The sequence below is a fragment of the Burkholderia sp. AU31624 genome (assembly GCF_020420065.1).
Classification (GTDB): Bacteria; Pseudomonadota; Gammaproteobacteria; order Burkholderiales; family Burkholderiaceae; genus Burkholderia.
The window spans coordinates 225,572-283,242 of the sequence record NZ_JAIZRT010000005.1; the positions used below are offsets into that span (position 1 = coordinate 225,572).

48 protein-coding genes, 3 tRNA genes and 1 pseudogene (2 of these 52 running past the window's edge) are annotated in these 57,671 nt (G+C 65.5%); 24 read left to right on the forward strand and 28 right to left on the reverse strand.

Annotated features, from left to right (window positions below; genetic code table 11):
- The 3 genes from LGM89_RS20095 to LGM89_RS20105 form a co-directional block, all read right to left on the reverse strand.
- Positions 1 to 411: the 5' portion of an alpha/beta hydrolase gene (locus LGM89_RS20095; RefSeq protein ID WP_226273732.1), read on the reverse strand. Its footprint begins 549 nt before the window's first position; only the first 411 of its 960 coding nucleotides appear in the window; it begins with the start codon at positions 409 to 411; its stop codon lies off the left edge, out of view.
- Between the two features lie 173 nt (positions 412 to 584).
- Positions 585 to 1,064 (reverse strand): PaaI family thioesterase, encoded by a 480-nt coding sequence (locus LGM89_RS20100; RefSeq protein ID WP_046545900.1) that lies wholly within the window; start codon positions 1,062 to 1,064, stop codon positions 585 to 587.
- The gene (locus tag LGM89_RS20105; RefSeq protein ID WP_027787175.1) at positions 1,061 to 1,375 is read right to left on the reverse strand and encodes a Dabb family protein; all 315 of its coding nucleotides are present in this window, start codon (positions 1,373 to 1,375) and stop codon (positions 1,061 to 1,063) included. Before LGM89_RS20105 ends, LGM89_RS20100 begins: the two co-directional genes overlap by 4 nt.
- A 428-nt stretch (positions 1,376 to 1,803) precedes the next feature.
- Here LGM89_RS20105 and LGM89_RS20110 point away from each other — a divergent pair, with 428 nt between their 5' ends.
- The gene (locus LGM89_RS20110) at positions 1,804 to 2,418 is read left to right on the forward strand and encodes a hypothetical protein (RefSeq protein ID WP_226273733.1); all 615 of its coding nucleotides are present in this window, start codon (positions 1,804 to 1,806) and stop codon (positions 2,416 to 2,418) included.
- Positions 2,419 to 3,446: 1,028 nt separating this feature from the next.
- On the opposite strand, the pseudogene LGM89_RS20115 reads toward LGM89_RS20110, so the two are convergent.
- Positions 3,447 to 3,748: pseudogene (locus LGM89_RS20115) on the reverse strand (DUF2514 family protein); the annotation flags it as partial.
- Between the two features lie 142 nt (positions 3,749 to 3,890).
- On the opposite strand from LGM89_RS20115, the gene LGM89_RS20120 reads away from it, so the two are divergent.
- The 3 genes from LGM89_RS20120 to LGM89_RS37380 are packed head-to-tail and all read left to right on the forward strand — an operon-like array spanning position 3,891 to position 5,616.
- Positions 3,891 to 5,003 carry a pyridoxal phosphate biosynthetic protein PdxJ gene (locus LGM89_RS20120; protein WP_226273734.1) on the forward strand — a complete coding sequence of 371 codons (1,113 nt, stop codon included), beginning with the start codon at positions 3,891 to 3,893 and terminating at the stop codon, positions 5,001 to 5,003.
- Between the two features lie 44 nt (positions 5,004 to 5,047).
- Entirely contained in the window at positions 5,048 to 5,389 is a 342-nt protein-coding gene (locus tag LGM89_RS20125) for a hypothetical protein (RefSeq protein WP_319001507.1), read from the forward strand.
- 38 nt (positions 5,390 to 5,427) lie between these two features.
- Positions 5,428 to 5,616 carry an AlpA family phage regulatory protein gene (locus tag LGM89_RS37380; protein WP_226208142.1) on the forward strand — a complete coding sequence of 63 codons (189 nt, stop codon included), beginning with the start codon at positions 5,428 to 5,430 and terminating at the stop codon, positions 5,614 to 5,616.
- A gap of 55 nt (positions 5,617 to 5,671) precedes the next feature.
- Here LGM89_RS37380 and LGM89_RS20135 read toward each other — a convergent pair whose 3' ends face one another.
- The 4 genes from LGM89_RS20135 to LGM89_RS20150 all read right to left on the reverse strand — a co-directional run bounded on the left by LGM89_RS20135 (position 5,672) and on the right by LGM89_RS20150 (position 9,598).
- On the reverse strand, positions 5,672 to 7,744 hold the full coding sequence (locus tag LGM89_RS20135; RefSeq protein ID WP_226273736.1) for a Na/Pi cotransporter family protein: 2,073 nt from the start codon (positions 7,742 to 7,744) through the stop codon (positions 5,672 to 5,674).
- Between the two features lie 330 nt (positions 7,745 to 8,074).
- Positions 8,075 to 8,296: a hypothetical protein gene (locus tag LGM89_RS20140; protein WP_226273737.1), complete on the reverse strand. Its 222-nt coding sequence runs from the start codon at positions 8,294 to 8,296 to the stop codon at positions 8,075 to 8,077.
- Between the two features lie 119 nt (positions 8,297 to 8,415).
- Positions 8,416 to 8,943: a 2'-5' RNA ligase family protein gene (locus tag LGM89_RS20145; protein WP_226208132.1), complete on the reverse strand. Its 528-nt coding sequence runs from the start codon at positions 8,941 to 8,943 to the stop codon at positions 8,416 to 8,418.
- A 79-nt stretch (positions 8,944 to 9,022) separates the two neighbouring features.
- Complete coding sequence (locus tag LGM89_RS20150) at positions 9,023 to 9,598, reverse strand: nucleotidyltransferase family protein (protein ID WP_226208133.1); 576 nt, start codon at positions 9,596 to 9,598, stop codon at positions 9,023 to 9,025.
- Positions 9,599 to 9,724: 126 nt separating this feature from the next.
- Between LGM89_RS20150 and LGM89_RS20155 the strand changes: the two genes are divergently transcribed.
- The 3 genes from LGM89_RS20155 (at position 9,725) to LGM89_RS20165 (ending at position 12,320) form a co-directional block, all read left to right on the forward strand.
- Positions 9,725 to 10,126 carry an NUDIX hydrolase gene (locus LGM89_RS20155; protein ID WP_226273738.1) on the forward strand — a complete coding sequence of 134 codons (402 nt, stop codon included), beginning with the start codon at positions 9,725 to 9,727 and terminating at the stop codon, positions 10,124 to 10,126.
- 87 nt (positions 10,127 to 10,213) lie between these two features.
- Positions 10,214 to 10,513, forward strand: coding sequence for a hydrogenase maturation factor (locus tag LGM89_RS20160; RefSeq protein WP_226208134.1), 300 nt, complete (start codon positions 10,214 to 10,216; stop codon positions 10,511 to 10,513).
- Positions 10,514 to 11,396: 883 nt separating this feature from the next.
- Complete coding sequence (locus LGM89_RS20165) at positions 11,397 to 12,320, forward strand: recombination-associated protein RdgC (RefSeq protein ID WP_089456365.1); 924 nt, start codon at positions 11,397 to 11,399, stop codon at positions 12,318 to 12,320.
- Between the two features lie 280 nt (positions 12,321 to 12,600).
- Here the strand turns inward: LGM89_RS20165 and LGM89_RS20170 are convergent, their stop codons facing one another.
- Entirely contained in the window at positions 12,601 to 13,131 is a 531-nt protein-coding gene (locus LGM89_RS20170) for an isochorismatase family protein (RefSeq protein WP_226273739.1), read from the reverse strand.
- An 820-nt stretch (positions 13,132 to 13,951) separates the two neighbouring features.
- Between LGM89_RS20170 and LGM89_RS20175 the strand changes: the two genes are divergently transcribed.
- Positions 13,952 to 16,096, forward strand: coding sequence for a hypothetical protein (locus tag LGM89_RS20175; RefSeq protein ID WP_226273740.1), 2,145 nt, complete (start codon positions 13,952 to 13,954; stop codon positions 16,094 to 16,096).
- A 162-nt stretch (positions 16,097 to 16,258) separates the two neighbouring features.
- Here LGM89_RS20175 and LGM89_RS20180 read toward each other — a convergent pair whose 3' ends face one another.
- The 5 genes from LGM89_RS20180 to LGM89_RS20200 form a co-directional block, all read right to left on the reverse strand.
- Entirely contained in the window at positions 16,259 to 17,659 is a 1,401-nt protein-coding gene (locus LGM89_RS20180) for a GGDEF domain-containing protein (RefSeq protein ID WP_089495035.1), read from the reverse strand.
- Between the two features lie 261 nt (positions 17,660 to 17,920).
- Entirely contained in the window at positions 17,921 to 19,099 is a 1,179-nt protein-coding gene (locus LGM89_RS20185; protein WP_226273741.1) for an acetyl-CoA C-acyltransferase, read from the reverse strand.
- 48 nt (positions 19,100 to 19,147) lie between these two features.
- A complete protein-coding gene (gene pncA / locus LGM89_RS20190; RefSeq protein ID WP_046545910.1) occupies positions 19,148 to 19,780 on the reverse strand; it encodes a bifunctional nicotinamidase/pyrazinamidase in 633 nt (210 codons plus the stop codon).
- A 40-nt stretch (positions 19,781 to 19,820) separates the two neighbouring features.
- Positions 19,821 to 21,905: a 3-hydroxyacyl-CoA dehydrogenase NAD-binding domain-containing protein gene (locus LGM89_RS20195; RefSeq protein ID WP_226208139.1), complete on the reverse strand. Its 2,085-nt coding sequence runs from the start codon at positions 21,903 to 21,905 to the stop codon at positions 19,821 to 19,823.
- 201 nt (positions 21,906 to 22,106) lie between these two features.
- Positions 22,107 to 23,750, reverse strand: a complete 1,644-nt coding sequence (locus LGM89_RS20200; protein WP_089495038.1) for a 3-(methylthio)propionyl-CoA ligase — start codon at positions 23,748 to 23,750, stop codon at positions 22,107 to 22,109.
- A 146-nt stretch (positions 23,751 to 23,896) separates the two neighbouring features.
- Between LGM89_RS20200 and LGM89_RS20205 the strand changes: the two genes are divergently transcribed.
- From LGM89_RS20205 to LGM89_RS20225, 5 genes are all read left to right on the forward strand, one after another.
- Positions 23,897 to 25,465 carry a protein adenylyltransferase SelO gene (locus LGM89_RS20205; protein ID WP_226208141.1) on the forward strand — a complete coding sequence of 523 codons (1,569 nt, stop codon included), beginning with the start codon at positions 23,897 to 23,899 and terminating at the stop codon, positions 25,463 to 25,465.
- Positions 25,466 to 25,509: 44 nt separating this feature from the next.
- A complete protein-coding gene (gene msrB / locus LGM89_RS20210) occupies positions 25,510 to 25,941 on the forward strand; it encodes a peptide-methionine (R)-S-oxide reductase MsrB (protein ID WP_089440292.1) in 432 nt (143 codons plus the stop codon).
- Positions 25,942 to 26,066: 125 nt separating this feature from the next.
- On the forward strand, positions 26,067 to 26,597 hold the full coding sequence (locus tag LGM89_RS20215; RefSeq protein WP_011352350.1) for a septation protein A: 531 nt from the start codon (positions 26,067 to 26,069) through the stop codon (positions 26,595 to 26,597).
- A 1-nt stretch (position 26,598) separates the two neighbouring features.
- The gene (locus LGM89_RS20220; protein ID WP_226273742.1) at positions 26,599 to 26,907 is read left to right on the forward strand and encodes a BolA family protein; all 309 of its coding nucleotides are present in this window, start codon (positions 26,599 to 26,601) and stop codon (positions 26,905 to 26,907) included.
- An 18-nt stretch (positions 26,908 to 26,925) separates the two neighbouring features.
- Positions 26,926 to 27,708, forward strand: coding sequence for a peptidylprolyl isomerase (locus LGM89_RS20225; protein WP_089495040.1), 783 nt, complete (start codon positions 26,926 to 26,928; stop codon positions 27,706 to 27,708).
- Positions 27,709 to 27,887: 179 nt separating this feature from the next.
- On the opposite strand, the gene LGM89_RS20230 is transcribed toward LGM89_RS20225, so the two are convergent.
- Positions 27,888 to 28,433, reverse strand: a complete 546-nt coding sequence (locus tag LGM89_RS20230) for a GNAT family N-acetyltransferase (RefSeq protein ID WP_226273856.1) — start codon at positions 28,431 to 28,433, stop codon at positions 27,888 to 27,890.
- 5 nt (positions 28,434 to 28,438) lie between these two features.
- Positions 28,439 to 32,503 carry a phosphoribosylformylglycinamidine synthase gene (purL, locus tag LGM89_RS20235; RefSeq protein ID WP_226206863.1) on the reverse strand — a complete coding sequence of 1,355 codons (4,065 nt, stop codon included), beginning with the start codon at positions 32,501 to 32,503 and terminating at the stop codon, positions 28,439 to 28,441.
- Between the two features lie 332 nt (positions 32,504 to 32,835).
- Here purL and LGM89_RS20240 point away from each other — a divergent pair, with 332 nt between their 5' ends.
- The 3 genes from LGM89_RS20240 to pgi all read left to right on the forward strand — a co-directional run bounded on the left by LGM89_RS20240 (position 32,836) and on the right by pgi (position 37,471).
- Positions 32,836 to 34,137, forward strand: coding sequence for an FAD-dependent oxidoreductase (locus tag LGM89_RS20240; protein WP_226273743.1), 1,302 nt, complete (start codon positions 32,836 to 32,838; stop codon positions 34,135 to 34,137).
- Positions 34,138 to 34,189: 52 nt separating this feature from the next.
- Complete coding sequence (locus LGM89_RS20245; protein ID WP_226273744.1) at positions 34,190 to 35,737, forward strand: NAD(P)H-hydrate dehydratase; 1,548 nt, start codon at positions 34,190 to 34,192, stop codon at positions 35,735 to 35,737.
- Positions 35,738 to 35,848: 111 nt separating this feature from the next.
- Positions 35,849 to 37,471 (forward strand): glucose-6-phosphate isomerase, encoded by a 1,623-nt coding sequence (gene pgi, locus LGM89_RS20250; protein ID WP_226206866.1) that lies wholly within the window; start codon positions 35,849 to 35,851, stop codon positions 37,469 to 37,471.
- Between the two features lie 68 nt (positions 37,472 to 37,539).
- Here pgi and LGM89_RS20255 read toward each other — a convergent pair whose 3' ends face one another.
- The gene (locus LGM89_RS20255; RefSeq protein ID WP_089495045.1) at positions 37,540 to 38,253 is read right to left on the reverse strand and encodes an ABC transporter ATP-binding protein; all 714 of its coding nucleotides are present in this window, start codon (positions 38,251 to 38,253) and stop codon (positions 37,540 to 37,542) included.
- On the opposite strand from LGM89_RS20255, the gene LGM89_RS20260 reads away from it, so the two are divergent.
- Positions 38,252 to 38,926 carry an arylesterase gene (locus tag LGM89_RS20260; protein WP_089425623.1) on the forward strand — a complete coding sequence of 225 codons (675 nt, stop codon included), beginning with the start codon at positions 38,252 to 38,254 and terminating at the stop codon, positions 38,924 to 38,926. The two genes, LGM89_RS20255 and LGM89_RS20260, sit on opposite strands and share 2 nt — an antisense overlap.
- 70 nt (positions 38,927 to 38,996) lie before the next feature.
- Here LGM89_RS20260 and LGM89_RS20265 read toward each other — a convergent pair whose 3' ends face one another.
- The 7 genes from LGM89_RS20265 to tig all read right to left on the reverse strand — a co-directional run bounded on the left by LGM89_RS20265 (position 38,997) and on the right by tig (position 47,655).
- On the reverse strand, positions 38,997 to 40,931 hold the full coding sequence (locus LGM89_RS20265; RefSeq protein ID WP_226273745.1) for a SurA N-terminal domain-containing protein: 1,935 nt from the start codon (positions 40,929 to 40,931) through the stop codon (positions 38,997 to 38,999).
- Between the two features lie 147 nt (positions 40,932 to 41,078).
- A tRNA-Asp gene (locus LGM89_RS20270) sits at positions 41,079 to 41,155 on the reverse strand.
- A 23-nt stretch (positions 41,156 to 41,178) separates the two neighbouring features.
- A tRNA-Val gene (locus LGM89_RS20275) sits at positions 41,179 to 41,254 on the reverse strand.
- 204 nt (positions 41,255 to 41,458) lie between these two features.
- The gene (gene lon, locus LGM89_RS20280) at positions 41,459 to 43,882 is read right to left on the reverse strand and encodes an endopeptidase La (RefSeq protein WP_011352361.1); all 2,424 of its coding nucleotides are present in this window, start codon (positions 43,880 to 43,882) and stop codon (positions 41,459 to 41,461) included.
- Between the two features lie 197 nt (positions 43,883 to 44,079).
- Positions 44,080 to 45,351: an ATP-dependent Clp protease ATP-binding subunit ClpX gene (gene clpX / locus LGM89_RS20285; RefSeq protein WP_006489345.1), complete on the reverse strand. Its 1,272-nt coding sequence runs from the start codon at positions 45,349 to 45,351 to the stop codon at positions 44,080 to 44,082.
- A 163-nt stretch (positions 45,352 to 45,514) separates the two neighbouring features.
- A complete protein-coding gene (gene clpP / locus LGM89_RS20290) occupies positions 45,515 to 46,168 on the reverse strand; it encodes an ATP-dependent Clp endopeptidase proteolytic subunit ClpP (protein ID WP_010092137.1) in 654 nt (217 codons plus the stop codon).
- Between the two features lie 140 nt (positions 46,169 to 46,308).
- Complete coding sequence (tig, locus tag LGM89_RS20295) at positions 46,309 to 47,655, reverse strand: trigger factor (RefSeq protein ID WP_046545923.1); 1,347 nt, start codon at positions 47,653 to 47,655, stop codon at positions 46,309 to 46,311.
- 388 nt (positions 47,656 to 48,043) lie between these two features.
- Between tig and LGM89_RS20300 the strand changes: the two genes are divergently transcribed.
- Positions 48,044 to 49,189 carry a glycerate kinase gene (locus LGM89_RS20300; RefSeq protein ID WP_089495047.1) on the forward strand — a complete coding sequence of 382 codons (1,146 nt, stop codon included), beginning with the start codon at positions 48,044 to 48,046 and terminating at the stop codon, positions 49,187 to 49,189.
- 62 nt (positions 49,190 to 49,251) lie between these two features.
- Entirely contained in the window at positions 49,252 to 49,701 is a 450-nt protein-coding gene (locus LGM89_RS20305) for a MarR family winged helix-turn-helix transcriptional regulator (protein ID WP_039367176.1), read from the forward strand.
- Positions 49,702 to 49,874: 173 nt separating this feature from the next.
- Here the strand turns inward: LGM89_RS20305 and LGM89_RS20310 are convergent, their stop codons facing one another.
- Positions 49,875 to 50,873, reverse strand: a complete 999-nt coding sequence (locus LGM89_RS20310) for a 2-dehydropantoate 2-reductase (RefSeq protein ID WP_089495048.1) — start codon at positions 50,871 to 50,873, stop codon at positions 49,875 to 49,877.
- A gap of 109 nt (positions 50,874 to 50,982) precedes the next feature.
- Positions 50,983 to 52,128 (reverse strand): helix-turn-helix transcriptional regulator, encoded by a 1,146-nt coding sequence (locus tag LGM89_RS20315; protein ID WP_226273746.1) that lies wholly within the window; start codon positions 52,126 to 52,128, stop codon positions 50,983 to 50,985.
- A gap of 302 nt (positions 52,129 to 52,430) precedes the next feature.
- Here LGM89_RS20315 and LGM89_RS20320 point away from each other — a divergent pair, with 302 nt between their 5' ends.
- From LGM89_RS20320 to LGM89_RS20335, 4 genes are all read left to right on the forward strand, one after another.
- The gene (locus LGM89_RS20320) at positions 52,431 to 53,477 is read left to right on the forward strand and encodes a porin (protein WP_226273747.1); all 1,047 of its coding nucleotides are present in this window, start codon (positions 52,431 to 52,433) and stop codon (positions 53,475 to 53,477) included.
- 22 nt (positions 53,478 to 53,499) lie between these two features.
- A complete protein-coding gene (locus tag LGM89_RS20325; RefSeq protein WP_226273748.1) occupies positions 53,500 to 54,708 on the forward strand; it encodes an MFS transporter in 1,209 nt (402 codons plus the stop codon).
- A gap of 16 nt (positions 54,709 to 54,724) precedes the next feature.
- On the forward strand, positions 54,725 to 55,834 hold the full coding sequence (locus LGM89_RS20330) for a class II histone deacetylase (RefSeq protein WP_226273749.1): 1,110 nt from the start codon (positions 54,725 to 54,727) through the stop codon (positions 55,832 to 55,834).
- A gap of 113 nt (positions 55,835 to 55,947) precedes the next feature.
- The gene (locus tag LGM89_RS20335; RefSeq protein WP_089440309.1) at positions 55,948 to 56,178 is read left to right on the forward strand and encodes a hypothetical protein; all 231 of its coding nucleotides are present in this window, start codon (positions 55,948 to 55,950) and stop codon (positions 56,176 to 56,178) included.
- A 105-nt stretch (positions 56,179 to 56,283) separates the two neighbouring features.
- Here LGM89_RS20335 and LGM89_RS20340 read toward each other — a convergent pair whose 3' ends face one another.
- Both LGM89_RS20340 and LGM89_RS20345 read right to left on the reverse strand, forming a co-directional pair.
- On the reverse strand, positions 56,284 to 56,580 hold the full coding sequence (locus LGM89_RS20340; protein ID WP_089495054.1) for a hypothetical protein: 297 nt from the start codon (positions 56,578 to 56,580) through the stop codon (positions 56,284 to 56,286).
- 192 nt (positions 56,581 to 56,772) lie between these two features.
- Positions 56,773 to 56,859: transfer RNA gene (locus tag LGM89_RS20345), tRNA-Leu, on the reverse strand.
- Positions 56,860 to 57,100: 241 nt separating this feature from the next.
- Between LGM89_RS20345 and hpnD the strand changes: the two genes are divergently transcribed.
- Positions 57,101 to 57,671, forward strand: partial view of a presqualene diphosphate synthase HpnD gene (hpnD, locus tag LGM89_RS20350; RefSeq protein ID WP_226273750.1) — the 5' portion only. 263 nt of this gene lie beyond the right edge of the window; 571 of the gene's 834 nt are visible here — the first part of the coding sequence; its start codon is at positions 57,101 to 57,103; the stop codon falls past the right edge of the window.

The following is a 57,671-nucleotide window of genomic DNA, read 5'->3' on the forward strand; positions in this document are numbered from 1 at the left end:
CGCGTCGTCGGCGTCGTTCACCGCGGTCGGAAATCTGTGTTCGGGTGCGAGCCGGTAGCCGACCGACAGCACCGCACATTGCGCATCATGCGCGAACATCCGGCACAGCGCGTCATGCGTATCGACGCTGCCGACCGTGAAGCCACCGCCGTGGTAGTAGACGAGCGCTGGCAGCGGCTCCGCGAGGCTCGGCGCGACCGGCAGGTACAGCCGCGCACCGATCGTCCGACCATCGCGCGTCGGCACGATGCACGCCTCGACCGAATGCATCGGCGCCGGTGCGACGTCGAGGATCGGCGCGCTCTTCTCATACGCGGCGCGCGCCTGCTGCGGCGTCTGGTGGTGATAGGACGGACGTTTCGCGCGCTCGATCATGTCGAGCACCTGGGCGATCTTCGGATTCAGCGGCATCGGTGAGGACGGCGCCTGCGGGGCACCGTGAACGGACAAGCGTGCATGATGCCATGCGCGCGTCAGGCGGGCGTGATGCGCCGTACGTTGCGACATGCCGCGGTGGGCGATGCACACAGCAAAACAAAACGGCCCTGCCGGTTAAGAGGCAGGGCCGCCGTGCGTCCGGGCGCTTACGCGTCGCTCGGGCCGGGCTGGGCGTCCGGCGCGGTGCGCGAACGTTGCCGCTTGATGTCGCGGCCCACCGCGAGCCGCCGCATGTACTTGAACGTGCCGAGCGCCTTCGCGACGAAATTGCCGTCGCTGTCGCGCACTTCGCCTTCGCAGTAGGCCATCGTCGTCGAGCGATGCATCACACGCCCGTAAGCGCGCAGCTCGCCGCGCCCCGGCTGCATGAAGTTCACCTTCATCTCGACCGTGACGACGCCGATACCGTCGTCGGTCAGGCTGCGTGCGGCCATCGCGAGCGCGATGTCCGCGAGCGTCATCGTCACGCCGCCGTGCGCGATGCTCCACGTGTTCATGTGCCGCTCCTCGAGCGGTAGCACAATCTCGCTTGCACCGTCCTTCGCGGACACGAGCTGCACGCCGAGCATGTCGACGAACGGGCTTTCGATCGACGGGCCGTCCGTCGGGGTTGCCGCGTCGCTCATCGTGCGCTGTCGACGATGTAGTCGACGCACTCGCGCGATTCGGCCACCGCGACGACGAATTTCTTCACTTCCTGGTGAACCGGATGCACCTGGTAGGCATCGAGTGCGGCCTTGTCCGCGAAATCGGACACGAGCACGATGTCGGCGGTCGCGTCGAGGCCGGGCGTCGCCACGCCGACGTCGATCTGCAGCGTGCCCGGCACCAGGTCGCGGCAGCCCTCGAGCTTTTCCTTCAGCTTCAGCGCGTTCTGTGCGCGCGTCGCGCCTTCGGCCGATTCTTTCAACTTCCACATGACAATATGACGGATCACTTCGGTTGCTCCTGTTCGTTCCGGTTCGGCGACTTGCCTGTCACCCTTGCCAATCGGGCATCTTACGCCCTTCGGCCGTTCGCTTGCGTTCGCCGGACAATGCGTCTAGCCGAGAAAGCAGGGGTATTACCGGGGGTATCATTTCAAGCATCCGGGGACGATACCCCCTTCTTCACCGCGCCGCTTAGCGGCATCAGGATCCGACAAGCAAAGGCAGACAACAAGCCTACCAAACTTACTGATGGCTATGGACTGTATCTTGGTGAATCCGCCCAGCTCCAAACTCTAGCGATACAAGTACAGAATTGCCGGGAAGGCGAATCTCTTCGCGATCGACGTATGCCGATGTCCATCGGCTGATTCTCGAAGTGCCACACCTACGAATTGCGCTGCGTGAGATAAGCACCCTGACCGGCAATGCCACGAGAATGATCGCGTACCTCGATCGTGCCGACGAGCTGCAATACGCGGCCCCGCTGCGCCGCCTGTCAAACAAGCTCGACAAGGAGATCATGCGGGCCGGACGCATGGGTAATTCGCGCGCATCCGTTGCTCCGTTCTCTGACGAGTGGCGTGCACGCGAAACCATGAAATGCAGGCGCCACGACGTCCCCAGCGAACCCGATCGCGGCTCCGACAAGGCAACTAAGCTGCCTGAGTTCCAACGCCTGACATGGGAGGAGTTGCGCGACGCATGGAGCGCGACCGCCTACAAGAAAAATCGGGCACTCACGATCGAACAGCGCTTTGTGTTGGAAGTCGTGCACGTGCGCCGGACGCTGCGGCTCATGGAGAAAATGGTCTGCGCTGCCGAGCTGGAATTGAAGAAGAACGGCTATCCCGACTCGTTCGCGCTCGACCAGCTCCGGCATGATCGAGGGCACTCGCTTCGATTGGCGCTGCCGCCTGCCCGTGAACGCGATGCCGACACGATTAATCGCACCGGCATCATCACCCAGAACAGCCCCACGGGCCGCGCCGCATCAGTTGAAGTAGATAATGACCTGCGGTCGACCGGAACCTGCGTAGGCCGGAGTGCGTAGGCAATCAGTTCCGTCACATGTTGCCTTATAGGGCAGGCCCGGACCATTTATAGCTCCGCTGTCAATTTGTGAAGTCCACTGCCCCGGAAACCCCCAAACATTATAGTCGTGATGCCACTCAACCGGATTACTTGGCCCACCCACGGCAACAATGCTCCACTTCACATATTTCTGCGTCTGAGAACACGACGGCCACGAATCATTATCACTCAAATTTATTTGATATGCCGAACCAGCCGGAATATCAAGAGATTGGTTTCCGGGTCCATACATACACTGGTAGTCGCCTCGCGTGATCTTTAATTCGTAAGAGCCATTACAATTATTGAATGTCACATCATGATACGCTTGCTTCGAACGATGGGCATCGTTGCAATTTATCCAACCATCAAGATTTTGCTCTTTCGGGTTCGGATTTTTCGCCTGAACATCTTCACCTTGCCTCGACGCACTTGGCCCGCCTGCCTCCTCCGCATGCGCAACATTGATTACAAAAAATAAAGCGAAGATTAGCATCACAGACCAGCATGCACTGACTAGCAGAGGTGACCTCTTAACACTTTTCAATGACATTGATTTCGAACGGACATGCACTCCCTCGTTAGCCAACTCGAACACCAAGGCACTGACGTCGCCATATGAATTCATACATCCCCCGAAATGAAGCGTTAAATTTTCACAACCGCAAGACATTCAATCCGCTCAACCACCACTCAACATAAAAAGCCAATCCAAAGCCCCCCGATACACCGCCTTAAATTTAATAAATTCATTTATTAAAATAAAAAAACAATCACCTTCACCTTATCCACTGATTCCTCAACAATCAATTACAGGCCATTACACACCTTCAATCGCAGCAAAAATTGCCAGCAAATCTTTCAGAGAATCCGGTCCACCTACCCGTAGGTAGCATGGCCTCGGCCGATTCACTGACACAGACAGCCGAAAGGCAACCGGGAAGCGTATCGCTGCACACTTTCCGGCCGCCTTGTTTCTCTCGAGACCGCTCGGCCTCGATTGCCGCGCTACTGCGGCAGATTAGTTTGCGTGTCGCTGCTCAACGCGTCGTAACTCCGCTCGCACTGCTGGCCGGCGACGCCGCGCTCGTCAGCGATCCTCGCCAACTCTCCCGCGCGCTCGTCAGCCCGGCCGAACACATCGGCAAGCAGATTGAGGGGGCACCGGCTGTCGTGCTTCCACCGGCAGCGCCGGCACGCCGGACGTCGGCGATAAGCGCGGCGACCTGCTTACGCAGCCCATCAGCCGCTCCACCAGCAGCGGCGGCATCAGCCACCGCCTGATCACATTCTTTCGCAGCATCGGTTGCGACCGCGAACACGAAAGCTGCAGCAGCCGCTGCCGGTGCAACGTCGGCGGACCTGTGGACGACGCCTTACGAATCACTCCGCTATGACCCACGCGACAACGTTCGCCCGGTCGATCCGGAGTGGGTCAAGGAGCTGACCGCGTTGATGATGCAGAACGGATACGACAAGGCCGCCCCGCTGCACTGCTATGTGCGCAAGGCGGACGGGGAAGACTACTTCTACGTCTTCAAGGGGCAGCACCGCTACCTCTCAGCAGGCGCGGCGATTAAGGCCGGGAAGGATCTGGGAAAGATTCCGATTGTCGTGCTGGATTCTCGCGAAGTGAAGCGACCGAAGATGGTCGTCGACGGTTACTTGAGCAATCGCTCAAAGCCATCGTCGCCGCTCGATCTCGCGACCTCGATCGCTGAACTGCGGGACGTTCACAAAATGAACGCGGACGACATCTGCGCCCAGTTGAACATTTCCGAGCAGTCGATCCGTGATGCAGCACTGCTTGAAAAGGCACCCACCGAACTGCACGACCTCGTCCGCAACGGCTCGATCGCAGGCACCGTCGCGATCGAAGAGATCCACACGCACGGCGGCGACAAGGCGCTTGAACGCATCGTGTCCGGGCCGTCGAAAGCGAAGGAAGCCGGTAGGAACAAGGTCACGAAAAAGCACCTGACCGGCGGCACGTCGAGCACCGAGCCGGCAGCGGCCAAAGCAGCAAAGATCAACGACGCGTGTGCAAAGCAACTTTTGCAAGCGTTGCAGGCGGTCCTGCACGACCCCGTTTTCGGCAAGCTATCCCCCGGAACGATCCGGGGTGTCCACACAGCGCTCTCGCCGCTCGCCGATCTCCTCGACACTCCGCAAAAACCACGAATCTACCCCGTGACCGCACCGGATCAAGACGGCCGCTGTGTCGCGACCGATACGCTTCGATCACCCAACTGCAAGCGGACGAAGAAACCGATCGGCGAGATCTACGTGGCCCAACCGAAAGTGGATCAGTGGATTTGCGCGGCTATGTACAACTTCGACGACAGCTTCGCATCGACGCCACTGAAATATGGCCCCGGCACCACGAGCTATCCGACGCGGATGCAGGCGGTTCAAGAAGGGGCTCGGTGGCTTAGAAAGGTTCTCGCCAGTGAAAACATCAAGCGACAAAGAGATCTGCCGGTCGTTCTTCAGTGGCTCGACGACATCCTCCAGTTGCCCGACCCCGACTGGACGCCCGAGACGGCGCAGGAGGCCGCCCGATGACCTCGCGCCCGGCTAACGCACTGGCGAGCGTCAGCAGCACTTCGATGCAGTCGAACAACGTCGGGCTGACGCCCGCAAAAGCGATCCAGAAAGACGAAGCGCCGCTCGCGCGGCGCAAACCTATCCAGACGAACGAAGCCTTGGCGGATAGCCGCCAAGGCAGACTCGCGCAACTCGACGCCCTTCGCATCAAGATCCGCTCACTGATCAGCGAGATCTCGCACGCGGCCGACGTCGAGCTGCTGAACCTGATGGCCGACGAGATCGGATCATTCGCTCGCCACAAGGCGGCGCAGGATGCGCGCACCTGGGCCACGACCGCTACGATCACGCTTGAAACGGGGCTAATGCAACTCGCCCGTGCAACTCAGCCCGTCACCGAATAACGAGGTACAGAGAATTGAGCACCACCACCGAACGACTGTTGCGACTTCCGACCGTTCTGGACATGGTCGGCTTGGGCAAGACGACGATCTACGACATGATGAAGGAAAGTAGTTTCCCGAGACCACGAAAAGTTCGCAATCTCTCACTATGGGCAGAGACAGAAGTACAAGCATGGATTCGTTCCATCACATCGCACGAAACGTCCATCGCCCAATCATCTGCCTAAGTCGAGACCTGATCCGTCAGCCAGCATCGGATCAGGTCTAAAGCTACTTGGGTAGTCACCTCCCTTTGATCAGAAGCAGGACAACCAGGATCGCGACCAGCGCAGCGAGCCACTTCAAGCCAGCGAACACCTTGTCGAGCCGTTCCGTCAGCGCCACGACGGGATTCCTGCCGTCCGTGCGCAGCGGCATCTGCGCTGAGCGGCCATCTCCCGGCAGGCTGACCTTCGGGAAATCAATGGCGAGATACACGACATATCCGCTGGCAGTTGCCGGTGTTTCAAATGTGCTGCCATCCTCGCCGGGCCTGAGGAACGCGCGGAATCCACTCGTCAGCGCAGCACCGGACGGGATCGACGTGTAGACGTCCCGCAGGCACAGCCCGGCCCTGACGGCAGTGACCTGTCCCGCCTCGACGCCGTCGGCAAGTGCCTGCATGCTGCTCGCCGGCACGTCACACATTGCCCACCACTGAGCCGGTTCCAGCATCTCGTCATCGGACTCGTTGTAGCCGAGCCTTGCCGTGCCAAGCGGATCGTCCGAATGGGCGATGCCTAGTGCGTCCTGCAAGTTGCGAAGGCCTTGCCGTTCAGTCTCTCCGATCTCGCGAGCCGCGAAGGTGATGTGTACCGTGCGCGTGTCGTTCTGCCCATCCCCAATGATCGACAGACAGCAGTCGTCCAGACTCGCAGTCCCCTGGACATAGGTTGACAGCATCGAGTGTGTTGTCCCACCAGCCGGCTCCAGTCGCCTGATGACCTGAATGTCCTGCAGAGTGAGCCACAGCGACTTCGCCGGGTAGTACGTCTGCACGCTGCCATCGGTACTCACCTGCTGAAGCGTGTGGTCGTTGCACTCCCTGATTTCGATACCATTCTGCGCGTCCTCGCGCAATCGGCCACCGCTTTCATGCCGGCGCTGTTCATCGTATCCGGGAAGTTGACCAATATCGGGAAATGTCGCGCACGTCCTGGGCGCAACCTTGACGTTATCCAGAATGTCATCACGAGTGCGGATCTTCGTAACCAGCATTCCGTCGCGTCCGCCCGATGCAGAACAAGATCGTGAGAGCTTCCCGAATTGCGTAACGGTGACGGGAAGCACGTCGCGGGCACCCGGGCCGGGTGTTGCCTCGGTCACCTGCCGCGTGAACGGATCAACATGCTGGGGCCGAGGAGTGTCTGAAACCTTCACAAGCGCCGGAAGCAGCCGGCTCAGCAGGTCTGCGCATGGAGCAAGCAGTGGCAAGAACAGGCAGGCCAGCGACAGATTGAACAGGGTATAAAAATCGGCCACCACCCGCCCGTTGTCCGGCTCGATTCTGACCATGACGCAGCCGATCGGCGTGAGGGCTGCAAGAACAAGCACGACACCGACCGACATGATGAGCAGATTGCCAACCGGCACGCGCCTGGACACAGGATCGTGCGTGACGGTTCCGTCCAGCACCGGGTGGATGGCAGCGCCCAGATTCGCGCCCAACACCAATGCGAAAGCTGTATCGGGTGGAACCACGTTCTGCCCGCAGAGTGACACGATCAGGAGAACGGCTGCCACGTTCGAATCGGCGGCCCAAGTCAGGCCAGCCGCCAGCAGGAAATCGACCAGCGGTTCCGTCGAGGCGGCACCCAGCAACATCCGAAGGCTCGGCGCATCCTCGTAGTCTGTCATCAATTCCTGCAGGTGATGCAATGCGAGCAGCAACAGGCCCAGACCGATGAACATGCGCCCCAAGTCGTGCGCGCGCGTGTTGGATGCCTTGCGGAACATCAGCACGCCAACGAGGACCAGTGCAGGCGACACGGTCTCGACTGCGAACGAAAGCGCCTGCACGATCAATGTCGCACCCACGTTCGCGCCAAGCATGACGGCCAGCGAGGAAACCAGGTCGACGCGCCCTTCCGTTGCAAACTCCCGCGTCATGACTGCCGTTGTCGCACTGCCTTGCAGCACCGTCGTGACGCCCAGGCCGCCGAAGAAGGCAGGAAATCGCCCGTGAAGCGTCCGCCCCAGAAGTGCCCGAAGTTCAGCGCCGAATGCGCGCTGCACGCCGGTCTGGGCCATTTGCGTGCCCAGTAGCACCAGCGCAATTGAGCCCGCGAGATCAATCAGCGTAAACGTGAATGTCATAGTTCTTGCCCCCGACGCCGACCGGTTGTTTTTGCAACGTTCTCCGTACTGCGGTTCGCTCACGCCCGTAGCCGGTTCGCAAGGAAAGGCGAACTCGAATGCGTCTCGTCACGATGGAGAAACGGACGACCGAACCGTAGATCAGGCGACGCGACCTTCCCCCGAAGACTCCGTGCGCCAGGTTTCGGTCACCCGCGGCGGTTTTCATAAAATCACGCGCCTAAACCCCATTCTCCATTGCAAGTGGCGTGCCATCCATGCCGGATGGGCGTGCATGGCGACTTGAAGCCGGAAATACGGAAATGGGCACGCTGGCCGAATGAATGTGTTTCAGCACTGATACAGGTTGGCATCTATCGTGCGACGGCCTATGTCGATTGCCGCTGCTGCGAGCGCCCAGTGACCGTGCGGCGGCATCGCCGTCACGAACCGTCCGAGCGCATCGCTTTTCAGACGCATCGGATCGTTTCGAAATTGAAACGCGCGGTGCGACACGTCGACGAGTACGGCCAGGTAGGGGCAGAGAGCGCACCTGGGTGCGCCGGCCTTCATTGGTGGCTCTCCAACGTCAATTCCGCTAGCAGGAACGACAGGAAGGCAGGTCGACGACGCGTGCGGATGGCGCCTGGCGGCCGGTGGCCGCCGGTCGTGACCGCCGGGAACTGGCCGGACTACACATCAACCGTTGGAAGCGCAATCTCGTGCATCTTCCTCCAGCGGCCCGACGCGTTCTCCAGCAAGGCGACGGAGTGACAGCACGTTCGAATCACCTCACGCGCAGACAGACGATGTTCGAGCTCGACGGCCACCAGATGGGCTGTCGCGGCATCCCCGTGCGCGACAGTCAGATGCGGAACCATGCCATCGTGTGCACCACCATAGGCGCGAAACATGGGAAAGCGCTCGACCCGCGCAGTCGTCAAGGCGACGAACGGTTCCGGCGGATCGGGAGCAAGATAAGTGGTGACTGCAAACCGCTCGACCTTCCTCAACGAAAATTCGAACGGCTGCACAACGCTCAGCGCGCTTTGCGCCTGACGAAGGACGTCGGGCGTAATTTCGTCAGGCGGCATGAAGGGAAACAGAACCGTGACGTGCGCCGGCACGCCCGGGTCGGAGGTAGCATCAAACCGACTCCGAAGATCCGCTACAGTTGACTCGGCTGCAGGAACCTCAACGACGAACGCTGTTGTGAGCATTCAGGAATCCTCTCGCGTCGATTGGCCAATGATGATGGACTTCCGTCGGCAACACTCCTCATGACTGCCTGTGGCATTTCTAAACGATGATGGTCACACGGGGCCAGCGGTCCTTGTATCTTTTCTGCTGGATTCGCCGAAGATAGGTATCCATGCTGACGCGCGCTGGATTGCGTCGCACCACCATGGAAAAGAGGTCATCGAGTCCGTATGGCGCACAGACATCGATTGTCCCGTCGTTCAGCAATGTAAGTCCGACCGCCGTCGCGTATTCTGGCCACGACGCAATCGCTTGTGCCAGTGATCTGAACGGAAGCACTGGATGCCCAAAGGTTTTCTCGAACCAGAGATGTACAGCGGCCTGATTGGTCACCTCCCAAGGAAGCTCGGGGTGCGTGGCCGCCAGCAGGAACTCAAACGTCGCGTCGCGCTCGGCAGAAAGATCTGTTCCGTCGAAGTACGCAACATCGATGTCAGACAATGCCGACGGCGCGTCCAGCCCATGCAACGAGTCCCACACAAGGTTTCGGACCGCACCCGCACCGATGCACCACGAAGGTAGATTGAGAGCTCGAACCGCAACCAGTGCAGGCCAAAACCATGACGACTCCCGCGCAAGGGCAATGAGACTTGCTTCGAAATCGGTCGATGACATGAGTAACGAGCCCGCTGCGTCGACGATGACCTGCTGCCTATGGAACTCGCTGCCCGACGGCAGACATCGGACAGGCAATCAGAACCACCGCGCTAGAATACTAAAAATACTCAAGCCGCAGCCGTCATGAGCGTCCAAGATTGCGTCGATGTACCCATAAAAGAACGCGCAACTGTAGTGTGCCTCCAAGGGAACCGTGTGTTGCTGGTCGCGCGCGCGGCATCCCGATGGGCCCTGCCAGGCGGGACAATTAAGGCCGGCGAGACGCCTCTGGAAGCGGCGCATCGAGAGTTGCAGGAAGAGACCGGCTTGGTCGGCTTGGACCTTACGTATGCCATGCACTTCGGCGGTCTCTCAAAGCTGCACCACGTGTTTATTGGTGAACTCAGCGCCGACCTGAAGCCGCAACCAAACAACGAAATCGCCCGCTGCAAACTGTTCCGTCACGATGACGTCGCAAAATTGCGGGCGAGCATTCCTACGAAGAAAATCATCGAGTTGGCCTACGGCAACGACTGGCGCCCATAGGCAAGATTCATGTCGCTTTTCGAGGGCACGTAGCTATACTTCCGCGTGCAAACCTTCGGACGTCGCTCTACCCGCAGCGAGGCGAACATGACCAGCTCATACACCTACCGTGGATATACGATCGACGTTCATTGCGAACATAAGACCGAAGTGTCTCGAGAATCTTCGGCCACTTGCGAGACACCGCCCGGCTACCTCGCAATAGTCCAGGTGCGCGCAGCAAACACACGATCTTTTTTCCTAGCGCCGATTCGCTTGGCTGACGATCAAGGCAAGCCGTTTGCCGACAGCCTCGATGCGTTGCGCGCCGGCCGTTCTGCAGGCGAGATCATCGTGGACGACCTACTCGTCGACACATCCAGTGCCTGCATTAGCCTTCAGCGATGATGCTGCCGCAGCGTCTCGCGGACAGCGTAAACGCATAGAAAGACTCCAAGCATCGTAACGCCGGATGAGACGAAATCGTTCAGCGAGCCGGTGCTATCCAGGAGCTTGGGAAAGAGTCCCATGCTTAGCCCAACTGCGGTCAAAAGAAGACCCCCGACAACACCCCAGATGGGGCCTGCGTTCTCATTGTGCGTGTATTTCATTTTGCCCCCCGTCCTGTGTCCCATCCCCGAGACACTTTCAATATAGCTGATCAATATTTGGGACCAAAGCGACTTTGACGGACACGCCCTACATGCAAAAAATCCCGCCCTCGGGGGGAAAATGAGGGCGGTAATTGAAACGGACACCTCTGGCACGAGACGGTCCAAGAGGGTTATCGGCGGTATTCCAAGAAACTGAAGAAGACCACTGGAGATACGGAAATTCATCCCTCCCGGCTTCTGCTCCAGCGAGGAAAAAGGGGGAATCGACGGGGGGTATCAATCGATCAATGGAAGTTGAATTTCCTCAAATATCAATAGATTAATCGTTGATATTTCAATGCAACTTCCACATGACGATATGTCGGAGCACTTCGGTTGCTCCTGTTCGTTCCGGTTCGGCGACTTGCCTGTCACCCTTGCCAATCGGGCACCATCCGTCCGGCTCCAGGCGGTGGCCGTACAAGTACAGAATTGCCGGGAAGGAGAATCTCCTTGCCATCGGCGAAGGAAAAGCAACTTTTCGAGCAGGGCGTGACTTCCGTTCCGTGGCGAATTTGGTGAGCGATGCCCACCTACCCGGCACTACATCATCAACGATCGGACCGTCAAATCGCACGAGCGAATCCGCACCCGAAGCATCACCGTCATATAGAATGGTGCGCTTTGCCCGTACTCCTATGTGGTTCAAGAACCTTCAGCTTCATCGTCTTCCGGCACCTTGGGCCGTTACCCCCGATCAGATGGAAAAATGGCTGGCGCCCCATGCGTTTCAGCCGGGCACCAGCGTCGAGATGCAGAGCCATGGATGGGCGTCGCCGCGTGACGACGGCGCACTCGTGTATTCGATCAACCGGCAGATGTTGCTGACGTTTCGTGCCGAGAAGAAGCTGCTCCCGGCGTCGGTCGTCACTCAGGTGACCAAGGCACGTGCGCTTGAAATCGAGGAGCAGCAGGGCTTCAAGGTCGGGCGAAAGCAGATGCGCGAACTCAAGGAGCAGGTGACCGACGAACTGCTCCCGCGCGCGTTCACCATTCAGCGCGATACCCGCGTGTGGATCGATACGGTGAACGGCTGGCTCGTCATCGATGCGGCTTCACAGGCTGTTGCCGACGACGTTCGCGGCCTGCTCGTCAAATCGATCGATCAGTTGCCGCTCGCCGGTGTTCAGGTGGTGCGTTCGCCGGTCGCCGCGATGACGGATTGGCTGTTGTCCGGCGAGGCGCCGGGCGGATTCACCGTGGACCAGGACGCCGAATTGCGCTCGAGCGGCGAAGGCGGCGCCACGGTGCGATATGTCGGCCACGCGCTGGAAGCGAACGACATGCGCCGGCACATCGAGGCCGGCAAACAATGCATGCGCCTGGCGATGACCTGGGACAACCGGATCTCCTTCGTGCTGACGCCGTCGCTGACGATCAAGCGCGTGACGCCGCTCGACGTGATCAAGGAAGCGGCGGATCCGACCGCGCAGAACGACGATGAACGCTTCGACTCGGATGTCACGCTGATGACCGGTGAATTGGCGCGGATGTTGGCCAGCCTCATCGATATCCTGGGTGGCGAGCAGCGCGACTCGGCGCATCAGGCGGCAGCGGCCTGAACGCCGTCGGCGACCGAGAAACCTCGCCGCCCCGCAACGGCGAGGTTTCGAGCCGGCGCGACAGTTCAACAAGGACTGTCGTCGCGCTGTCAGAAGTTCACGACCGGGCACTCGCGCACGATGCCCGATTTTTCTCCGTCTCGCCCACCAACGCGACGGTCCCGCCCACGACCGCCGACAGCCAGCCTGCCAAACCTGACGGCGCCAATGCGCCGACATCCCGAGATTCACGCATCCGACTCCAGGAACGCTGTTCCCGTCAGCGCACGAGCGCCGCGGCTCACTTGATCAGGCGCAGCACATCGCGAAAACGCGGATGCCGGCTGGAACCCAGCCATTCGAATCCGATCATCTCGACCGTCGCGATTTGCACTCCCGCCGCCGCGAGCCGGGCGATCCCCGCGTCCCGGTCGATCGTCCTGCGCGACCCCACGGCATCGCTGACCACCGTCACTTTGCGACCGCTGCGCAACAACCCGAACGCCGTTTGCAACACGCACACGTGCGCCTCGCAACCGGCGACGATGACGCTGTTGCGCCCGGCCGGCAATGCCTCGACCAGGCCCTCCGCGCATGCGTCGAAATGATCCTTGACGACGGTGCTGGAGCACAGGTCCTTGATCTCCGGTACGTTCCGGCCCAACTGGACGGGGCTCTGCTCGGTACCCGTCACCGGCACCCCGAGTATCTGCGCAATACGGGCAAGTCGGACAGCCTGCGTGACGACCGATGCCCCTTCGTGAATCACCGGCATCAGCCGCGTCTGAAAATCAACCAATACGACCACTGAATCGTCGGACACGTGCAGCACGGTGCATTCTCCGGAGTGAAGGCGACGCCAACCAACATCGGCCATCGATGAAAAGTCGCTCTGTCGCAAGATCGTCATCCCCGCAAACGACGAATATCGAATCGCATCAATGACCGACTGCGGCAATTCGGTAAGCGGAAGCGGTTCCCAAGCCTACCAAACTTGCCGACACCGCTGGCGCGATCGCATGGAGCCCGATTCACGGAGTCACGCGCCAGCCCGGTCGCAGGAACGCCGGTTGCTCACCCCTCCGTATTGCCGAATCCACCACATTCCACGGCTTCGTTTGCACCGCCCGAGACACGGCGACAGGCAAACCGCCACGATTCAATCCCGGTTCGCAATCAATCACCAATACCGACATCGATTGCCAATCGATTTTCACCAAACTCGATAATCAGCACGTCTCCACTCCCCCGTAAAAGCGCACATTTTACCGACCTGACAAGCAATAATTGCACCCCACTCCATAACATTATTCTAAAACCATCAAATCATTATTGACTTCGACTTTATCCGAACTTTAGAATCCCCTACGGCAGCTTACGTTTCGTTTTTCACTCCGTGCACGCCCCATGTCGGCACCGCACCGGAACGCCAACAGAGAAGTGTTTCATGCCTGGCCGGGGCAGCGCCTCCTTTTGCTTTCAATTCCGGCATTAACCATCAACCGGTTAATTACCATTCAATTCGCCCCAGAATCACGCCCGGATTAATTCAGAATTTCCCTGGAATTTCGCAATACCGGACGAGGCAGATCGAGTACCCACTCATTCGATAATTCTCATAAAAATCGCCAGTCATCAGGAGGGACATCAACATGCATCGCCTTGCGAAGTCGCTGTGTCTCGGATTCATCTGCGCCGGCCTGCTCGCGGCCTGCAATGACGACGACGTCAAATCGAGCAACCCGCCGTCGAACAACGCCGCACTGTCGTTCCGCATGGACACCGGCGGCCAGATCAACGCGTTCTATCGGCAGGACAACGTCGCCGCACACCTGCTCGCGCGCTCGTCGACGAAGCCGCGTCTGCTCGTGGTCTTCCCCGCCGGCAACAGCGGCACCGGGCTGTGGTTCGACGACACCGCGCAGCCGGTGAACTGGAGCCTCGACACGCCGCCGTCCGCGCTATCGGCACCCGACACGCACGGCCGTCCGCTGTACGGCATCGGCGCCGACGTGTCGGTGGACACCAACACGCTGACGATCCGGCAGGGCGTGCTCAGCAACGTGCGCTTCCTGCGCGACTTCAACGGCGGCGCCACGATTCCGCAGGAGATCCTCGCCGCGCCGACGGTTCAGGGCGGCGCCGCGCAATGGCAACGCGACCGGATCGACGGCGCGCCCGGCTATTCACTGCGCATCACGCTGCGCGACGGCGGCAGCATCGCGCCGGCAGCGGACGGCAAGCTCGTCCTGAGCGCACCGGCGGGCTCGCACACGCTGCGGCTGCATGTCGATGCGCTGTCGGGCGAGACGCCGTTGTCGCCGATCACGCGCGCCGAACTGCTCGGGCCCTCGGTGAACCCCGACCCGGTGAGCCAGAACGTGCTCGAGTTCCTGAGTTTCCACGACAAGCTGCTGGCCGGCTCGTGGCAGTACGACACCTACTTCGGCCGCGACACGCTGATCTCGGTGCGCATGCTGATGCCCGTGCTCGAACCCGCGGCGATCGAGGCCGGCCTGTCGTCGGTGCTGAGCCGGCTGTCGACCGACGGCAAGGTCGCGCACGAGGAAGGGATCGGCGAATTCGCGCTCGTCGACAACCGGAAGAACGGCCGGCCGAACGATCCGACGCCGACCTACGACTACAAGATGATCGACAGCGACTACCTGCTCGCGCCGATCGCGGCCGCGTGGCTGATCGACGATACGCGCGGCCAGGCCCGCGCGGCCACCTATCTCGCCCAGCGCGGCAGCGACGGGCAGACCAATGGCAGCCGCCTGGTCGTCAACCTGCTGCACGTCGCGACGACCGCTCAGCCGTTCGCGCAACAGCCGACGGTCGCGAACCTGATCCACTTGCGGCCCGGCGAAATCGTCGGCAACTGGCGCGACAGCACCGACGGGCTCGGCGGCGGCGTCTATCCGTACGACGTCAACGCGGTGCTCGTGCCGGCCGCGTTGCGCGCGGCGAACGCATTCCTCGCGCGCGGCCTGCTCGATCCGTATCTGGATGCCGGGCAGCGCGCGACGCTCGCCAACACGGCTAACCAGGCGGCCACGTGGGAAACCCAGGCACCGCCGCTGTTCCAGGTCAGCGTGCCGGCCACACAGGCAGCCACCGACGTGTCGGCCTATGCGCCGTCCGCCGGCGTGCCGGCCGGCGCCGCGCCGGGCACACCGCTGGCGTTCTACGCGCTGTCGCTCGATCAGCAGGGCAATCCGGTTCCGGTGATGAATTCGGACGGCGGCTTCGCGCTGCTGTTCGGCACGCCGCCGGACGACGAGCTTCAGCGGATCGTCACCGACGTCACGCGGCCGTTCCCGACCGGGCTCGTGACCGATGCCGGGATGCTGATCGCGAATCCGGCGTATGCAAGCCAGGCGCTGTGGCCGAAGTTCACCAGTTCCGCGTATCACGGCACGGTGATCTGGTCGTGGCAGCAGGCGATGTGGGTGGCCGGGCTCGATCGCCAGCTCGCGCGCCAGGACCTGTCGGCCGCGACACGCACGCTGCTCACGCAGGCACGGCAGACGATCTGGCAGGTGATCTCGAACGGGCGCGACATGCGCACGTCGGAGATGTGGACGTGGTCGTACGTGAACGGCAAGTACCAGACCGATGCATTCGGCACGCGCAGCGCCGACGCCACCGAAGCGAACGCGGCACAGCTCTGGAGTACGACGTATCTCGCGATCCGCGACCCGCAGCAGCGCGCGGGCAAGTACTGGTGGCAGGCGTCGCAGCGGATGCAGGATGCGCAGCCGAAGCTGAGCGCGGCGGCGCTGGCAGCGCGGTAGCGCGTCGCCAGTCGCGTGCCGACCGGGCATGCAAAAGCCCCGGGGCGTGACCGCCTCCGGGGCTTCGTCAGAAATCGAGGCGCTGGACACAGCTTCTGTACGCCCGGGCGGCCGAATGTTCTGCGTCCGTTCACCCGCGCCCGTGTGCCGCGCCAACCCGTATCACCGCGCCACGACCCGGTTCCGCCCTTCCCGCTTCGCCTGGTACAACCGTTCGTCGACCACGCGCAGCAACGCATCGACCGTGCTGCCGTCGGCCCCGTATTGCGCGACACCGACACTGACCGTCACCTGCACGCGCTTGAAATCGAGCCCGAACGGCGAACTCGCGATCGACGAGCGTACGCGTTCCGCCGTCATCCGCGCGCCTTCGAGCGGCATGTCCGGCAGCAGCGCCATGAACTCCTCGCCGCCGACCCGCGCCAGGCCGCCCGCGGGCCGGATCGCATCGAGGCACTGGCGCACGACGCCGCGCAGCACCTCGTCGCCGATCTGATGCCCGTACGCATCGTTGATGTTCTTGAAATTGTCGAGATCGAGCGCGAGCAGGCAGAACGGTGTGCCGTCGCGCTCGGCCCGCACCATCTCGCGCTCGACCTGCGCGATGAACTGCCGCCGGTTCGACGCGCCCGTCATCGGATCGGTCGCGGCCATGTATTCGAGCTTCTGGTTCGTGCGCCGCAGTTCCTGCAACGCGCTCTCGGTGCGCGCCATCGATTCCGACAGCCGGCTCATCAGGTCCTCCTGGCTGTAGATCGCCGAGAACGAGCGCGTCGTCTGCAGCGCCTGCACGACACCGTAGCTGAGCAGGAAGAAGCCGCCGGCAAAAATCGCATGCGCGAGCCACCACATGTGATTCCACGGCTTGCCGAGAATGAACGCGAGCGACGACAGCGCGAACGCCATGATCGACACGCCGTAGATCACCATCAGCGGCGAGCGGATCCGTCGCGCGAGCAGCACGGCGACGTTCAGCAGCGAGAACACGAGCGCGCCGCCTTCCATCGACAGCCGCGTGCCCGGCGCGCCCGCGACCGGCGAATACGCGATGTACGCCACGGCCACGTTGACGATCACGAAGAACACGATCCACGGCAGCCACGTGCGCACGCTCGTGCGCTTCTCGAGGCGATCGGGCGGACGCGAATACGACAGCAGGCCCGTGAGCAGCAGGATCGACATCACGAGCCGCGACGCGGGTCCGTACAGCAGGAACAGCCAGATGTTGTGATGCGCCATTCCGGTGAACGCACCGTGCAGCGCATAGATCATCGCGAAGCCGAGAAAGCCCAGCGTCAGCCAGCGCAGCAGCGGCTCGCCGGACGACCGGTAGCAGACCCACGTCACGTAGGTGACGAACGCGCCTTCGAGGGTCGCGGCGGCGATCGCGATTTCATGGAACGCGTGGTTCTCGAACACGACGTGCGGGTCGCTGAAGAACCACAGATAGGCGATCAGATAGGCGGGCAGCAACGCGAATCCGACCAGCAGGCATTTCGCGTAGAGCCTTGCGGCCGCGCTGACGACGCGCGGCGGTTCCCCGGCTGCATAGGTCGTACTCATTCGGTCCCCGGTCGGTCTGCTGCGTTGGTTCGAACCTTCGCGGCACGGATCGCACGACGCACGATCCGGCCCATCGTGCCGAAAGGCAAATGTCAGAGCAAGTATAGGTGGGGCAATTCGTTTGACAAGTAAGGGGAAACGGCATTGCCGGGCGCATGCCTTTTGCTTCCCGATTGTTTCGAATGGCGGATCAGTCGCGCCGATTCGCGTCGCGGCCGCCTGTCTCGCCGAAGCGAAACCGCGGCCGCTCCGTGCCAAAGATCAGAGGATTTCGAACAGGCCGGCCGCGCCCTGCCCGCCGCCGATGCACATCGTGACGACCGCGTACTTCACGCCGCGCCGCTTGCCTTCGATCAGCGCATGGCCGGTCAGGCGTGCGCCCGATACGCCGTACGGATGGCCGACCGCGATCGCGCCGCCGTTCACGTTCAGACGATCCTCAGGAATCCCGAGCGTGTCGCGGCAGTACAGCACCTGCACCGCGAACGCTTCGTTCAGCTCCCACAGGCCGATATCGTCGACCTTCAGCCCTGCCTGCTTCAGCAGCTTGGGCACCGCGAACACGGGGCCGATGCCCATCTCGTCCGGCTCGCAACCGGCCACCGCGAACCCGCGGAACACGCCGAGCGGCTGCAGCCCTTCGCGCTGCGCGGCGTCGGGGCTCATCACGACGCAGGCCGACGCGCCGTCCGAGAACTGGCTCGCGTTGCCCGCGGTGATCACGCCACCCGGCACGGCCGACCGGATCTTCGATACGCCTTCGAGTGTCGTGTCGGGGCGAATCCCTTCGTCGGCCGAGACCGTCACTTCCTTCGTGAACAGACGGCCCGTCGCCTTGTCGGCCACGCCCGCGAGCACGGTGATCGGCACGATCTCGTCACGGAAACGCCCGGCTTCCTGCGCGGCCGCCGCGCGCAGTTGCGACTGCACGCCGTACTCGTCTTGCCGCTCCTTCGAGATGCCGTAGCGCTTCGCGACGTTCTCGGCCGTCTGCAGCATGTTCCAGTAGATCTCGGGCTTGTGCTGGACGAGCCAGCCTTCCTGGATCATGTGGTGGTTCATCTCGTTCTGCACGCACGAGATCGATTCGACGCCGCCCGCGACATACACTTCGCCTTCGCCCGCGATGATCCGCTGCGCGGCCAGCGCGATGGTCTGCAGCCCGGACGAGCAGAAACGGTTCACCGTCATCCCCGGCACCGTCACGGGCAGCCCCGCGCGCAGTGCGATCTGCCGCGCGATGTTCGCGCCGGTCGCCCCTTCGGGGTTTGCGCACCCCATGATCACGTCCTCGACGCGTGCGGGGTCGAGCTTCGCGCGTTCGACAGCGGCCGCGACCGCGTGGCCGCCGAGCGTCGCGCCGTGCGTCATGTTGAACGCACCGCGCCAGGATTTCGCCAGCGGCGTGCGGGCGGTCGATACGATTACGGCTTCGGTCATGCGAGTCTCCTTCGGTCCTGCTTCACCTGAATCGGATGGGGAATTGCGCTACGCCGCCGGGCGCGCGCCCGCGGACGTCACATGCGCGACGCCCGCTGCCTGCATCTGCTGCCATGCGTGGGCGAGCGACCCGTTCAGGTCGATCGCGCGGCACGCATCGTTGATCACCGCGGCTTCGAAACCGGCCGCGCGCGCATCGAGCGCCGACCACGCGACGCAATAGTCGGTCGCGAGCCCGCAGCACCACACGCGCTTCGCGCCGAGCTCGCGCAGATAGCCCGCGAGCCCGGTGCGCGTCGTGCGGTCGGCTTCGACGAACGCGGAGTAGCTGTCGACCTGCGCGTCGCCGCCCTTGCGGATCACGAGCCGCGCATGCGGGATATCGAGATCGCGATGCAACGCCGCGCCGTCGGTGTCCTGCACGCAGTGCACGGGCCACAGCACCTGCTCGCCGTACGGCAGCGCGAGCGTGGAGAACGGTTCGCGGCCCGGGTGATTCGCCGCGAACGACACGTGCTCGCGCGGGTGCCAGTCCTGCGTCAGCACGACCTGGTCGAAGCGTTGCGCGAGCGCATTGATCACCGGCACGACCGCGTCGCCGTCGGGCACCGCGAGCGCGCCGCCCGGCATGAAGTCGTATTGCACGTCGATCACGAGCAGGACGTCGTCGGTGCGTTTCATTGCGTTTCTCCGGGTGTGCGTGGCGCCGCGATCCGGCGCGTCAGCCGTTGAACCCGCGGCCGGCCTTCGCGAGTTCCGCGATCGACGGCGCGAGTTGCCATGCGTCGCCGTTCGGTGCCGCCGCATAGCGGCGAATCGCGCGCTCGACGTTGTAGAGGCCGACCACGTCCGCGTACAGCATCGGGCCGCCGCGCCACAGCGGGAAGCCATAGCCGGTCAGGTAGACCATGTCGATGTCGGACGCCTTCGACGCGATCTTCTCCTCGAGGATCTTCGCGCCTTCGTTGACGAGCGCGAATACGAGCCGTTCGACGATCTCGTCGTCGCCGATCTTGCGACGCTCGACACCGCGCTCCTTCGAGTATGCGACGACCATCTCGTCGACGAGCGACGACGGCTTCGCCTTGCGATCGCCCGGCACATAGTCGTACCAGCCCGCGCCCGTCTTCTGGCCGAAGCGGCCCTGCTCGCACAGGCGGTCGGCGATCTTCGAGTAGTGGAGCTCGGGCTGCTCGACGTAGCGGCGCTTGCGGATTGCCCAGCCGATGTCGTTGCCGGCGAGGTCGCTCATCCGGAACGGTCCCATCGCGAAACCGAATTTCTCGATCGCACGGTCGACCTGCGCGGGCAGCGCGCCTTCCTCGAGCATGAAGAGCGCCTGGCGGATGTACTGCTCGATCATCCGGTTGCCGATGAAGCCGTCGCACACGCCGGACACGACCGCCGTCTTGCGGATCTTCTTCGCGACGGCCATCACGGTGGCGAGCACGTCCTTCGCGGTCTGCGCGCCGCGCACGACCTCGAGCAGCTTCATCACGTTCGCCGGGCTGAAGAAGTGCATGCCGACGACGTCCTGCGGACGCTTCGTGAACGCCGCGATCTTGTCGACGTCGAGCGTCGACGTGTTCGACGCGAGGATCGCGCCCGCTTTCGCGACTTCGTCGAGCTTCTTGAACACCTGCTCCTTCACGCCGAGTTCCTCGAACACGGCCTCGACGATCAGGTCGGCGTCCTTCAGATCGTCATAGGACAGCGTCGGCGTGATCAGCGCCATGCGTGCGTCGAGCTTCTCCTGCGAGAGCTTGCCCTTCTTCACCTGCGCATCGTAGTTCTTGCGGATCGTCGCAACGCCGCGCTCGAGCGCTTCCGGTTTCGTCTCGAGCAGCGTGACGGGCAGCCCCGCGTTGACGAAGTTCATCGCGATCCCGCCGCCCATCGTGCCCGCGCCGATCACGCCGACGCGGCGGATCTCGCGCAGCGGCGTATCGGCCGGCACGTCGGGAATCTTGCTCGCCGCGCGCTCGCCGAAGAACGCATGCCGCAGCGCGCGGCTTTCCGGCGTCATCATCAGCGCGACGAAACCCTCGCGCTCGGCCACGCTGCCCTTGTCGAAGCCGTGCAGCACGCCGGCCTCGATCGCGTCGATGCACTTGTGCGGCGCGGGGAAATTCGGGGCGGCAGCCTTCGCGGAATTGCGCGCGAACTGGATGAAGCCGGCGGCGTTCTCATGGACGATCTTGCGATCGCGCACACGCGGATGCGGCCCCTTCTGCGCGCCGACCTTGCGGGCGAATGCGACGGCCGCGCCGAGCAGGTCGCCATCGGCCATTTCATCGAACAGCCCGCTCTTCGCCAGCTGCTCCGACGGCACGGGTGCGCCCGACACGATCATGTTCAGCGCGGTTTCGAGCCCCACCGCACGCGGCAGGCGCTGCGTGCCACCCGCGCCCGGCAGCAGGCCGAGCTTCACTTCGGGCAGCGCGACCTGCGCGCCCGGTGCCGCGACGCGATAGTGCGCGCCGAGCGCGAGCTCGAGGCCGCCGCCCATCACGACGCTGTGCAGCGCCGCGACGACGGGCTTCGCGCTCGTCTCCACCGCGCGGATCACGGTGTGCAGCGTCGGCTCCTGCAGCGCCTTCGGCGTATTGAATTCGGTGATGTCGGCGCCGCCCGAGAATGCGCGTCCCGCGCCGGTCAGCACGATGGCTGTCACCGACGGGTCCTGCGCGGCGCGATCGAGCGCGTCCATGACGCCCTGACGGGTCGACAGGCCGAGCCCGTTGACGGGCGGATTGTTGAGCGTAAGGACGGCCACGCCGTCGCGAGTCGAGTAATCCACTGCCATCTGCCTGCCTCCATGCATCGCGCGCCGGGGTGGCTGCGCTTCATTGTGCGCGGTCGAACAGCCGCATGTCCTGATGAACGGAGGCAGCATACAACGAAAAAGCACGGTCGTTCAATTTGAATTTTGTTCCCGATGCCGGTTGCCCGATCCGGGGACGGATCTGGCAACCGTCTCACGAGCTGCTTCCGGCCCGGACTCGAGTTACGGCTCGCAGACCGCCGTCGGCAACACGTAGTCGCGGAACGTCTCGCGCAGCTTCAGCTTCTGCAGCTTGCCGGTCGCGGTGTGCGGCAGCGATTCGACGAACACGACGTCGTCGGGAATCCACCATTTCGCGACCTTGCCTTCGTAGAACGCGAGCAGCGCGTCGCGGCTCAGGTTCGCCCCTTCGCGCGGCACCACGACGAGCAGCGGGCGCTCGGTCCATTTCGGGTGCGCACAGGCGATGCAGGCGGCCTCGGCCACGCCCGGGTGCGCGATCGCGACGTTCTCGATGTCGATCGAGCTGATCCACTCGCCGCCCGACTTGATCACGTCCTTGCTACGATCGGTGATCTGCAGGAAGCCGTCGGGGTCGATCGTCGCGACGTCGCCGGTCGGGAACCAGCCGTCCGACAGCGGCGACGATTCGCCGCGAAAGTAGTGATCGATCACCCACGGGCCGCGCACCTGCAGTTCGCCGAACGCGACGCCGTCCCACGGCAGTTCGCGGCCGTCCTCGCCGACGATCCGCATGTCGACGCCGCAGATCACGCGCCCCTGCTTCTCGAGCAGCTTGCGCTGCGCGTCGAGCGGCCGCTGCGACTGCGCCCAGTTGAGCTTCGCGAGCGTGCCGAGCGGCGACAGTTCGGTCATGCCCCATGCGTGAATCACGCGCACGCCGTATTCGTCCTCGAAGGTGCGCAGCATCGCGGGCGGGCACGCGGAGCCGCCGATCACCGTGCGGTTCAGCGTCGAGAAGCGCACGCCGGCCTCGCGCATGTAGTTGAGCAGGCCGAGCCACACGGTCGGCACGCCTGCGGAAAACGTCACGCGCTCGGTCTCCATCAGCTGGTACAGCGATTTTCCATCGAGATCCTTGCCGGGCAGCACCAGCTTGCCGCCCGTGAGCGGCACCGCGTACGGCAGCCCCCATGCGTTGACGTGGAACATCGGCACGACGGGCAGCACGGCGTCCATCGCGGACAGGTTCATCGCGTCGGGCAGCGCGGCGCCGTACGCGTGCAGCACGGTCGAACGGTGCGAATACAGCACGCCCTTCGGGTTGCCGGTCGTGCCCGACGTGTAGCAGAGCCCCGACGCCTGCTGCTCGTCGAGGCGCGGCCAGTCGTAGCGGCCATCCTCCGCTTCGACGAGCGTTTCGTAGCAGAGGAACGGTGTCGTGCCGGACGGCAGGTGCGCGGCGTCCGTCATCGCGACCCAGCCCTTCACGTGCGGGCATTGCGGCGCAATGGCCTCGACGAGCGGCGCGAAATTGATGTCGAAGAAGACGTAGCGGTCTTCCGCATGATTGACGATGTACGCGATCTGCTCGGGAAACAGGCGCGGGTTGATCGTGTGGCACACGGCACCCATCCCGCCGATCCCGTAATAGGCTTCCAGATGCCGGTAGCCGTTCCACGCCAGCGTGCCGACGCGATCGCCGGCTTCGACGCCGAGCCGCGTGAGCGCCTGCGCCAGTTGCTTCGCGCGGCGTTCGCAATCGCGGTACGTGTAGCGATGCAGGTCGCCTTCCACGCGCTTCGACACGATCTCCGTATCGCCGGCGTGCCGCGCGGCATGCGAAATCAGCGAGGACACCAGCAACGGCATGTCCATCATCTGGCCCAGCAACGGCTTACCCATCGTCTTGTTCTCCGTGAGGATGCGAATCGGTGCCTCTGCGGCGCGCCCGTCAGCGGCCCCGGACGGGCGTGGCGCACGGTGCGCGGGCCACCATGCGGGCGGCGCGGCGCCGCCTTACAATATCGGCTTACCCAGAGGCGCTCAACATGTCGTTTTCCCGAAGCGCAGCCGATCCGGCTGACACCCTCCCCGACCTCGCCGCCACGCTCGGCGAGCCCGCCACTGGCGCGTTCGTCACGCTCGGCGACGCGTTTCATACGCGGCTGCCGGCCGCGCCGCTTGCCGCGCCGTATGTCGTCGGCTTTTCCGACGAAGTCGCGCAACTGCTCGACCTGCCGCCATCGATCGCCGCGCAGCCCGGCTTCGCCGAGCTGTTCGCCGGCAATCCGACGCGCGACTGGCCCGCGCACGCGATGCCGTATGCGGCGGTGTATTCCGGCCACCAGTTCGGCGTGTGGGCCGGCCAGCTCGGCGACGGCCGCGCGCTGACGATCGGCGAGCGCACCGGCACGGACGGCCGCCGCTACGAGCTGCAGCTGAAAGGCAGCGGCCGCACGCCTTACTCGCGGATGGGTGACGGCCGCGCGGTGCTGCGCTCGTCGATCCGCGAATTCCTGTGCTCGGAAGCGATGCATCACCTCGGCATCCCGACCACGCGCGCACTGACGGTGATCGGCTCCGACCAGCCGGTGGTGCGCGAGGAGATCGAGACGTCGGCCGTCGTCACGCGCGTGTCGGAGAGCTTCGTGCGCTTCGGCCACTTCGAGCACTTCTTCTCGAACGATCGCCCCGACCTGCTGCGCCAGCTCGCCGATCACGTGATCGATCGCTTCTATCCGGATTGCCGCCACGCCGACGATCCGTACCTCGCGCTGCTCGAGGCCGCGACGCTGCGCACGGCCGACCTCGTCGCACAGTGGCAGGCCGTCGGTTTCTGCCACGGCGTGATGAACACCGACAACATGTCGATCCTCGGCGTGACGATCGACTACGGCCCGTTCGGCTTCGTCGATGCGTTCGACGCGAACCACATCTGCAACCACTCGGATACGAGCGGCCGCTACGCATACCGGATGCAGCCGCGCATCGCGCACTGGAACTGCTATTGCCTCGCGCAGGCGCTGCTGCCGCTGATCGGCCTGCAGCACGGCATCGCCGACGACGATGCGCGCGCCGAGCGTGCGGTGGAGGACGCGCAGGCCGTGCTCGCAAAATTTCCGGAACGTTTCGGCCCCGCGCTCGAACGTGCGATGCGCGCGAAGCTCGGCCTGGCGCTCGAACGCGAGAACGATGCCGAGCTCGCCAACAAGCTGCTCGAGACGATGCATGCGAGCCACGCGGATTTCACGCTGACGTTCCGCCGGCTCGCGCAGATCTCGAAGCACGACGCGAGCCGCGACGCGCCCGTGCGCGACCTGTTCATCGACCGCGACGCGTTCGATGCGTGGGCGAACCTCTACCGCGCGCGGCTGTCCGAGGAAACACGCGACGACGCGGCACGTGCCGCCGCGATGAATCGCGCGAACCCGAAATACGTGTTGCGCAACCATCTGGCCGAAGTCGCGATCCGGCGCGCGAAGGAGAAGGATTTTTCGGAGGTCGAGCGGCTCGCGCAGATCCTGCGCCGCCCGTTCGACGAACAACCGGAGCATGAAGCGTACGCGGCGTTGCCGCCCGACTGGGCCGGGTCGCTCGAAGTGAGCTGCTCGTCCTGAGCCCCGACCCGCGCGACTCGACCGACCGATCAGGAGAACCCCACATGTCCCACGATTCCGACGACAAGACCTTCCCGTACCAGAAGGACGACGCCGAGCTGCGCCGCCGGCTCACGCCGATGCAGTACGAAGTCACGCAGCATGCGGCAACCGAGCGCGCCTTCACCGGCGAATACACCGACACCGAAGACGACGGCATCTACAAATGCGTCGTCTGCAGCACGCCGCTGTTCGAATCCGGCGCCAAGTTCCACTCGGGCTGCGGCTGGCCCAGCTACTTCAAGCCGCTCAACGGCGAGGTGATCGACGAAAAGGTCGACTACTCGCACGGGATGGTGCGCGTCGAGGTGCGCTGCAACCACTGCGGCGCGCATCTCGGCCACGTCTTCGAGGACGGCCCGCGCGACAAGACCGGTTTGCGGTACTGCATCAATTCGGCTGCGTTAAACTTCGAGTCCCGACCCGAAAACGAATGAGCGGCGCCGGGCGGATCCGCGGGGCGCCCCTCGCGCCGCCGCCACGATCCGCTCCGGCGGTGCCTGGCGGGTCCCTACAACGGTGAAAGGCCGCGCAAGCGGCCTTTCACGCAGCTGCGAGCGCCATGAAATTCCTGTTCGATCTGTTTCCGATCATCCTGTTTTTTGCCGCCTTCAAGGTCTGGGGCATCTTTACCGCCACCGCCGTCGCGATCGTCGCGACGCTGGCCCAGGTCGCCTGGGTTGCCTTCCGGCACCGGAAGGTCGACACGATGCTGTGGGTCAGCCTCGGCGTGATCGTCGTTTTCGGTGGCGCCACCCTCGTCCTGCATGACGAGAAATTCATTCAATGGAAACCGACTGTGCTGTACTGGCTGTTTGCGATCGGGCTGCTCGCCGCGCGCTATGCGTTCGGCAACAACCTGATCGAGAAGATGATGGGCAAGCAGCTCACGCTGCCGCACCCCGTGTGGGACAAGCTGAACGTCGCCTGGGCGCTGTTCTTCGCGGTGCTCGGTGTCGCGAACCTGTACGTGGTGCACAACTTCACCGAATCGCAATGGGTGAACTTCAAGCTGTTCGGCACGACGGGCGCGATGGTCGTATTCATCATCCTGCAGAGCCTGTGGCTCACGAAATACCTGAAGGACGAGTGACATGACGGACGCCTTTCTCCACGCGTCGCCCGACGAACGCATCGCGCTGATCGAAGCGCGCCTCACCGCCGCGCTCGCCCCGCTGTCGCTCACCGTGCGCGACGACAGCGCGCAGCACGCGGGCCACGCCGGCGCGTCCGCCGGCGGCCATTTCACGGTCACGATCGTGTCGGCCACCTTCACGGGCAAGCCGCGCGTCGCGCGGCACCGGCTGGTGTATGATGCGCTCGCTGATGCGATGCAGCGCGGCATTCACGCGCTCGCGATCGTGGCTTACACGCCCGAAGAATTCAACGAATCTTCAATCTAGTCTCATTAGGAATTCCCGATGATCCTGAAATCCCCCCGCCTGTGGGTCGCGGCGGCTGCTTTTGCAGCGGCACCGGCATTTGCCCAGAACATCGCCGTCGTCAACGGCACGCCGATTCCGAAGTCGCGCGCCGACGCGATGGTGGCTCAGCTCGTCCAGCAAGGCCAGACCGACAGCCCGCAACTGCAGCAGGCCGTCCGCCAGGAACTCGTGAACCGCGAAATCCTGATGCAGGAAGCGATCCGTGAAGGCATCCCGAACCGTCCGGACGTGAAGGCGCAGGTCGCCGTCGCGCAGCAGACCGTCGTGCTGCGCTCGATGATCGAGAGCTTCCTGAAGAAGAACCAGCCGACCGACGCCGAAGTGAAGGCGCGCTACGACGACCTCGTCAAGGGCGCCGGCGGCAATCGCGAATACCACCTGCACCACATCCTCGTCAGCGACGAGCAGCAGGCGAAGGACCTGATCGCGAAGATCAAGGCCGGCGCGAAGTTCGAGGATCTCGCAAAGCAGTTCTCGAAGGATCCGGGTTCGGGCAAGAACGGCGGCGATCTCGACTGGTCCGACCCGAAGGCGTACGTGCCGGAATTCGCGGCGGCCGCGCAGAAGCTGCAGAAAGGCCAGATGACCGACACGCCGGTGAAGACGCAGTTCGGCTGGCACATCATCCGCGTCGACGACATCCGCGACATCGCCCCGCCGCCGCTCGAGCAGGTGAAGCAGCAGATCGCGCAGCAGCTCGTGCAGCAGAAGTTGCAGGCGTTCGAGGAAGGTCTGCGCCAGCAGGCAACGGTCAAGTAACGCCGGCACGCGCCGCACGCGCATCGAAAAGCCGCTCTTCGGAGCGGCTTTTTTATTGCCCGCGCACCCTGCCTGCGGACGAGTCATGATGCTTCGCTTGCAGCCCGGCAAAAGAAACAGGCCGCTCCAAAGAGCGGCCTTTCCCGTGCCGGATTCACGCGCACCGCCAGCGCGGCAGGCTACGCAGGATGGAACACGTCGTGATAGCGAACGTCACCCGACGGCCGCGGCGCCGAATCGTCGAGCGACAGCGCGAGGAAATACTCGGGCGGCACGCCCGGGAACACGATGTCGCCGGATGGCGCAAAGCCGAACCGCGTGTAGTACGCGGGTTCGCCGAGCAGCACGCAACCGCGCGCGCCAAGCCGGCGCAACGCGTCGAGCCCCGTACGCACCAGCCCCGCACCGATACTCTGCCGCTGGCAATCGGGCAGCACCGCGAGCGGCGCCAGCCCGTACCAGCCCTGGCTGCCGGACGGTGCGCCGCCGATCGACACCGGCGAGAACGCAACGTGCCCGATCAGGCGGCCGTCGCGCTCCGCGACGAGCGAGACGCTCAACGCACCGTCCGCCCGCAACGTATCGACGATCCGCCGCTCGAACTGCCCGCCTTCCGGCTCGCCCGCGAACGCGACGACGATCACGCGGCCGATCGCGTCGGCCTCGCTGGCACGCTCATCGCGCAGCGTGACGACCTCGACCGGCGCGTTCGGGTCGAACATCATCCCGATCAGCCGATCCAGCGGCGCGCGTTGCGGAACACGCGCATCCACGGGCTCGCTTCACCCCAGCTTTCCGGGTGCCAGCTCATCGCGACCGTGCGATGCACGCGCTCCATGTGCGGCATCAGCACCGAGAAGCGCCCGTCGGCCGTCGTGACCGACGTGATGCCGGCCGGCGAGCCGTTCGGGTTGAACGGATAACGCTCGGTGGCTTCGCCGCGGTGGTCGACGTAACGCATCGCGACCGCGACGCGATCGATGTCGCCCTGCTGCGAGAAGTCCGCATAGCCTTCGCCGTGCGCGACCGCGACCGGAATCCGCGAACCTTCCATCCCCGCGAAGAAGATCGACGGCGACTTCTCCACTTCGACGAACGAGAAACGCGCCTCGAACTGCTCGGACTTGTTGCGCGTGAACTTCGGCCACGCCTCCGCGCCCGGGATCATCGACGCGAGGCTCGACAGCATCTGGCAACCGTTGCAGATGCCGAGCGCGAACGTGTCGGGACGTGCGAAGAAGGCCGAGAACATGTCGGCGAGGTTCGCGTTGAAGCGGATCGTCTTCGCCCAGCCTTCGCCCGCGCCCAGCACGTCGCCGTACGAGAAGCCGCCGCATGCGACCGCACCCGCGAAATCGGCGAGCGTGGCACGGCCGGCGAGCAGGTCGCTCATGTGCACGTCGTGTGCATCGAAGCCCGCGCGGTCGAACGCGTAGGCCGTTTCCAGATGCGAGTTCACGCCCTGCTCGCGCAGGATCGCGACGCGCGGCCGTGCGCCCGTCGCGATGAACGGCGCGGCGATGTCGTCGGCCGGATCGAAGCTCAGCACCGGCGAGATGCCCGGATCGGCCGCGTCGAGCAGTGCGTCGTATTCGGCATCCGCACACGCGGGGTTGTCGCGCAGGCGCGCGATGCGCCAGCTCACTTCGCTCCATGCGCGATGGAGTTCGGTGCGCGGTGCGTCGAAGATCTTCTTCGCGTCGCGGTATACCTCGATCACGTCGCGATCGTTGACCGAGCCGATCACGTGCGAGCACGCCGACAGGCCGAACTCGCGCAGCGCGCCGAGCACCGCGTCGCGATCGGTTGCACGCACCTGCACGACGGCGCCGAGTTCCTCGGAGAACAGCGCGCGCAGCGTGCGATCCTCGCGGCGGCCGCTCGTCTGCTTCGCCCAGTCCTTCGCGTCGCCGTAGTCGGATTCGTGATTCGGGTCGAGCGTCAGCATGTCGACGTTCAGCGACACGCCCGCGTGGCCCGCGAACGCCATTTCGCACACCGTCGCCCACAGGCCGCCGTCCGAGCGGTCGTGGTAGGCCAGGAGCTTGTCTTGCGCATTGAGCGACTGGATCGCGTTGAAGAAGCGCTTCAGGTCCTCCGCGTCGTCGACGTCCGGCGTCGTGTCGCCGACCTGCTGCGTGACCTGCGCGAAGATGCTGCCGCCCATCCGGTTCTTGCCGCGGCCGAGATCGATCGCGATCAGCACGCTGTCGCCCGCGTCGGCGATGCGGCGCAGTTGCGGCGTCAGGTGACGGCGCACGTCCTCGACCGGCGCGAACGCGGAGATGATCAGCGACACCGGCGACACCACTTCCTTCGCGACGCCCTGCTCGTCCCACTTCGTCTTCATCGACAGCGAATCCTTGCCGACCGGGATGCCGATCCCGAGCGCCGGGCACAGCTCCATGCCGATCGCCTTGACCGTATCGAACAGCGCGGCGTCCTCGCCGGCCGTACCGCATGCCGCCATCCAGTTCGCCGACAGCTTCAGCTTGTCGAGCGCCGCGATCGGCGCGCTCGCGATGTTCGTGATCGCCTCGCCGACCGCCATGCGGCCCGATGCCGGCGCATTGATCACGGCGAGCGGCGTGCGCTCGGCCATCGTCATCGCCTCGCCCTTGAAGCCCGCGTAGTCGAGCGCGGTGACCGCGCAGTCGGCCACCGGCACCTGCCACGGGCCGACCATCTGGTCGCGCACCGACGTGCCGCCGACCGAGCGGTCGCCGATCGTGATCAGGAACGACTTGCTGCCGACCGTCGGGTGCTTCAGCACGTCGACCGCGACCGCCGACAACGCGATGCCCGTCACGTCGACCGGCGCACGCTCGGTCGCCACGCGCGTGACGTCGCGATGCATGCGCGGCGGCTTGCCGAGCAGGACTTCCATCGGCATGTCGACCGGGTATTCGTCGGCGCCCGTCGCTTCGTCGTCGACGAGCTTCAACTGGCGTTCGTCGGTCGCGACACCGACCACCGCGAACGGGCAGCGCTCGCGGGCGCAGATCGCCTCGAAGCGCGGCAGGTCGGCCGGCGCGATCGCCAGCACGTAGCGCTCCTGCGCTTCGTTCGACCAGATTTCGCGCGGCGACAGGCCCGATTCCTCGAGCGCGACCTTGCGCAGCTCGAAGCGCGCGCCCTTGCCCGCACCGTCGACGATCTCGGGGAACGCATTCGACAGGCCGCCCGCGCCGACGTCGTGGATGCTCAGGATCGGGTTTTCCGCGCCGAGCTGCCAGCAGCCGTTGATCACTTCCTGTGCGCGACGCTCGATTTCCGGGTTGCCGCGCTGCACCGAGTCGAAGTCCAGTTCGGCCGTGTTCGCGCCGGTCGCCATCGAGCTCGCGGCGCCGCCGCCCATGCCGATCCGCATGCCCGGGCCGCCGATCTGGATCAGCAGCGAGCCGGCCGGCACGTCGTGTTTGTGCGTATGTTGGTCGGCGATGTTGCCGAGACCGCCCGCGATCATGATCGGCTTGTGATAGCCGTGCACCTTCCCGCCGACGTTCTGCTCGTACACGCGGAAATAGCCGCCGAGGTTCGGACGGCCGAATTCGTTGTTGAACGCGGCGCCGCCGAGCGGGCCGTCGATCATGATCTGCAGCGGCGACGCGATGCGGTCGGGGCGGCCGTACGGGCCGTGCGCCTCGTTCGGGTTGCGCTCGCCGACCGGCTGGGCCGCGTCGCGCGCGTTTTCCCACGACTGGCGTGCGTCGGGCAGATCGAGGTTCGACACGGTGAAGCCCGTGAGGCCGGCCTTCGGGCGCGCACCGCGGCCCGTCGCGCCTTCGTCGCGGATCTCGCCGCCCGCGCCGGTCGCCGCACCCGGGAACGGCGAGATCGCCGTCGGGTGGTTGTGCGTCTCGACCTTCATCAGCGTGTGCGTGAGCTCGGTGTGGCGGCCATAGCGTTCACCCGGCTCGCCGGCCGCGCCTGCGTTGCGCGGGAACCAGCGTTCGGCTTCGGCGCCGACCATGATCGACGAGTTGTCCGAATACGCGACGATCGTGCCCTGCGGGTTCAGCTTCTCGGTGTTGCGGATCATCGCGAACAGCGACATGTCCTGCGCCTCGCCGTCGATCGTCCACTGCGCGTTGAAGATCTTGTGGCGGCAGTGCTCGCTGTTCGCCTGCGCGAACATCATCAGTTCCACGTCGGTCGGGTTGCGTTCGAGCTTGCGGAACGCGTCGACCAGGTAGTCGATCTCGTCGTCGGCGAGCGCGAGGCCCAGCTCGACGTTCGCGCGTTCGAGCGCGCCGCGGCCGACGCCCAGCACGTCGACGCGCGCGAGCGGCTTGGCCGGCAGTTCGTCGAACAGGTGCTTCGCGTCGTCGCGTGCGGCGACCACGCTTTCGGTCATCCGGTCATGCAGCGCGGCTGCCACGGCTGCGCGCGCGTCATCCGACAGCGCCTTCTTGCCGCCGAGCAGGCCCGACTTCAGCGTGACCGTGAATTCGACGCCGCGCTCGATGCGGCGCACCTGCGTGAGGCCGCAGTGCTGCGCGATGTCGGTCGCCTTGCTCGCCCACGGCGAGACCGTGCCGAAGCGCGGCAGCACGACGAAGGTCTCGGCCGTGCCCTTCTCGGCCGCCGGCTCGAACGGCGCGCCGTAGTGCATCAGCGCGTCGATGCGCGCGCTGTCGTCGGCCGACAGCGGCTCGGCCGCATTGACGAAGTGCAGGAACTGCCCGCGCACCGCGACGATGTTGGCGTCGATTTGCTTGAGCGTGTCGAGCAGACGGGTTTGACGGAAATCGGAGAGGGCCGAAGCGCCGGGAAAACACGAGAAGTGAGCCATGGGCTGGACTGACGTCGATGAGTCGCGCGAGGTGGCGACGTGGGGCGAAAGGAAGGCCGTAATTATACCCGGAAGTCGGTCGCCCCTGACCGGCCAATCGGTAGCGTGCATGCACCGCAACGGTGCCACGGTGCGCGCCGCGTACAGCCCCGCCCGCCGGGCCGCCCCGCGCGGGCGCGGCAGCCGGCGGCCGTGGCGCGGCTGCACGGTCCGTGCTCGCCCGGCGCCGGTTCCCGCGATTTTGGCGCTATCATTCCGGGTTCACCGGGCCGGGGCCCTCAGCGAATTCTCACCGGGCGGCGCCTGCGCGCCGCCCGTCATCGAAGCAATCCATGGATGTCATCGTCATCGGCGGCGGAATCAGCGGCGTCGCCACCGCCTACCAGTTGCGCGCGGCCGGCCATCGCGTGTGCGTGGTCGAACGTCACGCCACCGTCGCGCAGGGTGCGACCTACGGCGACGGCGGCGCGCTGCTGCCGAGCCCGCTCGACGTCTGGTTCGGCCCGACTTTCATGCGCCAGCGCCAGCCGCGCGACAGCGGCATCGTCTACAAGCCGGGCTTCAACGGCGGCGTGCGCCGCTTCGTCAAGCAGCTCGGCACGCTGCGCGAACCCGGCGCGTTCGCCGCCCAGTACGCGCGGCTGCGCCCGCTGACCGATGCGTCGCGCGACACGCTCGCCGACATCGAGACGCGCCTCGAACTCGAATTCGAACAGAAGCCCGGCATCCTGCACGTGGTGCGCGATCCGCGCGACTGGGACGCGATGCAGCCCGCGCTCGACCTGCTGCGCACGCTCGACCAGCCGTACCGCCTGCTCTCCGCCGACGAATGCGCGACGCTCGAACCGTCGGTGCCGGCCGAACCCGGCTTCGCCGGCGGCGTGCTGCTCGAGACCGAACGCACCGGCAATTGCCCGCTGTTCGCGAAACTGGTCAAGCAGACGCTCGACGAGCACGGCGTGCAGTTCCGCTTCGGCGCGGAAGTCGCCGCGATCCGCGTCGACACCGGCCGTGCCGCGGTCGAGCTCGTCCCGCCCGGCGACCGGCGCGCGTCGAACGCACGCGAGGTCGACGTCATTTCCGCCGATGCGATCGTGGTCGCCGCCGGCGCCGGCAGCCTGCCGCTGCTCGACCGGCTCGGCTGGCGCTTGCCGCTGCATCCGGTGCGCGTCCATACGCTCACCGCGCCGGTCGCGTACGAAGAACACGCGCCGCACCTGAACGTCATCGATTCGATCAAGCGGATCTCTATCACGCGCACTCACCAGCGGCTGCGCGTCGGCGGCGGCGCCGTGCTGCAGAGCCTGCCCGATACCGCGAAGCCGCTCGCCGAGCCGCTGTCCGAGGCCGCGCTCGCGCTGCTCGGCCAGGCCGTCCACGACTGGGTGCCCGGCGCCGCGCGAATCTCGGCCGCGTTGTCGTGGCAAGGCACGCAGTTGCTGTCGCCGGACGGCCTGCCGGTCGTCGGTCCGACCCCGCATCCGCGCGTGTTCGTCAATTTCGGACACGGCCCGGCCGGCTGGGGGCTCGCCTGCGGGTCTGCTAAAGTGGTGACCGACTATCTGGGCGGCGACGTGCAGCACTGGCCCGCCGACACGCTCGCCGCGCTGCGCGCCGGGCGCTTCACGACCTGACCGCCGCGGGCCCGCTCCCGGCGGCCACCTAGCCAGCCGCCACGACCCCGCGATGACCGTCAATACCCGCCCGCTCCCCGATTCCGATCCGATCGCGCTGCTGCGCGTCACCGAGCTGCGCACGGCCGAAACCGACGCCGCGGCGGCGCTGCCGCCGCATACGCTGATGGGTCGCGCCGGCGCCGCCGCCGCGCACTGGCTGTCCGAGCGCATGGCCGGCGACGACCGGCCCGTGTGGTTCGCGGTCGGCCCGGGCAACAACGGCGGTGACGCGCTGGTTGCCGCCGCTCACCTCCAGCAGCTCGGGGTCGCCACGCAAGCGTGGATGCCGGTGCCCGTCAAACCAGACGACGCGCAATGGGCGCTCGGCCTCGCGCGCGCGGCGGGCGTACCGCTATCCGCCACACCGCCTGCTTCGCTGGACAGCTTTGCATGGATCGTCGACGGGCTGTTCGGCATCGGTCTCGGCCGCGCGCTCGACGGCGCATTCGCCGAGCAGGCCCAGCGCATCGCCGCGCATGCGCGCAGCGGCGGCCAGGTGCTCGCCCTCGATGTCCCGAGCGGGCTCGACAGCGATACGGGCCAGATCGTCGGCGCGGGCGTCGCTGTCACCGCCACCCATACGCTTACCTTCATCGCCGCGAAGCCGGGCCTCTATACGGGCGAAGGCCGCGATCTCGCCGGCGAGATCGACGTCGCCGCGCTCGACGTCGCGCCCCCCGCCGCGCCGGCCATCGTGCTGAACGCGCCCGCGCGGTTCGCCGCCGCCCTGCCCGCGCGCGCATTCGCGTCCCACAAGGGCACGTTCGGCAGTCTCGCGGTACTCGGCGGCGACACGGGCATGTGCGGCGCGCCGATCCTGGCCGCCCGCGCCGCGCTGTTCGCCGGTGCCGGCAAGGTGCACGTCGGCTTCCTCGGCGCCGGCGCGCCGCCGTACGACCCGCCGTTCCCCGAACTGATGCTGCATCCGGCCGACGGCCTCGATCTCGGCGCGATGACCGCCATCGCGGCCGGCTGCGGGCTGGGCACGCGCGAGGCGGCGGCGACGCTCGTGCGCGACGTGCTCGCACACGATGCCGCGACGCTGCTCGATGCCGATGCGCTGAACCTCGTCGCGACACATGCCGATCTCGCGACCGCCGTCGCCACGCGCGGTACGCGCGGCAATCCGTGCGTGCTGACGCCGCATCCGCTCGAAGCCGCCCGGTTGCTCGGCAGCGACACGGCGACGATCCAGCGCGACCGCGTGACGGCCGCGCAAGCGCTCGCGGCTCGCTATGTAGCGAACGTCGTGCTGAAAGGCTCGGGCACGGTGATTGCGGCACCCGACGGCCGCGTGACGATCAATCCGACCGGCAACGCGGCGCTCGCCACGGGCGGCACCGGCGACGTACTCGGCGGACTGATCGGCGCGTTGCTCGCGCAGCGCGTCGCACCGTACGAGGCAGCGCTCGCGGGCGTCTACCTGCACGGCCTCGCGGCCAACACGCTGACCGCACACGGCACCGGCCCGGCCGGACTCACGGCCGGCGAACTCGCGCCGATGGTGCGCACGCTGATCAATCGCCTTTTTTACGCGTCGCCGCGCGCCGACACATAACGCCGCTATACTGACTGCCCCGCCGCACGGCGGACCCTCTCGTCCGCCGGCCTTCCGATCCCGATGAGCCGGCGCGGCATTCCTCCCGATTCACGCTTCACTCGAACCGCCATGACGCTGAATTCGCTCCCCGCCTGGACTGCCCTTCAATCCCACTTCGAGCAAATCCGCCATGCTCGCCTGCGCGACTGGTTCGCGCCGGAACACGACCACGCGCCGACGCGTGCCGAGCGCTTCACGCTCGCAGGCGGCGGCCTCGCCGCAGATTTCTCGAAGAACCGCATCAATGACGAGACGCTGCGCCTGCTCGTGCAACTCGCGCGCGACGCGGGCGTCGAATCACGCCGCGACGCGATGTTCGCGGGCGAGATCGTCAACCCGACCGAGGGCCGTGCCGCGCTGCACACCGCGCTGCGCGCGACCGATCCGCAAGCGCCGTTCCACGCACAGATCAGCGCCGAGCGCGCGAAGATGGCGACCTTCGCGCGCGCCGTGCGCAGCGGCACGTGGACGGGCTACACCGGCAAGCGCATCCGCCACGTGATCAACATCGGCATCGGCGGCTCCGATCTCGGGCCGAAGATGGTCGTGCATGCACTGCATCACGTCGCGACGCCTGACATCACCACGCACTTCGTGTCGAACGTCGACGGCGCCGATCTCGCGCGCGTGCTCGAGCAGGTCGATCCGGAGGAAACGCTCGCGATCATCGTGTCGAAGACTTTCACGACGCTCGAGACGATGACGAATGCTCGCTCGCTGCGCGACTGGTTCGTCGCGCGCGGCTGCCCCGAGGACGCGCTCGCGAAGCACTTCGTCGGCGTGTCGGCGAACCCGGCCGAAGTCGTGAAGTTCGGCATCGCCGCGGACAACGTGTTCGAAATGTGGGACTGGGTCGGCGGCCGCTATTCGTTGTGGTCGGCAGTCGGCCTGTCGATCATGATCGCGATCGGCCCCGAGCAGTTCGACGAGCTGCTGGCGGGCGCGAACGACATGGACCGACATTTCCGCGAAGCGCCGCTCGAGCGCAACCTGCCCGTGCTGCTCGGCCTGATCGGCATCTGGTACCGGAATTTCTTCGGTTCGCAGAGCTATCTCGTCGCACCGTATTCGGAAGCGCTGCACTACCTGCCGTCGTACCTGCAGCAGCTCGAAATGGAGAGCAACGGTAAATCCGCGCGCCTGGACGGCACCTTCGTCGACTACCCGACCTCCGCCGTCACGTGGGGCGAGCCGGGCACCAACGGCCAGCACGCGTTCTTCCAGATGCTGCACCAGGGGCCGACGATCGTGCCGATCGACTTCATCGCGGTGCTGACGCCCGAGCATCCGCTCGCGAGCCATCATCCGAAGCTGCTGGCGAACTGCTTTGCGCAGAGCGAGGCGCTGATGCTCGGCCGCACGCTCGACGAAGCGCGCAAGGTGGCGGGCCCGGGCAAGGAGGCGCTCGCGCCGCACCTGACGTTCCCGGGCAACCGCCCGACGACGACGCTGCTTGTCGATGCGCTGACGCCGCGCACGCTCGGCGCGCTGATCGCGCTGTATGAACACAAGGTGCTCGTGCAGGCAACGGTGTGGGACATCAATCCGTTCGACCAGTGGGGCGTCGAGCTCGGCAAGATTCTCGGCAAGGTGGTGGAAGCCGACCTGACGTCCGAGTCGGTCGATCCGGCCAAGCACGACTCGTCCACCACCGCGCTGATCGAGCGCGCCCGCGCGGCGCTGAAGCGCTGACGCGCTCAGGTATCGGCGTCATGCCGATGCCGGCCGCGCAGCCCTGCTTGCGCGGCCGGCCGCTCAATTCAGGTGCCGCGCTGCTCCGCGTGCGGCTCGACGATGCGTCCGGCGTCGATCGTCACGGTCGTCGCGCAGCGGCGTGCGAGTTCGACATCGTGCGTGACGAGCACGAGCGTGGCGCCGTGCGTGCGGTTCAGCTCGAACATCAGGTCGATGACCGCATGGCCGGTGGCCGCATCGAGGCTGCCGGTCGGCTCGTCGGCGAACAGGATCGCCGGGCGCGTGACGAATGCGCGTGCAAGCGCGACACGCTGCTGCTCGCCCCCGGACAACAGCTTTGGATAATGTGCGGTACGCTCGCCGAGACCGACCTGCACGAGCAGCGCCCGGGCACGATCGGCTGCTTCACGCGCGCTGATGCCGCCCTGCAGCTCGAGCGGCAGCATGACGTTCTCGAGCGCCGTCAGGTGCGGCATCAACTGGAACGACTGGAACACGAAGCCGACTGCGCCGTTGCGCAGCGCCGCGCGCGCATCCTCGTCGAGCTGGTCGAGCGCACGACCGAGCAGGCGAACCGTGCCGCTCGTCGCGCTGTCCAACCCGGCAAGCAGGCCGAGCAGCGTCGATTTACCCGAGCCCGACGCGCCGACGATCGCGAGGCTGCTGCCCGGCTGCACGGCGAGCGTGATGCCGTCGAGGATCGTCAGCTCGCCCGTTGCATCGGCGACCCGCTTGCATACGTCATGGACTTCGATGATCGGATCGGGAATCTTGAACATGGACACGACATTTCGCTGGAAAAGACGCGCGGCGGTCGCCGCGCTGCTGGGCACCCTGCTCGCTGCCACCGTGCCGGCGCGCGCCGCAACGACGCCGGCGGCGACATCAGGCCAGCCCGTGATCGTCGTACTCGGCGACAGCCTGTCGGCCGAATACGGGCTGCCGCGCGACACCGGCTGGGTGGCATTGCTGCGGCAACGGCTCACGACCGAGCGAATCGATTATAGCGTCGCGAACGCCAGCGTCAGCGGCGACACCACGAGCGGCGGCCGCGCGCGGCTGCCCGCGGTGCTGCAACGGCTCAAGCCGTCGATCGTCGTCGTCGAGCTCGGGTCCAACGATGCGCTGCGCGGCGTGCCGCTCGCCACGACCGAGCAGAACCTGCGCGACATCATCGCAGGCGCACGACAGGCGCGGGCGAAGGTCGTGCTGGTCGGCATGTATGTGCCACCCAATTACGGCCCCGACTACACGCAGAAGTTCCACGCCGTCTATACGCGGCTGTCGAAGGATCTCGGCGTGCCGCTCGTGCCGTTCCTGCTGGCCGGCATCGAGAACAAGCCGGAGTTGTTCCAGGCCGACCAGATGCACCCTGCACAACAGGCGCAAGGCATTCTGCTCGACAACGTCTGGCCTGCGCTGAAGCCGCTGCTCGGCAAGCCGCGCGGCTGACGCTGCCGCCCCGCCGGAAAACAAAAAGCCCCGCATGAAGCGGGGCTTTTTGTTGCGTGCGAAACGACGCTCAGTTGTCGCCGTCCTGCGACTGGCTGGCCGTCGAGCCGTACAGCTTCACCTTCGAGCGGTCACGCAGTGCGGCGAGATACGCTTCGCCTTCGCTCTGCGCGTCGACCTGCGCCATCTGCTGCTGTGCGGCGGCCAGTTGCTGCGGATCGACCGCCGAACCCGGGATCACCGCGTTCACGCGGTAGATCGCATAGCCGTCCGCGCCGAGATCGACACCGACGTACGCCGGCAGCGTCTTCGCATCGACCTTGTACACGGCGCTCAGTGCCGCCGGCGTCAGGCCCTGCGACTGCGTGCGCGACACCTTCTGCGCGGCCGCGAACCCGTCGACCGACTTCGACTTCTGCAGTTCGGCGAGCTTCGCCGCGCCGTCCTTCTTCGCGAGTTCCGCAGCCTGTTCGGCCACGACCTTCTGGCGCACGACGTCCTTGATCGCGTCGAGCGCGGGCACGGCGGCCGGCTTGTAGTCGGTCACGCGCGCCGAGATCAGCGTGTTGTTGCCGACGTCGATCGCCTGCGTATTGTTCTGGCTCTTCACCGAGTCGTTGGCGAACACGGCGGCCAGGAACTTCGGATTGTTCAACGGGCTCGCCGGCGGCAGCTGCGGATTCGGCGTCGACGTGACGGTGGCCGTCTGGATCGTCAGCTTGTACTTGTCCGCGGCCGGCTGCAGCGTCTTCGCCTTTTCGTAGACGGTGGACGTGAAGCCTTCCGCGTTGTCCGTGAACGCCTTCGATGCGTACTGCTGCTTGAGATCGACTGCGATCTGGTCCTTCACGTCGGCGAACGGCTTGACGGCGGCCGGCTTCACTTCCGTCGCCTTCAGGATGTGGAAGCCGAGATCCGACTGCACGACACCGCTCACGTCGCCCTGCTTGAGTGCGAACGCGGCATCGTCGAACGCCTTGCCGCCCGCCGTCGAGCCACGCGTGATAAAGCCGAGGTCGCCGCCCTTCGCTGCCGACGGTGCGTCCTGCGAGCTCTTCTGCGCGATCTGCGCGAACTGGTCCGGATGCGCCTTCACGTCGGCCAGCAGCTGCTCGGCCTTCGTCTTCGCCGCAGCCTTGTCGGCCGCGCTTGCGTTGCCCGGCGCGGCGATGAAGATGTGGCTCACGCGCACCTGTGCTTCGGTGCGGAAGTGCGTCGGATTGTCGTCATAGAACTTCTTGATGTCCGCCTCGGTCGGCTGCGCGCCCGCGGCCGCTGCGGCGGGCGAATAGACGAGGTACTGGATCGTCGCGGTCTCCGGCGTCGCGAAGCTCTGCTTGTGCGCGTCATAGTACGCGGCGAGCTGCGCATCGGTCGGCTGGACCTTTGCGGCGAAGTCGCTCGTCTTCAGCACGAGCGCCTGCACTTCGCGCTGCTGCGCCGCGAGTTCGGACAGGCGTTGCGCAAGGCTCTTCGGTGTGAATGCAGTCGACACGATGCTGGCGGGGATCTGTTGCAGCGAGAGGCTGTAGCGCACGCGCTCCTGATACTGCTCGGGCGTCATCCCCTGGAACGACAGCAGTTGCGCATAGCGCTCGACATCGATCGTACCGTCGGGCTTCTTCAGCGACGCAATCATCGGGTCGCTCATCAGCGCGTCGCGCACGGCGTTGTCGGATGCGGTCAGGTGCAGACGTTGGGTCTCGTCGGCCAGCACGCGTTGCTGGATCAGGCCGTCGAGCACCTGCTTGCGGTGCTCGGGCGTATCGAACATCTTGATGTCGAACTGCCCGCCGAGCGCCTGACGCGCCTGGTCGATCTGCTGACGGAACGCGCCGTCGAATTCGACCCGCGTGATCTTGTGCCCGTTGACTGCCGCGACGTTCGCGCTGTCGTCGAAGAAGCCGCGGAAGCCTTGGATCCCGACGAAACCCAGCCCCGGCAACACGATCAGGAGCAGGAGCGCCATCATCAGGCGCTGGTGATTACGGAAGAAATCGAGCATGCGTGACGGGAAAATTGGACAAAACGTCCGATATTACAACATACGGGGTGGGACGGGAGAAAAGCAGGCGTCGCGTGGGCGACTACGGCGCGGCAAACAGGCGCACAAAACAAAAATGCCCGCACTCGGCAGGCATTTTTGTTCGTTTGGCGGAGCGGACGGGACTCGAACCCGCGACCCCCGGCGTGACAGGCCGGTATTCTAACCGACTGAACTACCGCTCCTTGGTCTGGCTGAATCAGGAAACTGGTGGGTGCTGAGGGGTTCGAACCCCCGACCTACGCCTTGTAAGGGCGCCGCTCTACCAGCTGAGCTAAGCACCCGTTTCCGATTCGTTCTGGCTGCGATCTGCGTTTCGGCATCAACAACCAGCGAGCCCGCAAGTTTAATTCATCCCAGATCATTTTGCAAAGCCCTGACGCGAATTTTTTAAACGTTCGCGCACACGATTCGGCTACGCATAAAAAAACCCGCGGCCATGCCGCGGGTTTCGTGAACAACCGTCAGGAACGACGATGTCCCGATGCTTAGTGCTTGACGAATTCCGTCGAGCCGGCATCCTTCGCCGCATCAGCAACCGGTGCCGCCGCCTTCGCCTCTTCTTCCGGCGGCAACGGGGTCGGCGAACGCTCGAGCGCGAGTTCCAGCACCTTGTCGATCCAGCGGACCGGCACGATCTCGATCGCGTTCTTCACGTTGTCCGGAATCTCGGCGAGATCCTTCACGTTCTCTTCCGGGATCAGCACGAGCTTGATGCCACCGCGATGCGCGGCGAGCAGCTTCTCCTTCAGGCCACCGATCGGCAGGACTTCACCACGCAGCGTGATTTCGCCCGTCATCGCGACATCGGCACGCACGGGAATACCCGTCAGCACCGACACCAGCGCGGTCGTCATCGCACCGCCTGCGGACGGACCGTCCTTCGGCGTCGCGCCTTCCGGCACGTGGATGTGGATGTCCTGCTTCTCGAACGCTTCGTCCTTGATGCCGAGACGACGCGAGCGCGAGCGCACGACCGAACGTGCCGCCTCGACCGACTCCTTCATCACGTCGCCGAGCGAACCCGTACGGATCACGTTGCCCTTGCCCGGCATCACCGCGGCTTCGATCGTCAGCAGATCGCCACCGACTTCCGTCCACGCGAGGCCCGTCACCTGACCGACCTGGTTTTCCTTCGCCGCGAGGCCGAAGTCGTACTTGCGTACACCGAGGAACGTATCGAGGTTTTCGCCGTCGACCTTGATCGCGCCCGATGCCTTCTTCAGCAGCAGCATCTTCACGACCTTGCGGCAGATCTTCGACACTTCCCGCTCGAGCGAACGCACACCGGCTTCACGCGTGTAGTAGCGGATGATGTCGCGGATCGCCTGCTCGGTGACCTCGATCTCGCCTTCCTTCAGCCCGTTGTTCTTCTTCTGCTTCGGCAGCAGGTAACGCTGGGCGATGCTGACCTTCTCGTCTTCCGTGTAACCCGACAGGCGGATCACTTCCATCCGGTCGAGCAGCGGCGGCGGGATGTTCAGCGAGTTCGACGTCGCGACGAACATCACGTCCGACAGGTCGAAGTCGACTTCGATGTAGTGGTCGGCGAACGTGTGGTTCTGTTCCGGATCGAGCACTTCGAGCAGCGCCGACGACGGATCGCCGCGGAAATCCATGCCCATCTTGTCGACTTCGTCGAGCAGGAAGAGCGGATTGCGCACGCCGACCTTCGTGAGGCTCTGCAGGATCTTGCCCGGCATCGAACCGATGTACGTCCGACGGTGGCCACGGATCTCGGCTTCGTCACGCACGCCACCGAGCGCCATCCGGACGAACTTGCGGTTCGTCGCGCGGGCGATCGACTGGCCGAGCGAGGTCTTGCCGACGCCCGGAGGCCCGACGAGGCACAGGATCGGCGCCTTCACCTTGTCGACGCGCTGTTGGACCGCGAGATACTCGAGGATACGTTCCTTCACCTTCTCGAGGCCGAAGTGATCCTCGTCGAGCACCTGCTCGGCGTTCGACAGGTCGTTGTTGACCTTGCTCTTCTTGCGCCACGGCAGGCCGATCAGCGTGTCGATGTAATTGCGCACGACGGTGGCTTCCGCCGACATCGGCGACATCAGCTTCAGCTTCTTCAGCTCGGCGTCGGCCTTCTTCTTCGCTTCCTTCGGCATGCGCGCGGCATTGATGCGCTTCTCGAGTTCCTCGAGATCCGCACCCTCTTCGCCTTCGCCCAGTTCCTTCTGGATCGCCTTGACCTGTTCGTTCAGGTAGTACTCGCGCTGGCTCTTTTCCATCTGGCGCTTCACGCGCCCGCGGATGCGCTTTTCCACCTGCAGGATGTCGATCTCGGCTTCGAGCTGCGCGAGCAGATGCTCGAGGCGCTCGATGACCGGGAACATCTCGAGGATGTGCTGCTTCTGGTCGAGCTTCAGCGGCAGGCGCTCGGCGATCATGTCGGCGAGGCGGCCTGCTTCGTCGATGCCCGACAGCGACGTGAGGATCTCCGGCGGGATCTTCTTGTTCAGCTTCACGTACTGGTCGAACTGCGACACGATCGCGCGGCGCAGCGCTTCCGTTTCAGCGCTGTCGGCGTGATCGGGCTCGAGCGGCATCACTTCGCAGGAGAATTGCGTTTCCTGCTCTTCGATCGACAACGCCTTCGCGCGCTGCAGGCCCTCGACGAGCACCTTCACGGTGCCGTCCGGCAGCTTCAGCATCTGCAGGATGTTGGCGATACAACCGACCTCGTACATGTCCTTTTCGGTCGGTTCGTCCTTGGCCGCGGTTTTCTGGGCGACGAGCATGATGTGCTTGCCGCCTTCCATCGCTGCTTCGAGGGCCTTGATCGATTTCGGCCGGCCCACGAAGAGCGGAATCACCATGTGCGGGAAAACGACGACATCCCGCAGCGGCAGCAGCGGGAGCGTGATGCGTTCCGGCGGGAGAAGTTGGGTGCCTGACATTTCATTTCCCCATGAGTGGAATCAATTGTTCGGTAATTGAGGCCGCCACAACGAATTGCAAGCCTTCAAGTGCGGGAAATATTCGGTAAGAAAGTAACCACCGCGTGTCGAGTCAGAGTTACCCACAAGATAAACGAAAAAAAGCCGCCCACGGTCTCATGAACGGCCTTTTTCGCAGAACATCGTCGGCAAGCCGGTCAGTTCGAACCCGCCACCTTCGGCGTGTCCTCGTAGATCAGCAAAGGCTTGCCGTCGCCATCGATGACGTTCTCGTCGATGATGACCTTGCTGACCCCTTTCATCGTCGGCAGCTCGTACATCACGTCGAGCAATGCCTGTTCGATGATCGAACGCAAACCGCGCGCGCCGGTCTTGCGGCGGATCGCCTTGCGGGCGACTGCCTGCAGTGCGCCCGGCCGGATCTCCAGCTCGACGCGCTCCATCGCGAACAGCTTGTGATACTGCTTGACGAGCGCGTTCTTCGGCTCGACCAGGATCTTCATCAGCGCGGCTTCATCGAGCTTGCCGAGCGTCGCGACCACCGGCAGGCGGCCGATCAATTCGGGGATCAGACCGAATTTGATCAGGTCTTCCGGTTCCGTTTCGCGCAGCACTTCGCCCGCGTCGCGTTCCTGCTTGCTCTTGACCGTCGCGCCGAAGCCGATGCCGGTTTTCTCGGTACGGTCGGTGATCACCTTCTCGAGGCCGTCGAATGCACCGCCGCAGATGAACAGGATGTTGGTCGTGTCGACCTGGATGAAATCCTGGTTCGGGTGCTTGCGGCCACCCTGCGGCGGCACCGACGCCATCGTGCCCTCGACGAGCTTCAGCAGCGCCTGCTGGACGCCCTCGCCCGACACGTCGCGCGTGATCGACGGGTTGTCCGACTTGCGGCTGATCTTGTCGATTTCGTCGATGTAGACGATCCCGCGCTGGGCCTTGTCGACCTCGTAGTTGCAGTTCTGCAACAGCTTCTGGATGATGTTCTCGACGTCCTCGCCGACGTAGCCGGCTTCGGTCAGCGTCGTCGCATCGGCGATCACGAACGGCACGTTGAGCAACCGCGCGAGCGTCTGCGCGAGCAGCGTCTTGCCGGAGCCCGTCGGGCCGATCAGCAGGATGTTGCTCTTCGACAGCTCGACGTCGTCCTTCTTGTCGAGATGCTTCAGGCGCTTGTAGTGGTTGTACACGGCCACCGCGAGGATTTTCTTCGCACGCTCCTGGCCGATCACGTACTGATCGAGGATGTCGCGAATTTCCTGCGGGCTCGGGAGATCCGACCGGGACAGGCTGGCCTCGACGCCGGCGGCAGCCGCCTCGTCGCGAATGATTTCGTTGCAGAGGTCGATGCATTCATCGCAGATGAACACCGACGGGCCCGCGATGAGTTTTTTCACCTCATGCTGGCTCTTTCCGCAAAACGAGCAATACAACAGCTTCTCGCTGTTCGAACCTTTTTTGTCCGCCATGAATGTAGAGCCTCCGGACAGGTAAATGACATGATACGCCGATTGCTCCGGACGCCGCGCCTAGGGCGCGACCGGAGCCGGCTGGATGCGCTTGCCGCAGATGCTCAGGGCACTCGGGACGTTTGACGGCGCCGCCCGAATCGGGGCGGCACCCCGTTTAAGCTCACGGGCGCTTCAACAGCACCTGATCGATCAGCCCGTACGCCTTCGCGTCCTCGCTCGACATGAAGTTATCACGGTCGGTGTCGCGCGCGATGCGCTCGACGTCCTGGCCCGTGTGCTGCGCGAGCAACTGGTTCAGCCGCTCCTTCAGGTAGAGGATTTCGCGTGCCTGGATCTCGATGTCGGATGCCTGGCCGCGTGCGCCGCCGAGCGGCTGGTGAATCATCACGCGCGAGTTCGGCAGCGCGAAACGCTTGCCCTTCGCACCCGACGCGAGCAGGAACGCACCCATACTGGCCGCGAGGCCCATGCACAGCGTCGACACGTCCGGCTTGATGAACTGCATCGTGTCGTAGATCGCCATGCCGGCCGACACCGACCCGCCCGGGCTGTTGATGTACAGGCTGATGTCCTTGTCGGGATTCTCGCTCTCGAGGAACAGCAGCTGCGCGACCACGAGGTTGGCGGTCTGGTCGTTCACTTCGCCGACCATGAACACCAGGCGCTCCTTCAGGAGACGCGAGTAGATATCGTACGAACGCTCGCCGCGGCCGCTCGTTTCGACGACGATCGGCACCAGCCCCAGCGCTTGCGCCTCGAAACCCTGCGGCGCGTTCGAAGCAAGCATGTCCAGCAATTCAGCGCGAGTGATCATTCAATGAACCTTGTTCGAATGGAAAATTGAACGGAAGGAAGCCGCCCGCTCAATCGCCATATTAATGGCAACCGTGCGCTTGACGTAAAAACGGCGTGCGGGCCGTCGCTCCGACAGCCGGCACGCCGCTAGAGCAACACTTACGCTTGCGCCGATGCGCTCGCGAGTGCTTCGAAGCTCACTTCCTTGTCCGTCACCTTCGCCTTGCCCAGCACGAAATCGACGACGTTGCTTTCAACGACGAACGCTTCCATCTCGGCGAGGCGCTGCTGGTTCGAATAATACCAGCGGACCACTTCCTTCGGGTCTTCGTAGCTCTTCGCGAACTCGTCGACTTCCGCGCGGATCTGTTCCGGCTTCGCTTCGAGGCCGTTCGACTTCACGAGCTCGGCCAGCACGAGGCCCAGCTTCACGCGGCGTTCTGCCTGCTCGGTGAACATCTCGGCCGGGATCGGTGCGTCCTTCGCGTTCGGCACGCCGCGCTGCGCCAGGTCCTGGCGAGCCATTTCGACGAGACGTTGCTGGTCCTGCTCGATCAGCGCCTTCGGCACGTCGAGTTCGGAGATCTTCAGCAGCGCGTCCATCACCTGGTTCTTGACGATCGACTGCGTGCGACGCTTCGCTTCGCGCTCGAGGTTTTCCTTGATCTCGGCGCGCATCTTCGTGAGGTCGCCGTCTTCGATGCCGAGCGACTTCGCGAATTCCGCGTCGATTTCCGGCAGGTGCGGCCACTCGATCTTCTTCATCGTGACCGTGAACTGCGCCGTCTTGCCCGCGACGTCCTTGCCGTGGTAGTCCTCCGGGAACGCCAGGTCGAACGTGCGCGATTCGCCGACCTTCAGGCCCAGCGCCGCGGTTTCGAATTCCGGCAGCATGCGGCCTTCGCCGAGCACGAACGGGAAATCTTCAGCCGTGCCGCCCTGGAACGCGACGTCGTCGATCTTGCCGACGAAGTCGACCGTCACGCGGTCGCCGTTCTTCGCTGCGGTGTCCGCGCCGCCGTCGCCGTGCTCGCCGGCTTCGCCACGTGCGTGGAAGTGCACGCGCTGCTTGCGCAGGATGTCCAGCGTGCGGTCGATTTCGGCGTCGCCGATCGACGTCGTCGAGCGCTCGACTTCAGCCGTCGCCAGATCGCCGATCTTGACTTCCGGGTAGACCTCGAACGTCGCGTCGAACGCGTATGCACCTTCAGCCTGCTCCTGCTTCGGCTCGAAGCTCGGCTGGCCAGCGACGCGCAGGTTTTCCGCGCGGCTGATCGTGAAGAATTCCTGGCCGATCTTGTCGCTCAGCACTTCCGCCTCGACCTGGCCCGCGTACTGTTGCGCGACCATCTTCACCGGCACCTTGCCCGGGCGGAAACCCGGCATGCGCACGGTCTTCGCGAGTTTCTGGATACGGGCGTCGATTTCCTTCTGCACGGTGTCTTTCGGCAGGGAAATCGTCACGCGGCGTTCAAGCTTGCCGAGGTTCTCAACAACGTTAGCCATGGCTTCAATCGTCCTAAAATTATTCGAGCGAATCGGGTTTTCCTTGCCGTGCCTGCCTGCGGCGTGATGTGTGTCACATCCACTCGCCGCGCCGGAGCGCCACGCCATCCCTGCACGCGCCGGATGGCTAGCGCAAGCGGCTCGGAGCACGGCTTTGGCCGGAAGAATCGACTATTCTAGCAAACAATTTTCATCACACCGCCAGATCGGCGCGACGCGCATGCGTCCGCGCCGCGTCAACCGCCCTTTGCACGGCAATGCAAGCGGATCGCCGCTATGCCGAACGCCGTATCCACCACGGGCCCGCCATCCTGTAAGCTCCGATTGAGAGGTCGCCGCCGTCGCGGCCCCAATATTCGTCACACCAATCACGCCTTCCGGAGACACCATGCCGCAACACCCGTCCGCGCCTGTCGTCGTCATCGCGCCCGATTCGTTCAAAGGCTCCCTTTCCGCCGAGCAGGTCGCGGACGCGATCGCCACCGGCATCCGCCGGGCCCGGCCCGACGCTGTCGTGCGCTGCTGCCCGATGGCCGACGGCGGCGAAGGCACGCTCGACGCGATGCTGGCGGGCGGCGGCACGCGGCGCGCGCTGCGGGTGGCCGGCGCGTCGCTCGCGGCACGCGATGCGGCGGTCGGCGTGATCGATGCGCGCACCGCGATCGTCGAGACGGCCGAGATCGTCGGCATTACGGATCCGGTCGGCATGAGCGTACCGGTCGACGCGCGCAGCACGCGCGGGATGGGCGAGGCGATCCGCACGCTGCTCGACGAAGGCGTGCGCCGCTTCTTCGTCGCGCTCGGCGGCAGCAGCACCAACGACGCGGGCGCCGGGCTGCTCGCGGGCCTCGGCCTGCAGTGCTTCGACGCGGCCGGCCAATCGGTCGAGCCCGTGCCGTCACGGCTCGCCGACATCGCGCGCATCGACGCGTCGGGGCTCGACCCGCGGCTGAAGGAAACGGAATTCGTCGGCATGTCCGACGTCGACAACCCGCTGACGGGCGCGCACGGCGCGACCGCCGTGTTCGGCCCGCAAAAAGGCGTGACGCCCGGGCAGGTTGCCACCCTCGACGCCGCCCTCGCCCGCTTCGCCGACCTGCTCGAAGCCGCGCTCGACCGTCGCAGCCGCGACCTGCCGGGCGCCGGCGCCGCGGGCGGCCTCGGTTTCGCGCTGCACATGCTCGGCGCGCAGTTCGAAGCGGGCGCCGAAGTGGTCGCGCGGCAGGTCGGGCTCGATACGGCGCTCGCGGGCGCCGACTGGCTGATCACCGGCGAAGGCCGCTCGGACGTGCAGACGCTGCACGGCAAGGCGCCGTTCATCGCATGCCGCCACGCGCAGGCCGCCGGCGTGCCCGCGTCGCTGCTGTCGGGCGCCGTTGACCCGGCCGCGCTGCCTCGCCTGTCCGAACATTTTTCCGGCTGCTTCTCGCCGGCTCCCGGGCCGATCACGCTCGACGTCGCGATCCGCGACGCGGCCAATCTGCTCGCGAACGAAGCGGAGCAATTGACACGCCTGAAGTACGGCGCACACTGACCGTTGACCCGAGCGCGCGATACAGGAACAATCGGGCCCGCCCTTTTTCTTCAGGATTCGACATGAAAGGCCGTCAAGCCGGGCTCGATCAGTTTCTGACCTATCGCCTCCATGCGCTCACGAAGCGCTCCGACCGCGGGATCGGCGAGGTGTACCGGCACAAGCTCGACATCTCGCTGCCCGAGGCGCGCGTGATCGCCGCCGTCGGCGCCTTCGGCCCGTTCTCGATCATGGATCTCGCACGCCACACCAATCTCGACAAGAGCCAGGCGAGCCGGGCAGCCGAGGCGCTGCTGCGCCAGGGGCTGCTCGAGCGCAGCGCAAGCGAGGAGGATGGCCGGATCGTGCTGATCGCGCTGACCGCCGACGGCCGCGCGCTGCATCGCAAGATCATGCCGATCGTGCGCAAGTGGAACGACGGCTTGCTTGCGTGCCTGTCCGACAGCGAACGCCAGACGTTCGAACGGCTGCTCGACAAGGTCGTCGCGCACGCGACCGAGCGCGACGACTGAACCGCGACACGAGCAAGGCGCCCGCAGGTTTGATCCGACGAATTCGACGGGCCGCCCCGGTCGCTTGACCCGCGACTTGGGCGGCCCGCTTTGCGTCATGCCGCGCTACGCGATGCAAACGGACCGCAGCGCCCGGCCTTGCCTGCGTCGAGCATGCAGCGGCCCCGCCCGCGCTACAACCCGCTGTTCGCCGCGCGCTGGCGCAGCAGCCCGAGCACCGCGTCGCAATACGGGGTCGGCACGCCGAGTTTGCGCCCGAGTTCGGGAAACACCCCGAGGATCGGCCCGATCTCGAGCGCGCGCCCCGCTTCGAAATCCTGCAGCATCGACGTCTTGAACGCGCCGAGCTTGCGCGTGACCGCGATCCGCTCGGGCCCGCTCATTCCCGTCGAGAGACCGAGCCTCGCGCCGATCGCGGCCGCCTCTTCCATCATCCGCAGCGCGAGATCCTGCGTGAACGGATCGTCGAGCAACTGCTCGGCCGTCGACCCCGTCAGCGCGCTCAGCGGATTCATGTTCATGTTGCCCCACAGCTTCGTCCAGATCTCGGTCCGGATCGCGGGCGTCGACTCGACGTCGAAACCGCCCGCGGCGAGCGCCGCGGCGAACCGGGCCGTGGCGACGTCAAGCCGCGGATCGGGCGCACCGACGATCAGCCGGTTGCCGCGCCCACGGCGCACGATGCCCGGCGCGTCGGTACTCGACGACAGGTGCACGACGCAACCGATCGCCTGCGCGGGCGGCAACGCCGCCGACACCGCGCCGGCCGGATCGACCGCATCGAGCGACACGCCGTCGAGCGCGCCTGCGAGCCCGTGCGTGAACCACCACGGCAGCCCGTTCATCGCCGCGACGATCACGGTGTTCGGCCCGACCAGCGGCGCAATTCGGGCGGCCAGCGCCGGCAGCACCTGAGCCTTCAGTGCGATCACCACGTAGTCCTGCACGCCGAGCGCGGCCGCATCGTCACTCGCTCGCACCGGAACCGACGATGTCTCGCCCGCCTCGTCGATCACACGCACGCCGTGCGCATTCAGCGCATCGAGCGTTGCGCAGCGCGCATACGCACTCACGGTCATGCCGGCCCGCGACAGCGCGGCCGCGAGCAACCCGCCGATCGCGCCGACCCCGACCACCGCCGCGCGCACCGACCCTGAATTCGTGTCGTTCATGATGGAATTCCGTCTCCTGGGAGCTGACGAGCATAACGCTCAATAGTTGCGGGCACAACCATTCTCGCGACCGCATGCGATGTGCGGCGGTCGTGCGACTCAGCGCAATTCAGCGCGACTCGCCCCCGGCTTCCACCGGCTCGCCGTCGGCTGCGCTGCCCGTTGCGCCGAGCACGCCCGCGATCTGGCTCTTGTCGTGCATGCCGAGCTTGCGGTACGCGCAGCGCAGGTAGTGGCGCACGGTCGTCGGCGAAATCGCCATCTGTTGCGCGACTTCCTTGTGCGAGCGCCCTGCGCCGTAATAGCGGATCGCCGCGAGCTCGCGCGGGCTCAGCCGGTCGAGCAGCGAGCGCGGCCGCGCCTCGATCTGGAACAGGCCCGCAACCGGCACGCACTGGATTCGCAGCGCATCGCCGACGAACGGCTGACCCGGCTGGCGCCGCAAATGCGCGACGAGCGGCTCCGGCACGCGCGCACCGGCCCATGCCGGCCATTCGGTGCGCAGCACGTCGTCGAAACCGTGATCGGCATGGTGAAGCACGCCGAAGTTGTCGCACAGTGCACGCGCCGCCGGCGCGACCGTCTCGCCGCGTTCGCGCGTGAGCTGCGCCGCGCGATTGATCGTCAGCGCCGCCGCGAGATGCGGGATCACTTCCTCGAAGCGGTGTGCATCGTCGTCGCTGAACGGACGATTCAGGCCCTGGCGGTAGATCGACATGAACGTCGTCAGGCCGAACCGGCGATCGAGCGTGCACACGCACATCAGTTGCGCGAGCCCGTACTTTACGCACCAGTCGCGAAACCGCGCATCGAGCCCCGGCTCGACGACCGACAGCCGCACCGCATGGCCATGCGCGCCGCGCAACGTGCGGTGCGCGAGCGGGTCGCAATCGCGCACGCGCTTCCAGTCGCTGAAGAACGCATGCGGCAGACGGTACAGGAAGCTGTTGTGCATCACCGGGCCGGTCGGCACGTGGGTCGCGACGCCCGTCCATGCGGCGTCGAACGGGATGAGCGCCTGCAACAGCGAAAAGAAGCGGAATTCGAATTCGCCGATGCCGGACCGTGCGGCAACCGCGTACAGGTCGAGCAGCATCAGCCCGAGTTCGCGCTGCGATGCGTCGCCGCGCGTGACGCCGTCGAAATCGGCGCGCCGGGACGGCAGCGGCGGCCAGGCGAAGTCGTCGAGCACGATGGCGGCCGGCACGTCGCGCAGCGCATCGAGATCCTGCCCGATATCCGTCGTGATCCTCACCTTCCGCTCCCCTGCCCGATCGGGCTGCTGATGTGCGCAACGACACCGGCCGATTATAGCGATCGGCTTTTTTGACGGGCCACGGTGCCGGAACGGGCGCCAGCCCCATCCATTTGAACGGTGCACGGCACGTTGCTGCTCCGCAGCACGCCGCGCCACGGCTACTCGCCGCTTGCGTGCCGCGCACCACGGGTTTTCCACACCGTTCATCTGTACGACTGTTCGAAGGTTTTCCCGCTGCGGACACTGCGTCGCGACAACACCAACGACAAACCGATGCAGGACGGTATGGAGAACCCCACGTGACGAAACCCCGCTTCATCCGCACGGCCGCGGCCGTCGCGACGCTTGCCGCGTGCGGCGCTGCCGCGCACGCGCAGTCGAGTCTCACGCTGTACGGCGCGCTCGACGCCGGCGTGCAATACCTGACGCATGCCGACGGGCGCCACTCGGCCGTTCAACTGCGGAACTACGGCATCCTGCCTTCCCAGATCGGGCTGAAAGGTCACGAAGATCTCGGCGGCGGCTGGCGTGCGCTGTTCAAGCTCGAACAGGGCCTCAACCTCAACGACGGCACCGCGACCGTGCCCGGCTATGCCTTCTTCCGCGGTGCGTACGTCGGCATCGCGGGGCCCGTCGGCACCGTCACGCTCGGCCGGCAGTTCAGCGTGCTGTTCGACAAGACGCTGTTCTACGACCCGCTCTGGTATGCGTCGTACAGCGGCCAGGGCGTCATCGTGCCGATGACCGCGAACTTCATCGACCACTCGGTCAAGTACCAGTCGCCGACGTTCGCCGGCTTCGACCTCGAGGCGCTTGCCGCGACATCCGGCGTCGCCGGCAATACGCGCGCCGGACGCGTGCTCGAACTCGGCGGCCAGTTCACGAGCAACGGCCTGTCGGTCAGCGCGGTACTGCATCAGGCACATGGCGAGGTTTCGGCGGCCGACGACACGTCGGCGCGCCGCCGCGAACTCGGCACGCTCGCCGCGCGCTATGCGTTCGCCACACTGCCGCTCACCGTCTATGCGGGCGTCGAGCGCCTGACCGGCGATCTCGACGCGGCACGCACGATCGTCTGGGGCGGTGCGCGCTACCAGATGTCGAGCGAGATCGGCCTGAACACGGGCGTCTACCACACCGACTCGCGCACGCCGGCAATCGGCCACCCGACGCTGTTCATCGCGAGCACCACGTACGCGCTGTCGAAACGCACCGTCGCGTACGTGAACCTCGGCTACGCACGCAACAGCGGCCAGAGTTCGCAGACCGTCTACGAATACGACCCGACGCCGCTCGCCGGCGCATCGCAGTTCGGCGCAATGGTCGGCATGTACCACCTGTTCTGATTCCCCCACACGAGAACCCGCCATGAAAACCCTTTCACCGGATGCCGCACTCCCGTCCGACGGCCGCGCATCGACCTTCGCGCGCTCGACGCTCGTCGCGCTCGTCGTGTTCGCGGCCATCACGCCGCTGCTGCTGCTCGTGGCACCCGCCGTCGCGGGGCAGCTCGCGACGCAGCTCGGGCTGTCCGCGCCGCAGATCGGCACCTACTTCTTCGTCGAACTCGGCGCGTTCAGCCTCGCGACCGTGCCGTCGTACCTGTGGCTTGGCCGGGTCGACGCGCGCCGCGTCGCCGCATTCGCCGTCGCGCTGTTCGGCGCGGGCAACCTGCTGACCGCGCTGTGGATGCCGGGCTTCGTCGCGCTGCTCGCGCTGCGCGCCGTCACCGCGCTCGGCGGCGGCTCGCTGATGGTGCTCTGCATGACGAGCGCCGCGACGAGCGAGAACAGCGACCGCGTGTACGGCCTGTGGGTCGTCGGCCAGTTGATCGCGGGCGCGATCGGCCTGTTCGTGCTGCCGCATGTGTTCGCGGCGTTCGGGTTGCGCGCGCTGTATGTCGCCCTCGCCGCCCTCGCGCTGATCGCGGCGCCGCTGTCGCGCGGCTTTCCGTCCACGCTGGGCACGCGAGCCCCAGCCGCGCAGAACGCGCGCAACGCTGCGGCGCAGACACCGCAACGCTTCGTCGTGCTCGCGATCGGCGCGGTGCTGACGTTCTATCTCGCGATCGGCAGCGTGTGGACGTTCGCCAGCCGCGCCGCGACCGAAGCCGGGCTCGATCCGCAGTCGACCGGCAACGTACTCGCGATCGCAAGCGTGATGGGCATCGCCGGTGCGGCGCTCGCGTCGTGCGCAGGCGGCCGGCTCGCACGGCGCGCGATGCTCGCGGCCGGTTACGCGCTGCTGGCGGCCTCGCTCGTCGCGCTCGCGGTCATGCGGCACGCCGGCGGCTATAGCGCGGCGATCTTCGCGTTCAAGTTCGCGTGGACGTTCGTCCTGCCGTTCATCCTCGCGACCGTCGCGCGGATCGACACGTCGGGCCGCCTCGTGGCCACGCTCAATTTCGTGATCGGCGCGGGGCTCGCGGCCGGCCCGCTGCTAGCCGGGCTGATGCTCGATGCCGGCGGCACGATGCGCGTGCTGTTCACGGCCGCGACGGCCGTCGCGATCGCGTCGTTCGCCGCGTTGCGCCACATCGATCGCCGCACGCGCCCTTCCATTTCCACCCAACCGTGACAGGTCACGCACATCCATGAATCGCACTGCCTTCTTCACCGACGAACGCACTTTCTGGCACACCGGCGGCACGCACGCGCTGTTCTTCCCGGTCGGCGGCTGGGTCCAGCCACCGGCGAGCGCGGGCTACGCGGAATCGCCCGATTCGAAACGCCGCTTCCTGTCGCTCGTGCAGGCCTCGGGCCTGGCCGCGCAGCTCGACCTGCGCGGCGCCGAGCCGGCCTCGACCGCCGACCTGCTGCGCATTCATCCCGCACACTATCTCGACGCGTTCCGCGCACTCAGCGACGCGAACGGCGGCGACCTCGGCGATCTCGCGCCGTTCGGCAAGGGCAGCTACGAGATCGCTGCGCTGTCGGCCGGACTCGCGATCGCGGCCGTCGATACGGTCCTCGGCGAACGTGCGGCAAACGCCTTCTCGCTGTCGCGGCCGCCCGGCCATCACTGCCTGCGCGACCGCCCGATGGGCTTCTGCCTGCTGGCGAACATTCCGATCGCGATCGAGGCCGCCCGCGCGAAACACGGCATCGAGCGCGTCGCGGTGATCGACTGGGACGTGCACCACGGCAACGGCACGCAGTCGATCTACTACGACGATCCGGACACGCTGACGATCTCGCTGCACCAGGATCGCTGCTTCCCGCCCGGCTACGGCGGCGCGGACGATTGCGGCGAAGGCGCGGGTATCGGTGCAAATCTGAACGTGCCGCTGCTCGCGGGCAGTGGCGACGATGCGTATCGCTACGCGTTCGAACGAATCGTGCTGCCGGCGCTGGAGCGTTTCCGGCCCGAGCTGATCATCGTCGCGAGCGGCCTCGACGCAAGCGCGGTCGATCCGCTCGCGCGCATGCAGTTGCATACCGACAGCTACCGGTTCATGACGCGGGCGGTGAAGGAGGCCGCGCAACGCCATTGCGGCGGGCGGCTCGTGATCGTGCACGAAGGCGGCTATTCGGAGGCGTACGTGCCGTTCTGCGGGCTCGCGATCGTCGAGGCGCTGGCGGATGTTCGCACCGACGTCGCCGATCCGATGCTCGACCTCGCGATCGCGCAGCAGCCCGGCGCGCGGTTCGTCGCGTTCCAGCGCGAATTGCTCGACGAACTGGCTACGTCGTTCGGGTTGTAGCGCGCGCCGGCGGACCCGACGAAGGCCGGCCAGTACCGGCCCTCTTGCGCGATCGGAGCGGATGGGGTTTCCTGTGCTTTTACCCCCTTCCGGCCCGAAGCCGCACTCTTCCGATGAAATCGTCCCCGCGCGATCACAATGACGATGCCAAGACGCGCCGCCAGCCTTCGAAGCTGGTCCTGAACATCGCCGCCGTGACGGTCGGCCTCATCACGTTCGCGATCGGCGCGGCGTGGGTGATCTATAGCTGGGTCGTCGATCGCGAAGCGCAATATTTCGCGATCCCGCTGGTGTTCTCGGTGCCGGTGATCGTGGCGGTCGCGATCCGGAGCTTCTGGGAATAGGTGCGCGTCAAATGACGCAGCGCCGCGGGTCGGGCGACGCGCGGCGCTGCGTGTCTGGCTTGTTTCAGATGAAGCGGGAATTCCCGCGGTTCGCTCGCGGGCCGGTCACAGGCCCGGGCGCGCACACGGATTGGGGGCTGCGCCCTGATATCCCCCTGCGACCGCGCCCAGCGCGGCGCCGGCCAGCGACGTGCCGACTGCTTTCAGCACGTTTTCCGTCGAGAACGTCTCGCCGCTCGACATCACGCGCCCCGAATACGCAGTGCACGCCGACGGCGACGACGATGCCCCCGTCTGCACGGGCTTGGCGCTCCACGCAATGTTCTCGGCAGGCGTATTGGCAAATGCCGGCGCGACCAGCATCAGCGCCAGTACGGAAATCGGAATGCGTACGTTTTTCATCGTTGGTCCTCGGCGTGATTGTGTTTCTTATAGGTGAAGCGAACACAATATTACACGCGGCACGAATATTCGCGCACCGCTTGCCCGGCTCGCATACCGGGAGCAGCACCGACATCAACAAAAAAGCGCTGCGGTCAATCGACCGACAGCGCTTTTGGGTGAACGGCCCCTGATTGAGGCGCATTCGACTTCTGGTGCGTGAGGCCGGACTCGAACCGGCACACCCTTGCGGGCGTCAGGACCTAAACCTGGTGCGTCTACCAATTTCGCCACTCACGCGCATTTCTGTCGCCTGACCACGCGGCACGAAAGATGCGTGACCACGCGCCCGGGACATCGCACCGGTTGGTTTGTAACCGGCACGCCCGATCAGGCGAGCGCGAGATTCTACCCGATCCGCGCGGGCTTGTCTCGCCCCTGCCGGCACCCGTCGTGCAGCGGTGCTAGAATGCCGCGCTCGACGTTTCGGCACCGCGCCGCCGCGCGTCCCCCGAACCCCGCCCCCCACACGATTCCGCCCGTGAACTTCGACGACTACTGTCAGCAAAAGGCCGCCCCTGCGGGCTCCAGCGTCTACTACGCGCTGCGCCAGGCACCGCGCGCCACGCAGCCGCGCCTGACCGCGCTGTTCGCGCTGCGCCGCGAACTCGAGGAAACCGTCAAGGAAACCAGCGACCCGACCGTCGGACACACGAAGCTCGCGTGGTGGCACAAGGAACTCGCGGCGCTGGCCGACGGGCAGCCGTCGCACCCGGTCACGAAGGCGCTCGCGCAGCATCATCCGGCGATCGCCGCCGAGGCCGATGCATTGCGCACGCTCGTCAACGGTTACGGGATGGATCTCGAACAGGCGCGCTACCTCGATCTGGCGAACCTGCAGCGCTATATCGCACAGGTCGGCGGCACCTTCGCGTCGCTGGTCGCGCGCGCAAGTTCGCCAAACCCGGCGGACCCGCAACCGTGGGCCGCGGATGCCGGCCGCGCGCTGATGCTCGCGCAGTTCGTGCAGGATCTCGGCAACGATGCACGCCACGGCCGCATCTATCTGCCGATCGACGAACTGCAGCGCTACAACGTGACCGCGGCCGATC

Coding starts and splice junctions, on each gene's coding strand:
- LGM89_RS20160 (WP_226208134.1), top strand. CDS start 10,214: ATGACCAGCTCATACACCTACCGTGGATATACGATCGACGTTCATTGC.
- LGM89_RS20335 (WP_089440309.1), top strand. CDS start 55,948: ATGAAATCGTCCCCGCGCGATCACAATGACGATGCCAAGACGCGCCGC.
- LGM89_RS20255 (WP_089495045.1), bottom strand. CDS start 38,253: ATGTTCAAGATTCCCGATCCGATCATCGAAGTCCATGACGTATGCAAG.
- pgi (WP_226206866.1), top strand. CDS start 35,849: ATGACGCTGAATTCGCTCCCCGCCTGGACTGCCCTTCAATCCCACTTC.
- LGM89_RS20100 (WP_046545900.1), bottom strand. CDS start 1,064: ATGAGCGACGCGGCAACCCCGACGGACGGCCCGTCGATCGAAAGCCCG.
- LGM89_RS20150 (WP_226208133.1), bottom strand. CDS start 9,598: ATGTCATCGACCGATTTCGAAGCAAGTCTCATTGCCCTTGCGCGGGAG.
- LGM89_RS20215 (WP_011352350.1), top strand. CDS start 26,067: ATGAAATTCCTGTTCGATCTGTTTCCGATCATCCTGTTTTTTGCCGCC.
- LGM89_RS20220 (WP_226273742.1), top strand. CDS start 26,599: ATGACGGACGCCTTTCTCCACGCGTCGCCCGACGAACGCATCGCGCTG.
- LGM89_RS20110 (WP_226273733.1), top strand. CDS start 1,804: ATGATCGCGTACCTCGATCGTGCCGACGAGCTGCAATACGCGGCCCCG.
- msrB (WP_089440292.1), top strand. CDS start 25,510: ATGTCCCACGATTCCGACGACAAGACCTTCCCGTACCAGAAGGACGAC.
- LGM89_RS20330 (WP_226273749.1), top strand. CDS start 54,725: ATGAATCGCACTGCCTTCTTCACCGACGAACGCACTTTCTGGCACACC.
- LGM89_RS20300 (WP_089495047.1), top strand. CDS start 48,044: ATGCCGCAACACCCGTCCGCGCCTGTCGTCGTCATCGCGCCCGATTCG.
- LGM89_RS20180 (WP_089495035.1), bottom strand. CDS start 17,659: ATGAGTACGACCTATGCAGCCGGGGAACCGCCGCGCGTCGTCAGCGCG.
- LGM89_RS20140 (WP_226273737.1), bottom strand. CDS start 8,296: ATGAAGGCCGGCGCACCCAGGTGCGCTCTCTGCCCCTACCTGGCCGTA.
- LGM89_RS20195 (WP_226208139.1), bottom strand. CDS start 21,905: ATGGCAGTGGATTACTCGACTCGCGACGGCGTGGCCGTCCTTACGCTC.
- pncA (WP_046545910.1), bottom strand. CDS start 19,780: ATGAAACGCACCGACGACGTCCTGCTCGTGATCGACGTGCAATACGAC.
- clpX (WP_006489345.1), bottom strand. CDS start 45,351: ATGGCGGACAAAAAAGGTTCGAACAGCGAGAAGCTGTTGTATTGCTCG.
- LGM89_RS20185 (WP_226273741.1), bottom strand. CDS start 19,099: ATGACCGAAGCCGTAATCGTATCGACCGCCCGCACGCCGCTGGCGAAA.
- LGM89_RS20165 (WP_089456365.1), top strand. CDS start 11,397: ATGTGGTTCAAGAACCTTCAGCTTCATCGTCTTCCGGCACCTTGGGCC.
- LGM89_RS20155 (WP_226273738.1), top strand. CDS start 9,725: ATGAGCGTCCAAGATTGCGTCGATGTACCCATAAAAGAACGCGCAACT.
- LGM89_RS20240 (WP_226273743.1), top strand. CDS start 32,836: ATGGATGTCATCGTCATCGGCGGCGGAATCAGCGGCGTCGCCACCGCC.
- tig (WP_046545923.1), bottom strand. CDS start 47,655: ATGGCTAACGTTGTTGAGAACCTCGGCAAGCTTGAACGCCGCGTGACG.
- purL (WP_226206863.1), bottom strand. CDS start 32,503: ATGGCTCACTTCTCGTGTTTTCCCGGCGCTTCGGCCCTCTCCGATTTC.
- LGM89_RS20305 (WP_039367176.1), top strand. CDS start 49,252: ATGAAAGGCCGTCAAGCCGGGCTCGATCAGTTTCTGACCTATCGCCTC.
- LGM89_RS20225 (WP_089495040.1), top strand. CDS start 26,926: ATGATCCTGAAATCCCCCCGCCTGTGGGTCGCGGCGGCTGCTTTTGCA.
- LGM89_RS20310 (WP_089495048.1), bottom strand. CDS start 50,873: ATGAACGACACGAATTCAGGGTCGGTGCGCGCGGCGGTGGTCGGGGTC.
- LGM89_RS20265 (WP_226273745.1), bottom strand. CDS start 40,931: ATGCTCGATTTCTTCCGTAATCACCAGCGCCTGATGATGGCGCTCCTG.
- lon (WP_011352361.1), bottom strand. CDS start 43,882: ATGTCAGGCACCCAACTTCTCCCGCCGGAACGCATCACGCTCCCGCTG.
- LGM89_RS20260 (WP_089425623.1), top strand. CDS start 38,252: ATGGACACGACATTTCGCTGGAAAAGACGCGCGGCGGTCGCCGCGCTG.
- LGM89_RS20145 (WP_226208132.1), bottom strand. CDS start 8,943: ATGCTCACAACAGCGTTCGTCGTTGAGGTTCCTGCAGCCGAGTCAACT.
- LGM89_RS20125 (WP_319001507.1), top strand. CDS start 5,048: ATGCAGTCGAACAACGTCGGGCTGACGCCCGCAAAAGCGATCCAGAAA.
- LGM89_RS20340 (WP_089495054.1), bottom strand. CDS start 56,580: ATGAAAAACGTACGCATTCCGATTTCCGTACTGGCGCTGATGCTGGTC.
- LGM89_RS20135 (WP_226273736.1), bottom strand. CDS start 7,744: ATGACATTCACGTTTACGCTGATTGATCTCGCGGGCTCAATTGCGCTG.
- LGM89_RS20230 (WP_226273856.1), bottom strand. CDS start 28,433: ATGATGTTCGACCCGAACGCGCCGGTCGAGGTCGTCACGCTGCGCGAT.
- LGM89_RS20245 (WP_226273744.1), top strand. CDS start 34,190: ATGACCGTCAATACCCGCCCGCTCCCCGATTCCGATCCGATCGCGCTG.
- clpP (WP_010092137.1), bottom strand. CDS start 46,168: ATGATCACTCGCGCTGAATTGCTGGACATGCTTGCTTCGAACGCGCCG.
- LGM89_RS20200 (WP_089495038.1), bottom strand. CDS start 23,750: ATGGGTAAGCCGTTGCTGGGCCAGATGATGGACATGCCGTTGCTGGTG.
- LGM89_RS20205 (WP_226208141.1), top strand. CDS start 23,897: ATGTCGTTTTCCCGAAGCGCAGCCGATCCGGCTGACACCCTCCCCGAC.
- LGM89_RS20325 (WP_226273748.1), top strand. CDS start 53,500: ATGAAAACCCTTTCACCGGATGCCGCACTCCCGTCCGACGGCCGCGCA.
- LGM89_RS20175 (WP_226273740.1), top strand. CDS start 13,952: ATGCATCGCCTTGCGAAGTCGCTGTGTCTCGGATTCATCTGCGCCGGC.